Genomic DNA, 57,671 nt, shown 5'->3' with positions numbered 1-57,671 from the left:
GAAAATAACTTGAGACTACTTTGTCCCATTTGTCATACTACCGAAGAAAATGAAGATAAACCGAAAAAAGTTTTTCCGAGTTATTTTGGATAAGCCCCCCTATCAAACAAGAAAATTTGTCCACTGGGGAGGATAGGTAGCTTGGGGGGCGCATCAATGGTTGCACCAATTTTAAAAAGTAAGGGGGGTGTGAAAATGGCTCGCATGTCAAAGAAGAGAAAGTTAGAAATGCTAGATGTGGCACGGGATGAAGAGAGAAATAGAATCATAACATTATTGACGGAGGAGGACAAATTTACACCTTCCTTAGAACCACTCATTGAAAATTATGTAGATGCTTGTATCATTTATAAAACGATGTTTGAAGAATGGAAAGGTGATGAGTTTCTTCCTACAAAAACGCATCAGAACAAGGCTGGCGCAATCAATGAGATGAAGAATCCACTTGCTCAGCAAGTAGAAACTTGGAATGATAAGAAGAATAAAATGCTAGCAGCTCTCGGAATGACGAATAAGGGGAAAAGTCTACAAAAAGCGTCCCAAAATGAAAAAACTAGCCCATCTCATGAACCCAAAGATGAATTAGCGGCTCATCGAGCCAAATTGGCGGAAATTAACATGATGATTACACCAGGCGTGAACTATGCGAATATGTATGCAAGTAACGTCATGCGGCATAAAAAGAAATATCCGAAATTAATTATACTTGCGGTAGAGCGTTATAAGACGTGGGAAAAACGGAAAGATATGTGGTTTGAGGTAGATTGTGCAAATGAAATGTTAGATTTTGTACAGTCGTTTATCCGCCATGTTAAGGGGCCACTTGCAGGTCAATTGATGGAATTAGAACTTTGGGAAATGTTTGTTTTTGCAAATATGTATGGTTGGTATCGTAAAAATGAAAAAGGGAAAGTTGTCCGTGTTGTTCGAGAGGCGTATGTACAAGTGCCAAAGAAGAATGGGAAAACCATTATTGCCGCTGAGCCTTTAGCTAGACCTACACAAATTTATAAAGGTGTGAATGGGCCAATTAGTGGTGCCATGTATCGATATCATATGAATGGTATTGCCTATCAGAATAAATTTAAGGTATTAACGAAAAACACCAAGGGTCTTGAAGGTAAGAACCCTTACTTTGTGTTGAATGATGAACTCCATGCGCAAGAAAATATGGACATGTACGATAACTTGAAGTCAGCTCAAATCGCACGTGAACAACCCATGATGCTGAATATTTCAACGGCTGGTAAAGGTTCATCTAGTGTTGGTATGCGTGTTTATAAATATGCGAAACGTGTTCTTGAAAATGATAATGATGATTCCTTATTTGTTGCGATTTGGGAGCCAATTGAACTACCCCCACTTTCACTTCGTTTAGAAGAGGGGGATTCCTAAGTAAAGAGTTCTATCGAACTCTAATTTATTAGGCTATCTCCACAGTCCTTGCGGTTAGAAGCCTTATCGCTTCATTCTTTAGATTGATACTTGCGTTAATATCCCTATCATGGTTTGTAAGGCAAGAAGGGCAGTCCCATTTACGTAGGTTTAGATTTTTAACGTCTTTGTTTTGATATCCACAACAAGAACATAATTGGCTTGAAGCAAATGTTTTCGATACAACAATGACTTGTTTGCCGTACCATTTTGCTTTGTATTCCAACATAGTTCGAAACTGAGACCATGATACCTCACTAATTGCTTTTGCTAACTTATGATTCTTTAACATATTTGATACTTGCAAATCCTCTATACCGATAACATCGTGGTTTTTGATGATTTCAGTCGAGATTTTGTCCAAGTAATCTTTTCTAGCATTCGTCATGTATTCATGAATTCTAGCTACTTTTACTCGTTGTTTATTCCAGCGAGAAGATCCTTTCATTCTTCTAGAAAGAACACGCTGTGCTTTTGCCAACTTCTCTTCTAATGATCGAAAAAACTTCGGATTTTCATAGGTTGTTCCATCTGACAAAATGGCGAAATCTTTTAGTCCCACATCCATTCCAATGTAAGAGTTTGTTTTCGGAAGTTCTTGCACTTCTGTTTCAACTAACAATGACACAAAGTATCTGCCAGAAAGGTTCCGTCTAACTGTAGCATTTAAAATACGTCCTGTTACTTCACGACTTTTGGCAAATCGAACAAGACCTAGTTTTGGCAATTTTATTTTGTTTCCTACAATGGCAATGTTTTCATTTGTTTGTTTTGTGGTATAAGATTGTACGTTGTTCTTCTTAGATTTGAAACGCGGGGCATTGTTTTGTTTTTTGAAAAGGCGTGTATAAGCATCCGCAAGGTTGCGAACAGACGACTGAATCGCGATACTATCCACTTCTTTTAGCCAAACAAACTCTTTCTTCATGGCAGGGAGTTTGGCAGAGCATGTACCATATGTCAAACCTTTCCCTGTTTCTTTGTATGCATTATCCCATAGAGATAGGAAATGATTGAATACAAAACGAGAACAGCCAATCGTTTTATTGATTAGGGTTGCTTGTGCTTTATTAATCATCATTCATTTCACCTCCATTTCGGTATGTTTCTATTATAAAACAAACATGCGTTCGATAGATAGTGAAGTAACAGTTTATGTATGTCGAACAATTAAGATGGCTTCCTGCCATCCCTTGTCCGAAGCCAATTCATCTCCCACCTACTAACTTCGCGTTCCTTGAGGAAGGAGTCTTCTTGGCTAAAATGATAAAAAGTATGATTGGGAAGATCGTAACGTGTGGGAAATGGTGAACCCGAATATTGGTGTTTCCGTTACAATGGAACAACTCGAGAATGAGTATAAAAAAGCACAACAGTCCGCACACTCAAAAGCTGAATTTTTGTCTAAACATTTAAATGTGTTTGTAAATGGAGCAGACAATTATTTTGAACAGAATCAAGTCCAACATGTCCTTGTGGAAGATTTGGGTGATTTGACAGGAGAAACATGTTATATCGGTTTGGATTTATCTAAAACAACAGATTTAACATGTGTTAGGTTGAATTTTCCTACCCATGATGAGGAAAGAACATCCATTTTGAAAGTAAAGCAGATGTATTTTCTTCCGAATGAAAATATTAATTTTAGGGAAAAGGAGGACAATGTTCCTTATACAAGTATGGTGGAACGTGGTTTTGCCATGTTTTGTGACGGAAAGATGATTGACCAGGATCAAGTGATGGCATACATCGTTGCATGCATGGAGTTGTACGATGTACAACAAATCAATTATGATCCAACGATGTCTCAAAAATTAATTGAGAAGCTTGAAAATCTCGGCTTAGAGTGCATTGCAGTCAATCAGTATCCAAACGTGATGAATGCGATGATGGATGATACAGAGGTACTTATGTATGAAAAACGTTTATTTACAGACAATCCATTATTTGTGTATTGCGCTCTGAATGTGGTGGTTGTGACAAATATCAACGGAATGAAAGCACCAAGTAAGCGGCAGTCCAAAAGAAGATTGATGGATTCGGGGATTTTTTAGTTGCTCATAAAGAAACGATGATGTTGCTGGACGATGTGAGTGAAGAGGGAATGGATGCATTAATTGGTGAGATTTATAGGTAGGAGGTGGAAAATTGGGTTTACGAGATCGGTAATCAAATGGTATTAGCAGATATTGTTGTGGAAGATGAATGTGGTAATGAAATAAAAGATGATATTGCACTCCAAATCTTAAGAAATCCTAACCATTACAGAATTTATGATGCGGGAAAGCCCACGCAAGACGTTAGTCCGTCTTTAGAGGTGGGATGAAAGCATCGTTTTTGCATAGCAAACCATGGTATACTTTATGTATAGTCATGCAAAAGACGTAAAAACATTTGAGAACGAACAATCTGTACGGTATGGTCACAGTACCGTAGCCCACGAACCTATATGGTCTGTTGTGGGAGTGGTGATGGCACACCGCAATCTTGCACGTCAGCGATACCAGAAATGGACTTCGCCTTTGGTAGCAAGAATCCCACTGACGTTAGTCAGCTTGCCCCTTTAGGGGTGGGAGTGTCAAAAGAGAATTGTAAGGTGTGATTTTACTATTTCCCATACTTTCTTATGAATAAATGACTTCGTTTGTATCCGCTCGTTCTTTTGAAATAAATTTGATATGATAGAGGGATAAAATACGAAGAAGGGAAGCTTTCAGATGAACAATCGTGTTAATTTACGTATTGATTTTGCTTTTAAGCAATTATTTGGTACCAAAGGAAATGAAAGCGTTTTAATCGGGTTGTTGAATGCCATCTTACAGAAGACGCTACTGTCTCCGATTACGAGTTTGACGCTGGAAGACCCACATGTCCGTAAAGCATACAAAGAGGACAAATTATCGATTATGGATGTACAAGCTACCTTAGGTACGGGGGAGTTCGTACATGTAGAAATCCAGATTGCCAACAAACAGGATATCCAGAAACGTTCGTTGTATGACTGGTCGAAATTGTATGCGTCTCAAATGCAAGAAGGTATGCCATATAGTAAGCTGGAGAAATCCATTACGATTCATGTACTAGATTTTATTTTATTTCCAATTCACGATGGATTTCAAACAACAGGAACGCTCTGGGATATAGAAAAGGAAGTATTGGTGAGTGAAGACATAGAAATTCATTATATTGAATTACCAAAGCTGACGGCGCAATGGCGAAATGAACAAGTCAACCTGTGGCATGACGTTTTAGCACGGTGGTTACTTTTGTTAGCGTCACATAAAGATCAGAATCTTATAGAAACGTTGGAGGCGATTGCGATGGAGCAAGATGAACCATTGCAGGAAGCGATTCAGAAGTGGGATGATATGAGTCATAATCAGTCGTTTCGTAGCGAGTATGAAGCAAGGAAGAAAAGCTTGTTAGATGAGAATGTGGCGGCTGCACATGCAGAGAAAAAAGGAATGGAGCAAGGGAAAATACAATTGATTCGGGATATGTATAAAAACGGAATGGACATAGAGGACATTGCGAAATTTACAAATATGGATATATTGAAAATACGCGGTGTTTTGGAGTGATTTGTGTGATGGAACTTCAGAATTTAATGGATACGATTGTATCACAATAAGAAGAAGCATCTATCTCCCAAAGTTCTCAATATCATAGACGTATTGTTTAATTGTGGGGCTTTCTTCCGCGACTAGATAAGAAGAAAGAAAAATCCAATTTTCATTTTAGCTTAGCTGGATATTTCCAAGCTCGTTTCTCTTTTTTAACAGGGTTTATTTTTGTTTTTTGTTTTTCTACTTTGTTCTTCACTTGATTTTGTTGTTCGAATGTATCTAGCTTTGATTGTATTTGTTCCACCTGTTCTTTTACGTCCTTAAGTTCCAATTTGATTTCGGATAGTAATCTTAAAATGGCATCACCTTTATTCATTGTAGTGACCTTCTTTCTTAGTTATAGACTTTCTCAATATAAAAAGATTTAATTTTCAGTCATTTAAGTTATAATAAAGAAGAATAACTTTCATTGCTCCTTTTTCAAAAGAACGGACTGCCAGTCCGTTCTTTTTATTTGATTCTATTCTATCCTTTTTTCATTTTCATGGCTATTATGTTTAGTTAATTTCATATCATCTTAATTTGTGAACAGATTATTTTCATAGGTTGTTCTTTTTTGCTTCTAAACCATGCATCATCCTTTTAAATGGTTTGTATGAATAGGTCACTCATTTTTTAGGGTAAAATCAATAATCTTGGTCATCCATCGCCTTTCTGGAGCTGATTGAAGATAGATTAATACTTGGAACAGCAATAGATTTATTTTTTCACAATTGCATTTTGTAAAAAGTATCAAATAAAGAGTTGTATATGGCGTATACAACTGTACAATAATGAATTCTGATTTCATAGGTTGGAAAATATCTTAATGAATACTTTGCGTCCGAAATGTTCTGAAAAGAACAAGGCGCAAGACAGAACATACAAGTGCCCATGTGGATTTGAGAAACATCGTGATATCGTTGGGGCGATGAATATTCGCTACGCAACCTGTGGTTGGCGGTAATAGTCAATCAGCCTAAGAACCTATATGGTCTGTCTCAGGAGGGGGGATGGCACACCCTCATCTTGAAGGCTGTTCAAAACAGAAATGGACTGCGAACGTTTCGTCATTCAGGAATCCCATCCGTTACACCGTAAGGTGTAGGACTTGCGGCTTTAGCCGTGGGAGTGTCAAATATAAGGTAGTAGATGTCGGTTAAAATGAACGTTTCAGATTGTGCATATTTTCGTTTAGGTACAAACGCTTTAGGATTCCTGTGAAGTCCGCCAAGTAAATGAAAATGGTTTTATGCTTATTAATTAGAAAAATTGCTTCAAGACTATGAGAAAAATCATTCACATATAGATTTTATCCAATCTTTATTTCATTTGCATCCTATCTTTATAAGTGTTCTTTAAAATGAAAATTAGTTATTTAATTAATTACTGGCTATAAATAATTGAGGAGGACACACATATGTATAAAAAAAGGAGTGGCATTATTTTTTCGATGCTTTTAACCACGGTTATTATGAGTACAGCACCAACAGAAAGCATTCAAGCGAGCGCTGGTAATTTTGATCTAGATGGGGTACAACCAGAGAATATAAACAAAAATCTAGGGAATATCCAGGTATCTATGCTAAACACAAGTACGGCAGCCTCTCGTCAGCAGAAATCTTATACGGATCATATTGCTGTTTCTTTAATTGAGTTCCCGAATATGAAGCATAATCAAATTAAACCAGAAACAGATTTTTATACAAAAGATTTTAACAAAGCTCACTATGAGAGAATGTTATTTAATAATGGCATTTTCAAAACCCCGGAAGGAATAAGTATGCCCTCCCTAAATGAATATTATAACGAACAATCGAATGGATTTTGGAATGTAAAAGGAGTGGTTTCATCATGGATGCAGGCGAAGAATAATATAGAATATTACAGAGATTTTAAAGGTGAACCGTTTGAAGGATTTGGAGAATTAGTGAAAGAAACACTCACACAAGTAGGGCAATCTATTAAAGGAAAGGAAAATTTATATGATCAAAAAGATCCCGATGATTTAGATAGAGATGGAAATAAGGTAGAGCCGGATGGATTCTTAGATAATTTAGTAGTAGTTATGGCAGGGGGGACCTCTGATATGTATGTTGTGCCCTATACAGGGGAGCTTAAAGAACCTGCACAAATTCCTGGTACGACTCTGAAAGCAAAGAAATTCACTATTATTCCAGAGGACACTGCGGTAGGTACTCTGGCTCATGAATATGGTCATAATCTTGGTTTACCGGATTTATATGATTTTGGTGGTAAAGGGTCTGCTGATATGTGGTCATTAATGGCTTTTGGCGCACTTAATGGACAGCCAGGTGGAATTGAACCTAGTAACTTTGATCCATGGTCCAAAATGTTTTTGCAGTCTACTTATGGAGGAAAGTGGATTAAACCCATCGAGGTAGATTACAAGGACTTAGAGAAAAAGAAAGAGTTTGTATTGGAAGAAGCTACTAGTAAAAATACTGCTCGAAAAGTAATCAAGGTGAACCTTCCTCCAGTAATGAAAAATGGTGTACAATATCCTAATTATTATCTCATAGAATGGCGTAGCCATAATGGGGCGGATAAAGGACTTAATAAGACTGCTGCTGGTTATAAAGGATTATCAGCTGATCCTGGAATGATTGTTTGGTACTATGATGGACGTTATACAGATAATCAAGAAAGTAACCACCCTGGTCATGAGATGCTTGGGGTTATCGATGCACATCAACAAATACTGTATTACAATCATGATAAAACGAAGCCGGCTATGAGTAGCTTGCAAAATGCGGATGCAGCTTTTGGCCTACGAAAAACCACACCCATTAAAGTAGAAACACCACAAGGAAATGTAGATTCTCCGGCTCAAGAAGGAGTATCTGCTTTTAGTGATCAAAATAATTATACAGACAAAATTCTTCCCAAATTGGGCCTTCAGTTTAAAGTTGTAAAAGAATGTGAAAATGGACGTGGTGTAACTATTGCAATTTCTAAAAATAAATAAAATTTTTGTATGTAAACATAGGGGAAACGACGAATAATACGTGATATCTCTTGAAAGGGGATATAGCTGTACATGAAGAAACGAGCGGAAATCGCTCGTTTCTTCATGTACAGGCTTCTTCAACTGATCCAGGATAGGAATAAAGGTATATCAAACTCTTTAAAAAGACTTTCCTACGCTGTCGAAAGGTTCACTATACAATGGGATTTGTTAGCTAATGAATGTAAAAACACAAGTTTGATTTCATAATAATCAGAATAAATATTATCAATTCACTTTACCTTACATGTATGCGAAAATGTAACCAAGCTAAACTTTTCTTTCAACCTTTTCCCTAGTAAAGGTTGAAATGATACAAAATTTTTAGTCTGAAAAAGAAAAAGCTCATTTCTTGTGAGAAATGAGCTTTTTCTTCTGAATCTATTGAATTCAAAAATAAATTCTCTACTCTTTTTCATATATATTATCATAATATATACCGCATTATTCTTGTTTTTTTGTCTGAATTATTATGAAGTGTGAAACCTTGAAAATGATTAAATGAATCTACTATATAAGTGGGTTCTTTTTATTGTTTCTTTGTCGCAAAAACAATCGAAAAAGAAAAAAACAGCTAAAATTAGAATGTGGCTTAGAATAGAAAAATAATAATAAATTTGTTAGGGGAATAAGCAAGGTACGAAAAAAGGTGGAGCAATATCTTTGATACGATTTTAGCATGGAAATGAATTTATCTAACGGCTTTTTATTTTTCGTTCCCTACAAAGAGTATTGATGATTTAACTAAATAGATTAAAGATATTATCTATGAGATTGCAAATCCTGCTGATTGTAGAAATTGTTTCATTGAAATGTATTGTAAGGAATTATATTTGTTTTATCGTAATATTGTAAATATAAAATTTATATTTCTGTAAAGAATAGGAGAACTAATATTGACTAAGAAATTTAGATTATCGAATGAAGAAGAAAAACAATTCAATCAATTACTTACAACAGATGATTTTGCAGAAATATTAGCGATTATTTGGAGATATGGATCCAAACGAAAAGGGTATTTTTCTATCAGAAATAAGAAAAAAGAAATTCCAGAGAGATTTCGTGAATTAGTTGTGAGAAGTAATTCTTTAAGATACTGCAAGAGAGAACGTGAAGGGAAAGTGAATTTTTGGGAAATTGGAATAAATGAAAGTCATCCGCTTGTGAAAAAGATAGAGGAAATGAACTGGACGCCGATTTCAGAAAAAAATCGAACTTTCCCCCAAGGTATTTTCAACGAAAAAGTGTTTGTAGCAACTTATATTCGCTTATTACATGATTTAGGAACTGTACATGGCCAAGATAAAGGAAAATTATATAAACGCGCGCGCTTACGCATACATGGGTCCGTTGATGTATTGAACAACATAGCTCGTGTGTTACATTGTGAATTAGGTGTAGGCTTAAAACGAATACAAACAGACGGGAAAATACCGCAAGCAAAACAAATTTATTATCAATCTAAAAAAGAAATACCATTAATACTGGAGTTTGCTGGAGCAATAGAATCCTTACATAGATTCTATGATTTTCATCTAGGTTATATCTATACAAATGGATCAAAGAAAGTATAGAGTTTATGGCATTATAGGTGAAAAATTATTAGGAAATGCTTATACCACCATGATATTTTAGACTTCGTACTTCTCACAGAGATATAGATGCTCTTTCAATGAAAAGGCATAGCAAAGATATATAAGAAGTAGAAGGACACCTACCATTGCTGAAATCCTCATTATTTGTTATACTAATGGAGCTTTCGAGTAGCGTTTTATTTGTTCTAGACGAGTATGTACTTGCTAACAAAAGACGTGGATTTTTATCCAGGTCTTTTTGTTTTTTTATATTCAAGTGTAGTTAGGGTATTTTTGCCTATCCGCTAGAAAAAAAGGAAAATAAGAAAATTCAAGATTGTCTTATTCTCCTGCAGTACTTTTATTGAAGCATTTTATGGGATTATTTCGGATTTAGAGAGTAACTTTCTCAATACCAATATTTATAATTTCTTGTAAAATAAAAGATACTAACATTTCATAGTAGCTTTTATAACTTTCTCCCAAACACCACAGGCCCCTACTTGTGGTGTTTATTTTTATATCAAAAAGAGAAGCGATGTTATGATACTACGGGTCACACGGCTGGAATAGATGGTACGTTAAGGAATCTTTCTATATAAAAAAATGTATTTTATTAATCTATTTCTATAATATTTTTTATGGAACAAGGATAGAACATTGTGAAAATACATGTATCGAATTAAATTTTTTCAGGGTTTCTTTTACGTTTAGGGCACTATAATTTCCTAAATATAAATGATTTTCTCTATATTTAGATGTTAGAATTATTATTGTATAGGTATTATAATTGATATAAAATACAAAAAAGTATAGAGTATAACTCTTTTCAATTTTTGAGTTTTAATAAGAAGATAAAGTGTAGGGGAGGATTGGTATATTGAACCAATTATTATTTGGAGGCTCTAAACAATTACTACAAGAAATCGATCGGAAAATGGGCATACTTGAGTCTATTCTTCAGCATATTTCTGGTTATGTGGTTGCCGAAATAGCATATGAGATTCATCAAATGCTTTTAGAAGTAACACAATTGTTACTTATGTTGGAACAAGACCATAGGATGATAGTACTCGTAAAAGGATTAAGTCTACAACTACTAACTATTCAGGAACAGTACAATCAAATAATGGGTGTAGATTAAAAAGAGCACTTCTGATGGAATCATTAATTTTTAAGGTTTTTTGAGTGCTGTGTTTCATTTTACAAGATAACGCGAAAAAAGGGTTCACTACTAGAGCACTCCAAATACAGACAACCTATATTATTGTATTCTACATTGCGAATCATTTCAAACCGAACCGTCTGGTTTGAAATGAGATTGGGATATTTTTACATGGATTGTGGAGGATGTATAGCAACGAAATAAAACTACTTAACAAGCATTAGTAAACATTATTCGCGCATAAAAAGGAAGATTTTCTGAATTGAAGAATCTTCCTTTTTACAAATACATATGTAAGTACTATTTATAGATGCCGTTACGAATTCCAATGGTTTGTATATAACCTTTTTATTGTGTCGAATAGTCATGTACTATCCCTACCTCCTTCAGTATTGTTTTTCATATCCGCTAATGTTAGGTTTGTGGGAACATTGTTATCTGATTCTACAAATTTACCACAGTGGGCTATTACTCGTGTGGTATGCATAAAAAACGGTCGGGATATCGAAGATAAGCGCTATATTTTAGAACAATAGAAGTTAGATAGCTCATTGAATAAAGTGTCTAGCTGCCCTGTCACGCGTATTTATTTAAGTTTTGCAATAGAATCATGTTTTCCATATGTTAGAACACGCCAAATTTTTTCAAAAGGCCCTTGCTGAAATTTTTGCAACCAAATAAAACTAAAAATCGTGAGTATGGTAAACACAATGCAGACGAGAACCAGACTTTGTATAAGTGTATATCCGTTTGTCCAACCTAACATTGAACTACCCCCACTTTCACTTCGTTTAGAAGAGGGGGATTCCTAAGTAAAGAGTTCTATCGAACTCTAATTTATTAGGCTATCTCCACAGTCCTTGCGGTTAGAAGCCTTATCGCTTCATTCTTTAGATTGATACTTGCGTTAATATCCCTATCATGGTTTGTAAGGCAAGAAGGGCAGTCCCATTTACGTAGGTTTAGATTTTTAACGTCTTTGTTTTGATATCCACAACAAGAACATAATTGGCTTGAAGCAAATGTTTTCGATACAACAATGACTTGTTTGCCGTACCATTTTGCTTTGTATTCCAACATAGTTCGAAACTGAGACCATGATACCTCACTAATTGCTTTTGCTAACTTATGATTCTTTAACATATTTGATACTTGCAAATCCTCTATACCGATAACATCGTGGTTTTTGATGATTTCAGTCGAGATTTTGTCCAAGTAATCTTTTCTAGCATTCGTCATGTATTCATGAATTCTAGCTACTTTTACTCGTTGTTTATTCCAGCGAGAAGATCCTTTCATTCTTCTAGAAAGAACACGCTGTGCTTTTGTCAACTTCTCTTCTAATGATCGAAAAAACTTCGGATTTTCATAGGTTGTTCCATCTGACAAAATGGCGAAATCTTTTAGTCCCACATCCATTCCAATGTAAGAGTTTGTTTTCGGAAGTTCTTGCACTTCTGTTTCAACTAACAATGACACAAAGTATCTGCCAGAAAGGTTCCGTCTAACTGTAGCATTTAAAATACGTCCTGTTACTTCACGACTTTTGGCAAATCGAACAAGACCTAGTTTTGGCAATTTTATTTTGTTTCCTACAATGGCAATGTTTTCATTTGTTTGTTTTGTGGTATAAGATTGTACGTTGTTCTTCTTAGATTTGAAACGCGGGGCATTGTTTTGTTTTTTGAAAAGGCGTGTATAAGCATCCGCAAGGTTGCGAACAGACGACTGAATCGCGATACTATCCACTTCTTTTAGCCAAACAAACTCTTTCTTCATGGCAGGGAGTTTGGCAGAGCATGTACCATATGTCAAACCTTTCCCTGTTTCTTTGTATGCATTATCCCATAGAGATAGGAAATGATTGAATACAAAACGAGAACAGCCAATCGTTTTATTGATTAGGGTTGCTTGTGCTTTATTTGGATAGATACGAAATTTATATGCTTTATTAATCATCATTCATTTCACCTCCATTTCGGTATGTTTCTATTATACAACAAACATGTGTTCGATAGGTAGTGAAGTAACAGTTTATGTATGTCGAACAATTAAGATGGCTTCCTGCCATCCCTTGTCCGAAGCCAATTCATCTCCCACCTACTAACTTCGCGTTCCTTGAGGAAGGAGTCTTCTTGGCTAAAATGATAAAATAAGAATTTTGAGAAGTACAGCATGCCCTATATAGGCGGTTAATGATATCCGTCCTACATAACTAAGTGGTTTATATAAATACACTAAATAATTTTTATTATATAAAAGAATTATGGAAGATATATATATAATTGATAAGGGATAGGATGTTATATAACTTATCCCCTGAAAGGGCATATTGTATCCTATATCTGGATTGATATAAACCATCCATAGTCCCACTAATACTAATAATAAACTCAGAAAAAATGAAATCCTATGAATGCGTTTAATTATATTCTTTTTGTGTGATAATTGCTGAAAAAGACCTATCTTACCTACATATAGCCCTAGCAAAAACATCGTAACAATTACTAAAATATAATAAATAAAAAATTGTATAATCATAAAAACGGCACTGAAATCTTTAATTAATGGATTTCGAAATACCATGGTTTCAATTATAAATATCATATTACAGGATGCTAATATTCCAGCGATGATCAGAATAATTCTAGGCTGTAGTTTAAAAAAAGGTAACAAGATAAACCCTAATAAACCATATATAATTAAAATAGGGGTTATTTGAGGGAAAATTAATATTGGTATAATTCCTATTGGGAGTAAAGTAATTAATCGTCTTGAAAAAAGATAATAACTGCGTAATCCACGTTGTTGAGCGTGCGAAACAAATATGTGAGATCCAATACCAAATAAAAATGAATAAATGGAAACAAATTTAAAGTGAATAAACAAATTGTTAAAAACAGATAAATCGAAATCTAAAGAATAAATCGGATATTTTTGCCCTTGTGTTCCACCAGAAGCGTGTGCAATTAATATTCCAAGTAAAGCAAAATCACGAATTATATCAAGAGAGAGTATTCGTGAAGAGGTAGGTTTTGTATGATGCATTTTTAATTCTTCCTTTACAATATTTTAAGTGTTAAACGGGCTGTTTATAATAATACGGTGTATTTTCTGTGGTATTTGATTGTATAATTTTTTATATCTCATCATTTTTGTGTAAATAAAAAATTATGTTTTTAAGAAATAGAACCATAATATATTATAGATTTTGTAAGTTTGTTGGATTATACATAGATTTTATTGGAAAGTTCTGAATCTGTACCTTAGAATAATTTATAAAAATTAAGCTAAAACGGGAAAACATACTATAATTGATTCTAATATAAATAATAAACAAAGACAAAAACAGACATAGATTCCTATAGGAACAAGCCCAAAAATAGAACCGGTTTTTGTATGGTGTAAAAAGGTAACACGCAACCCCAAAAAAGCAAGTTGTTTCGTAGAGTCTTTATTCTCCCTAGATACACTCCTTTTTGTTGTGCAAAAAAATTCTGGCGGAGTTTTTGTGTTAATCTCTAAATTTAAACACTACAAAGTGTACGTTTTTTCATGAAGAGTATCCAACCGCACTTTCATCCCATGCCTAAAGGCGATGGAACTTCTCGTTCGGAGCGGACTGTAATTTTTTTTGCATCAATTAAATATTAGATCTATTTCATGTTTTAAAAGTTCAAAAAATGATACAGAACTTATGAACTATAAACCATAAATGGTTTGAAAACTCCCTCGTTTTTTCAGAATGTTGCTGTCCTTTCTCTTATATAAGGGAGGGAAAGAAGGTGACTCCTATGATGGAATATTTACTATCTTTGCTACAGGGTTTGTTAAGAGTCTTTGTAACAATCCTTGCGACTGGTTTTGGAAATAAACTAGTTAGCAATATAAGCAAACAACGTAAAAAGACCATCCGTGCTGTCGGAAGCAAAAGGATAGTCTTGAGAAAAAGAAATAATCTTAACGCAACTAATTACCTTACGGCAACAGTTACTTAGAAGAGATGTTAGCGCATCTCTTCTTTTATTTTATGTGTTCTAGGAAATACTTATATCTTAAATTGATACTTATATCATCTTCAAAATCAATTACAAATCCCGCTGTAGGATAAAATAAAGGGATTTGTAGGTTAATAATTGTAAACAACGATACACCGTTGTACAAGAAATCTTTAATGTTTGCGCAATATCTTTAATGAGGGTTTTCTTAGACACGTGTATTTGTATTATTTGTTGCTCTTTTGTTCCTAATTTTTTCAGGTCTTCCACCAAAACGTCTCCGAGCCCTTGCAGTACATTCTCCCGCCTCGGTCTGTTCACAAATGAGATCACTTCCGAATTTTGTAAAATAAGCGAATAAGTGAAATTACAATAAAGAAAATACACTACATATAATCGCAATATATATTATTTTTTAATAAAAATTTTATCTTTTTGATACAGTATAAAAATAAAGTTTAAAACATGCAAAGGAGTATTGTGGTTTGAAAAAATTAATATTATTAGTATCTAGTTTGAGTATAGCATTAGTTGGGTGTGGCTTAAAAAAGAAAGATGAAGGAAACAAAAGTACACAGGGTTCAATGATTTCACTATCAAATGATAGTTACAAAATACATATTCCATTTGAGAAAGGTGCGGCGAATGGATTAGTTACTGTAAGTAAAAATAACAAAATAAATCTACTGAATAGAGATGCATTTGAAATAGGATTAACACGTGTAGCAAGTCAATTTTTCAATCCAAAAAAGTATATATTTCAAAATGGGAAGACTTTAGAAAGAAATACATTAGAATCCTTACTATTAAGAAAACGAACAGAAAAGCAACAAGAGGATTTGTTGAGGGAGTTAGGGAGAAAAATTCCTAATACTGGACTTAATCCATTGATACCAGATGGGACAGAACATGATGAAGAAGAAAATAAAAAAAATCCTGAGTATATTGCTGGAATTTTGGAACAAAATTATGTTTTACAGAAAGATCAACATAATGAATTAGGTGGCATAGTTGTTGGACTTGTGATGAATTCGGTTCATTATTTTAAGGAAGAACATGACTATCAGAGGGAGGTCCCAATCAATGAAAAGAAAGTAATATCTGAGGGAAAGAAAATGGCAAATGACATTCTAAAAATAATACATCAAAAGAGTAAAACAAAAAATCTTCCTATAATCTTTGTTATTTATCAACAAGGAGCGCAAAGCGCTCTCATACCAGGTTCAATTTTAACGTATGGAAAAGTCGATAAAGGGAAAGTAGAAATTACAGATTGGGAAAATATAAATGAAAGATATGCCTTATTTCCGTCTAAAGATGCATTATCAAATCATCGAGGCGATTCGATGATGTTATCTAATTTTACTGAAAAGATTCATACATATTTCCCAGAAGGTATTATTGTGATAGGAAAGGGTTTCTATATAGATGGGGCACTCAATGATTTACAAATAGACATATTAACAAACCTTATAGGAACAGTGGAATTAATCGGTTTTACTCAATATATTGCCGATCTTGTTATGGAGAAAATCCCCGATTATTTTCCAGTACATATAAAAATTAAGACGTCTAATCAAATTAAATCTCTTATTGAGCGCAATAAAAGGGGAACTACACCGATTGTTAAAATTTTAGATTAGAAAAATTCAATTGAAAAACTCAGCGATTTGACACTCCCATGGCTAAAGCCGCAAGTTTTAGACCTTACGGTGTAACGGATGGGATTTCTGAATGACGAAACGTTCGCAGTCCATTTCTATTTTGAACAGCCTTCAAGGTGAAGGTGTGCCATCACCCCAATGATAGTGCGGTGTGTCTCAAATCCGCATGGACACTTATATTTTCTATCTCGTACCTTTTGGATCTGTTTGACTTGTACTTTAACAATTCGAAATTACGATTATATGTGTCGGTTAATCAGGCACGAACTTTTAAACGTGTTGACTTCTTTCGGTTTTTTAGTAGCGCTCTGTATCCAACCTCACTTTCAGTCCATGCCTAAAGGCAATGGGCTTTTTTTTCGGAAAGAACTGTAAGAATCATACTATATACAATTGAATTGGAAATCCAATCTTTTATTTCGCAATAGACCCACTACAATTCCAAGAAGAAATTAAACACTTACATGAGCATACGAAATCTAGTTCGATTCTTCCTCATATACAAGGCGTTTATTTGAAAAGAAACATAGAGACCTTAAGTTTTTATCACGATTATGAATGTAAACAAAAAGTAGTTCAAATGACCGCAGATGACGTGATCGGTCAGGAAAAATTTTTATAAGGGCCGTTCCATTTTTTGTGGTAGAGAAGGAAAAATAAACAGATGATAGAAAAGTGGTAGATTTAGCTGTGAGAGGCATACGACATGGAACAAACGATTGGATGAGAAACCATCTCCCTGTATCAAACACATCATTCCATCTTTTTTAGAGAATGAATTAAGAGGTTACGTATTCTGAAAGGTCTTATTTGTCTCTTTCAAAAGACAAATAAGACCAATAAATACGACGGTATATGTGATAAGATGTTCAGGAAGCGATGACTTATCTGTCTTCTTTTTACCAACATACAAAAAAAGACCTTGGCAATAACAAAGGTCTTTTTTTGTATCGAATCTCCTTTTCCCCTTATCCACAACAAAGACAAGAACAGCAGGGATTTCCTCCTTTCAAAGGCAAAAATACTCGACATACATTCATAGGACCGCATGCTAATGGAAGAAATCAGTATTTCGAAATCAATTTTCCAAGTGCGGTGAAAAATCAAATGATTACAGATGCAAACAGTATCTTTTCTATAAAAGTAAAAAAAGAGTAACTATTTGACACTCCCACCCCTAAAGGGGCAAGCTGACTAACGTCAGTGGGATTCTTGCTACCAAAACTGATCCATAAAGAAACTTCATGAAAATGGAATGCGGAATGTTCGAAAATAAAAAACAAATCATAAAATGCGTTTATTAGAATGTATTTTACACTTCACGGCAGGGTTACGCCTTCTACCCCTTAGAATCTATTCCTACAGGGGTATCTTACATTTTTGTAAGGATTATGTAAGGGAAACAGATAGTAATTTATAGGAATGAATAGTATTTTAAAATAAAACAATTAGAGGAGAGTAAAAACGATGTTAAAAAAAAATAAAAGAATATTATATGCATGTATAGTCGGTATAAGTATGGTATCGTCATTAACGATACCGGTAGGCATTTCAGCAGAGACAACTGTGAATCAACAGTGTCATTCTACAACACTATTGAATTTTAAACCCGAATGTAAAGCAGAAGCGACAGATTGGGGAAAAGAATTCTTTGACCTTTGGAATAAACTTACCCCACAAGCAGAAAAAAATGCCGTAAGAGACTATACAGGAGGGGGATATTATCCTATTAATGAATATCTTCGTTCTAATTATTTTGATGTTCTAGATCAAGAAAAAACAGAGAAGAATATTACCCAGATAGATCGTGCTTTTTCGAGAGTGAGACTACATGATGATATGATAGTTTATCGCCGAGTAAGTGAAAGTGCATTTGGATTACCAGCAAACTCCTTAGTGAAACTTGATTTAAAAGAGGATGATCCAGTTAATAGTACTTCAAAGATAAATACGGAAAGCTTTGAACACTTTAAAGAGAGGTTTCAAGGAAAATATAAAAAAGATCCAGCGTATATGAGTACCAGTATTGTTAAAGACGCAGCAAAAACATTTAGTTTACTGCCTATTTTGATGAAAATCCATGTTCCTAAAGGGGTACCTGCTATATATGTAGATTTATTAAGTAAGGTTCCTGGGGAAATGGAATTACTATTACCAAGAAATAGAACGTATAAGGTTACAAATATATCACCAGTAATTGAAAAAGACAAAGAATATGTAATGCTAGATGTTGAAATTTTAGATATAGAATCTAATTATCGAAATAAACGTTCTACTGATATTATATATGAAGATAACCTACCGTCATTATCAAAATAAATACAGCTATTTAGGGTTCTGGTGCAAATAAAGGATACATTCCAAAAAAATAATGAGGATTCCTACTAGAATCTTTTTGACGCTGTCAATTTTTTCAGCTTTAATATTTAATACTTGTCTAGAAAGATTTTCAACAAAATACTTTTTCATAGATTTTTGAATGTACATAGTATTGAAGGTCTCATGTGGATTGTCAACGACATAATTTTTCCACTCGAAGTGCATTATAATGAGTACCAGTATTAGTCATCTAGCTAGAATTAGTTGTTTTGCTGTCTTCAATTCTATGTCCATACAAGATGAGATATGAAAAATCATATAAAAGTAGATGGACAGATTCTTCGAAATAATAAAAAATGGTCCCAATTAAAACAAAAGCAAAAAAATCTAATTGCAGGCTGGTTACATTCGGAATAGCGGTTTTTATCGCAAGATTTCATGAAGAAGATATACTAGAATCAACACATACACTGGAGAAGATTGCTATGAATCGAGATTAAATTTGTAAAAAAAGATGCGATGCAAAAGCGGGGGAAAATGAGTCAAGACCTAGCATTCCGTATGTCATATGAGGCGAGATAAAAGGCTCGTATCGATGAAACTTCTAATATAAGTAACAGAGAGAAAAAAGGACGAGAAGAAGGTATTCAAAAAGGAAAAATTCAACTAATCCAGGGCATGTATATCCAAGATATTGCGAAGTTTACGAATAGGGATATATCGGGAATACGCCATATTGTAGATAATTAAAGTGTACATAAGTATAAATTGTATTGTTAGAATGAAAAATAATAAAATTTTAGCTATATCATAAAGTCTAATTTTTAGATATTAATTATAACATCTAAATAAAATAATTTTATTCCTCCATTTCCGGGTATCCATGATTTTCATAATTAATCATGGATACCCGCTTTTTTGTACGAAGAGGCAGCAGTGGTTACACTGTCGTTTCGTATTTGGACCCCATTCGCCTCTATTTCCAATTTTTATATTGTATACAAAGACTCCAGTACATATATCCTAAGTTCATAAAGGAGGTGTGTAAATGACTAGAAAAAACAATTCAAAGCCATGGTTGCACTGGATGAAAGAAGATATTGCCCGTGAATTAGGCGTTACACTGGGTGCAAATGCTACAGCTCATGCCAATGGCGCAGTTGGCGGTGAAATCACAAAGCGTTCCGTGGCCATAAGCTTGCAACACTTATCTAGGGTTTCACCGACTCAAACAAATATAAGTATGGAAAAAATTCAAAGAGAACTTATATACATCTGCGATACAACTTACATTCGTGATTTAGTGGAAATTTTAGCTCGTACAACGATTATATGATGGGTTCATCAATATGAACCAGAATTAAATAAGCGTATTCGGCAACATTTGAGATCAACTAAGGATTCTTGACTAGTGGATGAAACATACATCACAATCAAGGCTGAAAAAAATGGATTTATATCGCACAATTGATTTGTATTTAAGCTGTAAACGAGATGAGAAGGTTGCCAAGTATTTTCTAAAGAAGCTTGGCTTTTTTTATTCCGCAAACGTTTGTTCAATAAACTACTTATCCCAACATCACCTTTCCCCAGATTTGTTTGATTTATTGTATTCACGAACCTAATGCATGATGGTTATAGGCTGAATTGACACACTATATTTTTTAAGAATACAAATATACCATGATAACTAATAAGATTTAAAGCTCTTATACACTCAGAATCATTGGATTTTTTGGAGGGAAACATACCAAATAAAGTGGGTTGATTTTTTGTTTAGGGATATAACAAGGATTAAAATAAAATTTGATTGTTTCTATCGTTATATTACAAATGATGTCTAAATAAATGTAAACTACGGTTACCAATAATAGTGATGGGCGTTATGGAATTTAAAAACAAGGTATAAATCATTTGATATTTACAGTGTTGGTAGCGCCTGTAACGAGATGATAGGGATGACCAGAATATAAAAATATAAGATAAAATACATTTTTTATTCAAAGGAGTTGACGCAATACATGAATGTATTTCGAAAAAAATCAATTTCAACATTATTAGCACAGTCCAGTATCAAAGAAGAATCTTTAAAAAAAGAACTTGGTGCATTCGATCTTACTATGTTAGGAATTGGAGCTATTATTGGGACTGGAATCTTTGTTCTTACCGGTGTTGTCGCAGCAGAACACGCAGGTCCGGCACTTATTTTATCGTTTCTTTTATCTGGATTAGCCTGTGTATTTGCGGCATTATGTTACGCTGAATTTGCATCAACTGTACCCGTATCCGGTAGTGCCTATACCTATAGCTATACAACGTTTGGAGAATTAATTGCTTGGATTTTAGGATGGGATTTAATTTTAGAATATGGATTAGCTTCTTCAGCTGTTGCATCTGGTTGGTCTGGATATTTTCAAGGGCTATTAAATGGATTTGGCATTATACTGCCTACTTCTTTAACAAGCGCATATAATCCTGCAGTAGGAACATATGTAGATTTACCGGCTATTTGTATCATTTTTTTAATGACATTTTTATTAACGATAGGGGTAAAAAAATCAGCTCGATTTAATGCTCTTATGGTAACAATTAAGCTTTTAGTTATCGCACTTTTTATCGGTGTGGGAGTTTTTTACGTAAAGCCTGAAAATTGGACACCATTTATGCCATTTGGTTTCTCTGGTGTAACTACTGGGGCTGCAACCGTATTCTTTGCTTATATTGGGTTTGATGCTGTATCAACAGCTGCTGAGGAAGTCAAAAATCCACAGCGCAACATGCCAATCGGTATCATTGCTTCTTTAACAATTTGTACCATTTTATATATTGTTGTTTCGTTAATATTAACTGGAATTGTGCCTTACAATCAATTAGATGTAAAAAATCCTGTAGCATTTGCTCTACAATACATTCAACAAGATTGGATTGCTGGTTTTATTTCTGTAGGAGCAATTGCGGGGATTACAACCGTATTACTCGTTATGTTATATGGACAAACACGCTTGTTTTACTCAATTAGCCGTGATGGTTTACTACCAAAAGTACTTTCTACTATACATCCTAAAACAAAAACACCCGTTCACAATAGTTGGATCACCGCTACTATGGTCGCAATCTTTGCTGGTTTCATTCCTTTAAATGAATTAGCAGAATTAACGAATATCGGTACGTTATTTGCATTTATTATTGTATCCATTGGAATTATTATTTTACGCAAAAAACAACCTCAATTACCACGTGCTTTTCGCGTACCCTTGGTACCGTGGGTTCCGATTTTAGCTGTTTTATTTTGTGGATACCTAGCTCTACAACTACCTACCATCACATGGATTGGTTTTGTTATATGGCTTTTAATAGGGCTTGTTGTTTATTTTAGTTACGGTTATACAAATAGTAAGTTACACACGCAACAAAAACGTGATGAGGTATAAGTTAGTTTAGAAAGATATATTTTATCGCTCAAACAGAAAAGGACACTATTTTTCGAGTACAGTATGTTCCTAGTTATTCATTTCATGCGTTTTTCACTCATAATTTAGATACGGAGGCATTTCATTATGCATATTGGGATACCAACAGAAATAAAAAATAACGAAAGCCGTGTGGCAATGACGCCAGCGGGAATAGTACATTTAGTACAAAATGGTCATGAAGTTTTTGTTCAAAAAGGAGCAGGTTTAGGATCTGGTTTTACGGATGAAGAATACGTACAAGCTGGTGCGAAACTGGTAGAAACTGCTGAAGAAGCATGGAATCAAGATATGGTTATGAAGGTAAAAGAGCCAGTAGCAAGTGAATACGGCTATTTCCGTGAAGGTTTAATTTTATTCACATACTTACACTTAGCTCCAGAACCAGAATTAACGAAAGCATTAATCGATAACAAAGTTGCATCAATTGCATACGAAACAGTACAATTAGACAATCGTTCTTTACCATTACTTGCACCTATGAGTGAAGTAGCTGGTCGTATGTCTGCACAAATCGGTGCACAATTCCTTGAGAAAAACAAAGGCGGTAAAGGTATTTTACTTGCAGGCGTTCCAGGGGTAAAACGCGGCAAAGTAACAATCATTGGCGGTGGTCAAGCTGGTACAAACGCAGCTAAGATTGCAGTAGGTTTAGGTGCAGATGTAACAATCATTGACTTAAGTGCAGAACGTCTTCGTCAATTAGATGATATTTTCGGTAACCAAGTAAAAACATTAATGTCTAATCCATACAACATTGCAGAAGCTGTTAAAGAATCTGACCTTGTTATTGGAGCAGTACTAATTCCAGGTGCAAAAGCGCCAAAACTTGTAACAGAAGAAATGATTCAATCAATGGAACCAGGTTCTGTTGTCGTAGATATCGCGATTGACCAAGGTGGTATTTTCGAAACAACTGACCGTATTACAACTCATGACAACCCAATTTACGAAAAACATGGCGTTGTTCACTATGCCGTTGCTAATATGCCAGGTGCGGTTCCACGTACATCAACTCTTGCATTAACAAATGTAACAGTACCATATGCTGTACAAATTGCGAACAAAGGCTATAAAGATGCTTGCCTAGGCAACACTGCATTATTAAAAGGTATTAACACATTAGATGGATATGTAACATTCGAAGCAGTTGCAGAAGCTCACGGTATAGAATATAAAGACGCAACCAACTTATTAAGCAGCAGGGGCTAAGTGCTATTGCACAGTTAAAAATAATTTTAGATTTCTTGTCCACCCCTTCAAAAGGGATATTAAGGATTTATTCCCTAAAAGGAAATGTCTCTGAAACAGTCTATTCTACTCGATTCAGGGACATTTCAAATCCTGTAACATTAGATGAAATATCTCCCGAAAATCGAAAAATATCATGTTCTGTCACAATTTTTTTGTTCTTCCTTTTTCATCTTTCCCTTTTGACACTCCCACGGCTAAAGCTGCAAGTTCTACACCTTACGGTGTAACGGATGGGATTCCTAACTAAACGTTGGTAGGCTTTCTCGTTCGGGAAGGGCTGTAATAAGACATGCTTTGTATCAACTTATAATACATTAATTTTTCTGTAAGGTTTTTCCATTGAATCTACGTTGAAACCGTATACAGTCTAATCTGAGGGGGGTTCAAATGGTTAGATACAAATTTGGCTAATGCTAGCAAGACCATTATTCTAATATAAGTTACTTCTATAACCATGTCCAAAACAGGAAACTACAATGTGTCAAAGGAATACCCCTCATGTTTTTATCCTTACATGTATTTTCAATTGAAGATTACATCTCTTGTACATATAATTCTTCATGATATTCGGTCTCGAAAAGAGAAAAACCTTTTATTCTAGCAGTTTCGCTATATTTCTCAAAATGTTTCGCTTATATACGATATATAATAGAGATTACCTAGCGTCATTTTTTAGGGGTATGGAAAAAGGAGGGGAAGAGGATGAAAAAGGGAAGCCAAATATTAGTTGCTTTCTCATTGTTTTTGCTCGGACTGCCTATCGTTTTTTTAACTTTTATCTCATGGAAATATAAAAAACCATCTGAATCTATAAACCTTAGTATAGAAAATTATCAAGAAAAAAAATTATCATCTTATATGCCATTCAAAGTCACTACCTTTAACATTGGTTACGCAGGATTAGATGCACAACAAGATTTCTTCATGGACGGAGGAACGGGTTCACGTTCTCGTAGCAAAGAACAAACCAAACATAATTTACAGTGCATGTCTTCCTTTTTAAAAGAAAACAATGCAGATTTTGTCTTGTTACAGGAAGTTGATATCAAAGCATTCCGTTCTTTTAATCAAAATGAATATCAACTTTTTCAGCAGAGGCTATCATCTTATGCTTCTACATTTGGTTACAATTATAGCAATCCATGGGTTCCGGTTCCTTTTCTGCGTCCCATGGGATATGTGGAATCAGGACTCGCTACGTTTTCTACTTACTCCATACAACAGGCAACTCGTTTGCAATTACCAGGGAGAGAGCCTTGGCTCAAGCAACTCTTTGATTTAGACCGTGCTATGGTAGAACACATTATCCCGGTGGAAAATGGAAAGAACTTGCGAATCGTAAATATACATGTATCGGCATATGATGCAGGTGGAAATATTCGCAAACAACAACTGCAATACGTAAAACAGTATATGCATACACAATATCAGAAGGGCGATTATGTGATTTTAGGTGGTGACTGGAATCAGCTACTGTCAGATATTCAGTTAAAAGATCCCGCATTTCTAGCCTCCTGGCCTAAATGGTTAGTGCGTTTGCCTCAAGAGTTTACAGAAGGAGGATTTCAATGGGCTGTAGATCCTTCTGTGTGTACTGTACGTGATAATCGTACGGCATACGTAAAAGGAAAAAGTTTTGTGACCATTATTGATGGATTTTTAGTCTCACCTAATGTGGAAATCCTTCAAGTCAATGGACATGATTTACAGTTTACACATAGTGATCATAATCCTGTGAGCGCTGTTTTTCAATTACAGTAGAGAGAGTAATAACAGTTAGTTTATATTTATAAAAATCTATAAGTAACGATAGAATATTTATAGATGAAAAATATTGATGTGGTAAAATAGTTTCGTGAGATAATATGAAGCGACCTCCTAGATTATCAAGTCAGGGATTTTAACCCATAATAATGAATGAAAACATTATGAATGGGGTTATACCCTATGATAATAGGAGGCCACTATGGAAAATATAATCTATATTGGGATGGATGTCCACAAGGAAAGTTTTAGCTTATGTGCACTACACGGAACAACTGGGGAAATTGTAAGAGAAGCACGATGTGCTTCAAATGTATCTCTCGTAAAAAAATTCGTTGAGAAACTGAAAACAAAATATGGTGAAGATATAAAAATTAAAGCTGGATATGAGGCTGGTTGTTTAGGGTATTCACTTCATAATCTTCTTGAACAAAATGGAATTGATTGTGATATTTTAGCTCCCACAACAATGTACAGTTCATCAAAAAATAAAATGGTTAAAAATGATAAATTCGATGCCAAAATGATTGCTCTTAATTTAGCAAATGGCACCTATAAAGAAGTATATGTTCCAGAAGAAGAGGATGTTGCCGTGAAAGAGTATATCCGCATGTTAGGTGATTTTAAAACATCTTTGAAAAAAATAAAACAACAGATAAAAGCATTCCTTTTAAGGCATGGCTATGTGTATGAAGGGAAATCAAGCTGGACAATCGCTTATATGAAATGGTTAAAGAATCTTGATCTACAAGGATTATTCAAAGAAACGTTAGGCGAATACCTATTACAGTATGATGTTCTAGTCGATAAAATTGAGCGGTTCAGTCTGAGATTAGAAGAATTATCTCATCGTGAAAGGTACGAAGAACCAATCGCAAATTTAAGATGCTTAAAAGGTATAGATACAACATCGGCAATGACTGTTCATGTGGAAATTGCAGACTTCACTCGTTTTCCCACGGCTAAAGCATTTATGGCTTATGTAGGATTGACACCAAGCGAAAGCTCAAGTGGAGAAAAAATCAGTCGACGTTCGATTACAAAACAAGGAAATTCGACCGTTAGGTCTACTCTTGTAGAATGTGCAAATGCGTTGGTAAAAGGAACAATCGGATTAAAATCGAAGCGAGTGAAAGCAAGACAAAAAGGGCAACGAAGCGAAGTGATTGCTTATGCGGATCAGGCTGTAGAAAGGTTACAAAGAAAATATTATCGCATGATATATCAAGGGAAACCTAGAAATGTTGCCGTTACAGCTATCGCAAGAGAACTGGGGTGTTTTATATGGGGATTAGAAACAGGTAAAATTCACCGAAAATAAAGAGGGAAGGATATGAAGTTGATTGATTCATTCATAGTTAGAAACCAAAGGTATCAATTGATGGCATAGATGAGCTTCAGAGATAGTGAATTACAGGTCTGGCTATCTATGACTCACCTCTTCTGGCATGGCTGAAATTCTGATAAACAAGCTATTTATTAGAATTTGAAAAGGTGTGATCCACGCAGTGAGATTATAAGAGCCTAACGACGAACCATTAACCTGAGGTAACCAATCCACGAATAACAGAGTGGTTAACTGTCGATAGATCTTATTTCTGAAGCTTTTGTATGCCATCAAGAAAAATATTATGGGTGAAAAACTATTGACAAAGGTCACTTCATAACAGGTGAGAAACATGAAACTATATTCAATTGGTGATTTTGCAGAAAAGATAGGTAGGACGGAACAAACTCTTAGGAATGGGGATAAAAATAATAAATGACCTGGTCAAGAAAAACTGGAACATCAATTAGATTACGCAATTGATTTTGAATATTGATACGGAGTCAAGCCATTTAATGATGAATGAGGGCGAACGGAATGATAGTACATATAAATAAATTCAGCGACTAACTGATTTACTTGAGCGAGAGAAATTAGATTTTCTCCATGTAAGCATTCGCGTTTAAAGATGCTAAAAAAAGATTCCATCACAGCGTTATCCCAACAGTTTCCCTTGCGGGACATACTTTGCTGAATTTTTTGTTGATTACAAAAATCAGTAACCTTATAACTGGCAAACTGAGATCCTTGATCACTATGAAATAGGATTCTTTTTTGACTTTCATTCCATTCATTAAACGAAATTCTGTGATATCACATACAACAGTCGGAACGTCTTTCTTGCCAGGTTTAAAGGATCGCTCTAGTACATTTGGAAATGTATGATGTTCGTGCTTTCTTTTCTTATAATAGGTGACAATTTTTCACTTTAATCCAGCTTCACATAAAGCTTGTCTCACTTGAAATAAGCTCGCCATTACGTTTTTTCTGATTTTCAGTGGGCTTACGATGAGTATAATCGTAAAAACCACTAACAGAAACTTGTAATCGATGGCAAAGCCAGCGCACTCCAAATATGTGATGATATTGCCTGATAAATTGAAAGCGTGTTAGTTTTGGTTGCTGACAAAGAAAGTTGCCGCCTTTTTTAAAGCCTGGATTTCTCTCCGCAAAGAACGTAGTTCTTCCATATCAGATTTCTCATTATCCAAAAATGGGGAAGAATATTTCTTTATCCATGCATTTAAGGTCCCGTTTCCTAGGTCAAATTCTCTTTGAATACTCGAAATTGTACGCCCTTCTTTAACCACCAATTCTACACATTGTTTTTTAAACATTTCATCATACTATTTTTTCATCTCAAACACCTCTTATATAGAATAATTTATCCCTATACTGTGTTCCAGTTTTACTGTACCACCTCAATTTTTTGTGCCTCCTATTATGATTCTAATCTATTTAAGCACCTCTTGATATAGATATAGCATGAATAGAGAGCAGTTTATATGGAAATCAAAGCATGACATATTGAGAAATTTGTATGGACATGTAATTTTCCGAAATACATCGCCATACAAAGTTACATGTATCCCTAACATCTTGCTCTCCAGTATAAAATACCTACCACATGGATTTTCTCAATAATAAATGCTAAATCATAGCATATATCCCTTATGAAAGCTGCTTTTATAAAATGTAAGGGGTGAAAAAATGAGGTTACAGAAGAAATCTCGATGGATTTTATTTGGTATATTTCTAATATTACTACTACTGGGGGTGGTGTATGCTTCGATATTACGACAAGATCATCCAAAATCAATGAAGAAGGCACTACCTGTGCAAACACCAGAAATTTCGATTAAACATGCTGTTTTACAGGAACTATCGCATCAAAAGAAGAAACAAGGGCAAGAATTACAGGTTACAGATACACAAGTACAGGTGAACCTGAAACGGTTATCTAACGATAAGTACTGGGCGTTTGGATCAGTGGTGATATTGGCTCCCAATATGACAGGAGCATTTCCAGAGGGCAGGCTTTTCATTGTGAAACAATCTACTACAGATTGGGAAGTCGCTCTAGAAGGGACTGATTTGTTCAACGAACTCTCACAACAAATTCCCGATACAATGATGAGCGCGCAAGAAAAAAAGATATTTTCTGTACAGGGGAATGCGCAGATTTTTTCACAGAATAGACCAGAACTTCGTTTACCGTATGAAAGAGGGCAATCTTGGATGATGTCTGGCGGTCCTCATGGATGGTCAGGATCAGAGAGACCGTACAGTTCTCTTGACTTATATGGAGGAGACCAACGAGTATTAGCTGCAGGAGATGGCATGGCTTACACTATGTGCGCAAATAACAGGGGGTGGCTCCGTATCTATCACCACAATGGATACGCGACAGATTATTATCATCTATGGAATAATATTATACCGGATGGTCAGTCTGTCCAAGAGGGAACTTTTTTAGGTTATACAGGGACGGACGTATCGTGTGGTGGATATGCAAGTGGACGTCATGTGCATTTTTCCCTCTTGCAGGGCAATACGCGTATACCATTACAGGGAAAAGAATTGGGTGGCTGGGTATTCTTTGAAACCTCACCTTATAATGGCTATGCGATGCATGGGAGTACAGTGAGATATACAGGTAATACTTTGTATAATTACGGAAAGCTTATTGCGAATCAAGGGATTGTAGATGCAAATGCAGGGCGTACGGTAAACCTCCGCACAGGCCCTGGTACGAACTATTCGCTTGTAGGTGCACTTAATGATGGAGAGGTTGAAACGGTTTCTTGTACCGCAAATGGGATGACATTTACTGGTCGTAAGGGTAGTACCAATATATGGAATCAGCTAACAAATGGGTATTGGATGAGTGATGCTTATCTGTATACAGGTACAAATGATGCCATAGCTCCTTTTTGTAACAAGTAGCGCATCATATAAGTGTATAAAATGAAAAATAGAGAGAGAGGTGTGATGAATACCTGGGATTCAGAATCGAGAAAATTGGTAGGAGGAGGTAGTGTGGAACAAGAAAAGTTACGACAAATCGTATATAAAGTATTACAAGAAACTTTAACCTTAGGCCGCAATGTATTATTCTTTCTAAAGGATATAACGAGTGTGAAATACATACAGGAAATAATAGATGCGATACACAATATACAGATTCTATCCAAAATGGAAATGAAAAAATTTTAGATTTTGAGTTAAAACTACTTAAGAAGGATACACTTTCAGCAATGGATTCGAAAGCGTGGGTGGGCAAAACATCAAGTTTTTCAAGCTGTACTATCTAGAGATAGAGAGCTTATTGCGAAAAAAATGCTGTGAAGTGATTCTAATCCGAAAGTCAAGAGGGGGCGGATGAAAAATGATAGGTATGGCTTTTATTTAATGACTTTGAATGAATGTGTATATTTCCAATCATTTTTTAGATGAAGAACGGATGCAGCAGATTATAATTTTGCTTTCAGCTATGTTCACAACTTGATTGGCAGTTGCTTATATTGGAAAACAGTTCTTGTATGATTATAAACATAAAAAACCTGCCATGTCACAGAAAATGACTTCTCAGATTTGACTATAAAGGGTTCTTAGTGTGTATCTAAAATTGGGTATCAAAAAATATTTTGTTTTTTATTTCGCTTGTGAAGGGCATTAAAAAGGTTTTGGTATGAATACGGAAATAGCTCGCTGATTTTTAGGTAATAGAAAATAAATTGATGATGAAGAGATAGAAATGTATGGTCCGCGTTTAAACAGGGAACGTGAAGAAGATAAGTTATCGATTCTCGATGTTTCCGCCACATTAGATACAGGAACGAAACTTAATATAGAAATAAGAGCGCGATAAGAGGGCGCTTCATAATAGTGCGTATCCATAGGGATACGCTATTCTAGTTGTCAAGAATATTTCCACCCGAAACAGCGTTGGTTGCATGAGGGGATGCATAAGGAATTGATGAACGTACATTTAATACGTGCCAGGGAACGATGAGAAAGGTAAACGACAGTGAATTTTCTTAAGCTTCGTTACTATGAACCTAATGAAAGATGCTGATACATTGGGATTGAGGATGAGAAAAGTGGACTTTGTATGCCGTTGAGGGAAAATTTATATATCCGCCGGAGTAGTAGAAGGCTGGAAATGTATTAAGTGAGACAATAAAATATTATGTAAAAAGTCAGGTGAAACTTGTGACACAAACCATCGTAGTCAAAATTAAATGGTTGCCAACAAAAGAACAAATTAGGCTATTGAAACAAAGTTAGTTCTGATTCTATTCAATTCTTTCATACACTGGTATCTGAAATGGTTGAAGCGAAACAAAGGTGGATACAAGACCACAAAGTAAGTCGTGAAATCGTCGATTTCGCAACGAATCATACGATCTCTGTCATTCGATTAGAGCAATTAACGAATATCAGACAGACGGCACGAACAAGCCGTAAAAACGAAAAGAATCTACACACTTGGTCATTCTTTCGCTTCGCACAATTCGTTGAGTACAAAGCGAAATTAGTTGGTATAAAGGTTGAATATGTGAATCCTGCTTATACAAGTCAAACATGTCCTAAATGCACGAAGAAGAACAAGGCACAAGGTAGAAGTGTCCATGTGGATTTGAGAAATACCGCGATATTGTTGGGGGGATGACACACCCTCATCAAAAACAGAAATGAGCTGCGAACGTTTCGTTATTCAGGAATCCCATCCGTTACACCGTAAGGTGTAGGACTTGCGGCTTTAGCCGTGGGAGTGTCAAACAACGTAATCTGATTTTTGACTCTTAGCAAATGTCTTTTTTTTTACATACATCCCTATATAACCCTGATAAGATTAAGCAGTATTCCAAATAGATATATATAAAGGAAGGAAGAAAACTATGAATCAATATAAAAAAGTATTAAAGGTTATTCCACTTGTTGGAGTATTAAGTTCTTCATTAGTATTTTCACCAAATAGTTCATTTGCAGCGACTGATATGAGTAGCTGTAGTAAGCAAGATTACCCTCAAAGTTGTGTGGAAAAATCCGATCCAGGTGAAAATAATCGTACACATGCAATGTATGAAACTATTGATCAATTATTAGCAACTGATGATTTAAATGAACAAACAAACTGGAGTGGGAAGAGTTGGTATAATTTTATTCGTTTTAACTATTTAATTTTGCCAAGCCAGGAACAAGGCGTTCTAGATAAGCTGAATACGATTCCAAAAGACAATGTACAACTTCAACAAGTTCTGAAAGATTTAAATGGATATCATAATGGTACAAATACAATTACAGGTGTTGACACGTTACAAATTTCTAATCCAAATGTAGATAATTATATGGAATCACCGAAGCCAGACCCTAACTCGGATCAATATGAAAATATTAGTGCATCGGCGAGTAATCAGAATTATATTAATACAATCACTTCTAAAACGCAGAATATAACCAAAACGCTAACGTCAAGCAAACAATTGACGGTCACACATAGCATGAATTTAGGGATGAAGCAATCGATGCATTTAACCTTAGGAACGAATTTCCTTAACCTTCTTGAAGCAAAAAATGAAATAACGTTTGAGTATTCTGCAAACTATGGATATACAAATGCATCTACATCAGTAGACACTGTCTCACATGTTGTCAATGTGCCATCAGAAGAATTTGAAATAGCTCCGCGTACAGCAGTTGTAAAAACTGCTAAGCTGAGTACACCAGTATATACATCGAAATTATTAGGAACTTCTAGAATTAAAGGGTACTATACGGATCAAGTTAATACGTATCCAACATGGGTACAATTAGGGATTTATAATAAATTAAAAGTCATCTCTCAACACAATCCGACTATCTGGAACAAATTAAAAGAATTAGGATTTGCTTTAGATGATCAGACGAAAGAAGTCATTTTTAATGGTGTGATTGATATGAGAGACCAAAAAGAACCAGGTTCAGTATATGAATCTAGCGTTCAAACTTATGAATTAGATGCAAACGGAAATATCAATTTTAATAAACCTGTGGGGGCTCCTGTAAAAAAATTAGGAAATGTAGAAATGAAACAAAATACACCTACACAACATATACTAGATCTAAAATAAATCAAATATATAAATTTCCAATTAAAGTAGAGAGTGCTACTAAAATTTTACATATACAAAACAGTGCATAGAAAATCCACCTTTTGGGAAGCGTGATAATAGTCCCAAAAGGTGGATTTATTAATGTGTAAGATACTAAATGAATCTACCATTTGAAGCGTTCCGGTTGTTAAAGGCTGTACTCTAATATATAGGAAAGTATTACTGGATTGCTCTTTGTGAAAAAGGTATTTCAAATTGATACTTTATATAGAGTATCTCGATTTTTACATCAAAATCCATCATTTCATACGCTTTAATTTTGGAGTAGCTTATACATTCGGCAAGGTAAGTAAATCGACTCGTTATGCCTGATAGAAAGGGATGGCAGAGTTAAGGTGGTATGAACAGAATCGCTATCTACTATATGTTCAGCTAGTTTTTGAATATCTAGTGTGAAAATTAATAAATATCGTAGAATTTATCGATTTGGTATTCCTTTTTATAAAATCATGTCATACATACGGGAGGATTGTCATTATGAATGATAAAAGATTTCATTTTTTATGAATCGCATGGGGAGTGTCTTTCTTTGCTACGCTAGGAAGTTTATACTTCTCGGAAGTTATGAAATTTGAACCTTGTATTCTTTGTTGGTATCAACGAATACTAATGTATCCATTTGTTTTATGGATTGGTTTAGCAATTAAAAGAAAAGATTATCAAATTGCATATTATTCTTTACCGATATCTGGGATAGGTGGTTGTATTTCACTATATCATTACCTCATTCAAACATCTGCTCTATTTGCTAAAACTGATGTCATTTGTGGACGCGTTCCTTGTATGGAGATTTTTATCGATTGGTATGGTTTTATTACAATTCCACTTTTAGCTTTTATTGCATTTTGTATGGTCGGTGTCTGTAGTTTTATTGTAATCCGAATAGATAGGAATGTTCGAAATGAATAAAAAACTTATGTTTATCATTTTAGCCAAGAAGACTCCTTCCTCAAGGAACGCGAAGTTAGTAGGTGGGAGATGAATTGGCTTCGGACAAGGGATGGCAGGAAGCCATCTTAATTGTTCGACATACATAAACTGTTACTTCACTATCTATCGAACGCATGTTTGTTTTATAATAGAAACATACCGAAATGGAGGTGAAATGAATGATGATTAATAAAGCATATAAATTTCGTATCTATCCAAATAAAGCACAAGCAACCCTAATCAATAAAACGATTGGCTGTTCTCGTTTTGTATTCAATCATTTCCTATCTCTATGGGATAATGCATACAAAGAAACAGGGAAAGGTTTGACATATGGTACATGCTCTGCCAAACTCCCTGCCATGAAGAAAGAGTTTGTTTGGCTAAAAGAAGTGGATAGTATCGCGATTCAGTCGTCTGTTCGCAACCTTGCGGATGCTTATACACGCCTTTTCAAAAAACAAAACAATGCCCCGCGTTTCAAATCTAAGAAGAACAACGTACAATCTTATACCACAAAACAAACAAATGAAAACATTGCCATTGTAGGAAACAAAATAAAATTGCCAAAACTAGGTCTTGTTCGATTTGCCAAAAGTCGTGAAGTAACAGGACGTATTTTAAATGCTACAGTTAGACGGAACCTTTCTGGCAGATACTTTGTGTCATTGTTAGTTGAAACAGAAGTGCAAGAACTTCCGAAAACAAACTCTTACATTGGAATGGATGTGGGACTAAAAGATTTCGCCATTTTGTCAGATGGAACAACCTATGAAAATCCGAAGTTTTTTCGATCATTAGAAGAGAAGTTGGCAAAAGCACAGCGTGTTCTTTCTAGAAGAATGAAAGGATCTTCTCGCTGGAATAAACAACGAGTAAAAGTAGCTAGAATTCATGAATACATGACGAATGCTAGAAAAGATTACTTGGACAAAATCTCGACTGAAATCATCAAAAACCACGATGTTATCGGTATAGAGGATTTGCAAGTATCAAATATGTTAAAGAATCATAAGTTAGCAAAAGCAATTAGTGAGGTATCATGGTCTCAGTTTCGAACTATGTTGGAATACAAAGCAAAATGGTACGGCAAACAAGTCATTGTTGTATCGAAAACATTTGCTTCAAGCCAATTATGTTCTTGTTGTGGATATCAAAACAAAGACGTTAAAAATCTAAACCTACGTAAATGGGACTGCCCTTCTTGCCTTACAAACCATGATAGGGATATTAACGCAAGTATCAATCTAAAGAATGAAGCGATAAGGCTTCTAACCGCAAGGACTGTGGAGATAGCCTAATAAATTAGAGTTCGATAGAACTCTTTACTTAGGAATCCTCCTCTTCTAAACGAAGTGAAAGTGGGGGTAGTTCAATAGCATTATTATCCTCTTATGTATAGCAATCTTTATTGAAAAGAAACAAGACAGAATAGCGGAGAAAGATTACTACTCAAATACCATTTCTTTCTCGGATTTGCGAAAAAATATAGGGGATAAAAAAGAGCAAATCGTCTACTTCTATCAAACATCGTGCATACATTGTAAAAAGGTATCTCCTATTATTGTGCCTCTTGCGAAGAAGTTAGGTATTGATATGAAAGTGATAAATATTGAGAATGTAGATAGTGTTTGGGATGAATATAACATCGTTGGCACGCCAACAATTATTCATTTTAAAGATGGTAAGGAAAAAGGACGTATAAGTGGTGAAAATAGTAGTAGAGAATTTAAAAAATGGTTTGCACAAATAAAGGTAAAATAAGCAAAATAGCGGTGCGGGAATAACAATGCTGTTATAAACTTTCGTTTTATGTATACATGAGAAGAATGATTGCGATTATTCATTTGAAAAAGTGGCAATTACCATATACAGTTCCTTTCTATTTACACAGTTCTAAACAACATGATTGCACCTACGGTTTCCTGTGCGCCCTAACTGTAACAGCGAATGATTTATATATCCGAGGTTTAGGTTATTTCTAGTTGAAGGATCTTCAACATATACAAGATAAAAAGGCTTATTATATCTCACGTATCAAATCGAATACACGTATTTATCAAAAAAATCCTAATCCTGATTATTTTCAAGGTGGCATGAGTGCTAGAGCGTCAAACTGTCTAGAGATAGACGAAAAGACCTAGTGTTTGAACTCAAGCCCCCACTGAAACGCCTCATCTCAGTGGGGGTAGTTGACTAGTTTAGCCAAGAAGCTTCTTTCCTCAAGGAACGTAAGAATTAAATCTAAAGTATGAAGCGACAAAGCTTCTAATCGCAGGAGTTGCGGAGCTAGCCTAATAAATTGGAATTCGTGAGAACTCTTTATTTAGGAATCTCCCTTTTCTAAACGAAGTGAAAAGGGAGGTAGTTCAAAAAACATAAAAGATAATAAAAAACTATATGGAAAGAGCCAATTTTGTATAATAATATACTTTGAATTGATGGATGTAAGGTTCGGTTATTTAAAAAGACTCTTTTCAAAGGTTATTATATATGCTTATAAATATATTTAAAGGGTTATAATCTATGTATTCGATAAGAGTGTTTATTGATGAAAATAGGTATGAACAATATGAACAATATGAACAAGTAGTTACTCAGAAGTATATACCTAGAAACATACCATACATAAAAAGGGTGATTGAAATTGTTTTGTGCAAGTAGAAAATACAGAGAGTTGCAGCGAAAAGTGCAGAGGCTAGCAGCTCGATTTTTTAAATAGTAATTTTAGTGTTTCCAGAAGACAACGCATTGCGTAAACGATAGCTTTCTCCCGTAAATGCAATAATGTGGGCATGATGGACCAAACGGTCCACCAATGCAGAAGTAAGTCGATTATCACCAAATATACGATTCCATTGACCAAATTCTAAATTCGAAGTAACTATCACACTTTTTTGCTCATAACAGTCGGCAATAATATGGAATAGGAGCTCCGCTCCTTGCTTTTGAAACGGTACATAACCTAGTTCATCTAAAATTAAGAGATCACATGATTCAATTTGTTTTTTTATACGAGTTAGATTCCCTTGTTTTAAAGCTTCTTCTAATATGCCTACTAAATCAGCTACTCGAAAAAACTTTACCTGATATCCTTGTTCACAGGCCTTTAAACCTAAAGCTGTTGCTAAATGTGTTTTTCCGGTTCCAGGAGATCCGAGTAATAAAAGGTTCTGTTTTCCTTCAAAAAATCGCAACTCACTAATATGTTCTTTGCTTGTCGTAGAAGGTAAATGAATTTGTTCACCCCATTCATAATCTTTCAACCACTTTAACTCTCTAAATTTTGCTTTTTTTATTAAAGTTGATACTTTTTTACTTTGTCGAGCTTCAATTTCTAAGTTTAAAATATCCTGTAAGAATTGTTCTTTATTTTCAAATACAACTTCATCATAATGCTCTAGAATAGAACTCAAATGTAATACTTTACAAGCTTCTTGTAGGTTTCTGTGTATCATAGTGAAAATGAACTCCTCTCTAAAGTTGGACAGAGTTTCCGATCGTATTGTTCTAAATCCGTTTCATAATCCACTAAAACAGATGGTGTGTGTTTCTCTTCCCATTTCTGCGGATAAGTTACTTGTTTCGCTTGTAATATGCCATCAAGTTCATAAGGGGTTTTTGATAGCCAATCCTCATTTTCTAAAACAACATGTAATTGTTGTAAAGAATACTTTTTGAGCAATCTTTTTATCCCTACTAAGCGTGATTTACGCTCTTCCGTTTGGAAGAGGAGATAATCCTGAACTCTCATAGGTAAGTATTTAAAATATCTTGAATAACGTACTACACGTGGTTTCTTTTCCCAATCTTCAAAAATTTCTTCCCAAGGAATGGGCCTATTTGTATGCATGTAAGGTCTATATTCTTTAAAGATTACTTCTCCTTCAGAAGTAAAACATGTAAATTGATCCCATTCTTTTTTTATGACAATAACTTGTTTGACATTTGTTTTGCGTAAAACAAATCGTTCTTGATCTACTGTAATTTCTCCATATTTATTTACAGTTGTAGTATCTAGTGAAAAGACCGATAGGTCTTCTAAAGGCAATGGCTTTAATGCATTTTTATCATCATTCCACAACTCCTCTATCATGATTTTCTTATCATAATGCGGTCGTTTTTGATCCTCTAATGCTTGTACTTCTAGCCACTGTGCAAGTTGTGAAAAACTTTCCATAACCGGTGAAGTTGTAAACCAATTATTACGTGTATAACTAACTTTACGCTCAACATTACCTTTTTCATGCCCGCTATAAGGGTTACATGGTTGTGTTTCAAAGTTATAATGCATTTGAAATTGTAAAAACGCTTCTGTATAAATACGATTTTCACCTTTTCCTATGGTGATTACAGCGGCGGATAGATTATCAATCCTAAGATGTGTTGGTACACCACCTGCTTGATGGAATAGCTGTTTTAAGCCTTCTAAAAAGCATTCCTTATTTTCAGCTGGTAATGGATAAGCAAATGCTGTATTGCTATGGGGAAAGCTTAACAATAGTACTTTAATATCTTTATATGCTCCATCTTTGACAACTGTCATATTTCCAAAATCAACTTGTGCTTCTCCAGGAGGATGTTCTAATCGTTCGTAACGTTTTTCTTTTGCTGTTTTTATCTGTGGTCTTCGATGTTGGATATAATCACATACGGTTCGATACGAACCTTGAAACTTATATTCTGTTTTTAATTGATTAAATATCTTTTTACTTGTTCTTCGTTCCTTACGGCGAAGCTTACTATCTTCCTCTAACCATAAATCTACAATTTCACCAAACTCACTATCATACATCATTCCTGTTTTTGTACAAACTGGACCAGTATCCGAAGGATACACTTCTTCATCAGCATACTTTTTGACAGTTCTCCAATTCTTTCCTAGTTTTCTTGCAATTTCAGAAATACTTAAATCATCATTTTCTCTTAAATGTTTGATATAATGAATTTCAGGCATTGTTAGCATCCTTTCTAGTCCTCCTGTTTCGTGTGGTAACGAAAACAGTAAGGGATTTATTAAGAGCTGACAAGCCTTTTTTTATGCACTTTATCTATGTACAAAATCGTTGCTCGACTCTGTACTTTTATTTTGCACTAAACATGAAATGAAACAGAAAGGTCTACTTACAAGTATTATATGTACAATGGCTATCGCTCTCTTGATTCATATTCCGAATGCGTATGCTGATAACGGGTATAGCCTCGGAAATTCCATGGAGGAAGGCTACGTCTCTATGGATTTAAAAAAATGGATGTCTGTCATTCCAAATGAAGCTCCACTTAGTACATTATCTATTCCGGGTACCCATGATTCTATGGCATTGCATGATAAATTGGCTTTTGGATATGCAAAAGCACAGACTGCTTCGCTATCAACACAATTAGAAAAAGGAATTCGGTACATTGATATCCGTATCAGGGATACAGGAGATGCATTTGCAATACATCATGGCATCATATATCAAGATGCAATGTTTGGTGATGTATTAAATATGGTGACCGATTTTTTGAGAAATAATCCAACTGAGACAGTAATTATGCGTGTGAAGAATGAAGATGAACAGGATATAAATCGATATGAAGAAATCTTTCAAAAGTATTGGGAATCATATAAATCCTATTTTTGGAACCCAACATCGTCGAATCCGAAATTAGGTGAAATTCGCGGGAAAATAGTTGTTTTACAAGATTTCAAGTCCCAAACAAAATTTGGGATACCTTACTCTGGATTAGATGTGGAAGATGCATTTGACAATGTCACGTTAGGATCAAAATGGAATATCGTATGGAATAGACTAGATAATTTGACTCTAAACCGCGATTCTAATAAGATTTATTTAAGCCATTTTAGTGCGAATACACCAAATGATGCACTTACTGGTAGACCAGTAGATTATGCAGAATTTATTAATCCAAGAGGTGTAACGTATTTCAAAGAAAATAAATATAAAACCTTTACAGGGATAATAGCTGCAGATTTTCCGGATACCGTATATACGCAATCTATTCTGTATAAAAATTATTTATACTATTCTCTTCCGACTGATAAGTTGTATTCCATTCCTGTGAATATGGATATTTGTACAAAGTTAGATTATCCGCAACAATGTGTAGAAAACATGGATCCAAGTTACCGTACACATGAAATGTACGAGACAATTAATCGTCTAGTAGAAGAGGATACATTAAATGAGAAAACAAATTGGAGTGGAAACAGTTGGTACAACTTCATTCGTTTCAATTATATTATTCTGCCTGGTCAAGAGAAAGGTGTATTAGATAAACTCAATAAAATGTCCATAGGAACTTTAAATATTTATGACCTACTTAAAGCATTAAATGGTTATCATAATAATACAAATACTATTACTAAGATAGAATCTGCCACTGGAGCGATTATGTTTCCTCCAGCTACGCTAAGAGACGCTGTGTATACAGATCAAGTAAATAGTTACCCAACGTGGGTTGAGTTGGGCGTATATAACAAGTTTAAAGTTATTTCTCAACATAATCCAACGATTTGGAAAAGACTACAAGAACTAGGGGTTTCTTTGAATGATCAGACAAAAGAAGTAACGATAGCATTTGATGATCCGAATGCTCCTGGTAGTTTTCCTGACGTCGTCGATGTAGTGCCAGGTAATCCACCAGGTAGCCTAATTCCGCCAGATAATTCAGATCCTTTCGTGGATTATCCTATTCAGTAGTGGCGTCGCACATATGAACAACAATCAAAAGGTTTTGTTGCAAAGTCTGAAAAATCCACTTAGGGTTTAAGTCGTTCTGGATAACTTTTGTAATTCCTTATACGTTGAAAAAGAGAAGTCTGAAATGTGACTTCTCTTTTGTTTGTATATAGTATGGCCGGTTTCGTTATCCTTAATTGTACGAGAAACATATCAAAGGGTTTGAAATTCTGCGGATATGGAAAAACGTCGCTTGATATGTCTATGGTTTTGTTCACTGAGATGATTGAAAGGTTTAATAACGTAATATTTTGTATGTAAATAAAAACTATTCTTTTTTCAATTGTTGGAATGTATAAAGTAGAACAAAAGTCTTATCCGTTGTGAGAGCTGTGGGTTCTTCAAAAGCTTTCGTCAATTTTTTATAAACATATAAAGTGCTTGAGAGTCTATTGTTTTACGAAGAAGGATATTCAAGATGCCACTATGTTTTACCTTTGTTAAATTCCTTATTGAGCCTATAAAGGTTCGTAAAATTTAGTTATGGTTAATATGAGAAACATTCTTTCAATACATAAAAGGAGGAAACATGGTGAAAATCAATTCAAAAAAATTAATTGCGGTGCCATTATTAGTTACGGGTTTAGTAGGAGGCGTTAGTGAAGTAATCATACCTACTCCTGCGGCCTATGCAGCGTCGGGAATCAATGCCGACTTGTTGCCGTCATATAAGGACCTTCTCGCGTCGAATGATTATAATACATTTTTGAATAATGATAAATCAGGACGTTATGGAAATTGGCGAGAAGCGATATATAGTCTTCATCTATGGGATAATAATGGTAATGTAGGGGATGATTTGAATCTTCTCTACAGATCAATAGTTGATAAACCTGTAGAAATGGAAGATCAATACTTAGCTCCATACATATTAATTGATCGTGCTAAAATCCCGTCGATTATTCAAACGTTAAAAAATCAAGATTCTATGGAATTATCAGATTTATTAAATTTATTAACAACGATATCAGTAGCTGGTTTACAATCATCTTGTTTAAATATTAAGACTGAAGATCAAAAATGGTTAACAATAACAGAACCTAATTACACAAATATTCAAACGTTAGATACAGCAAATGTGGAGACGCCATTAATTAATACAGTGGATGTAGATAATCAAACAGGACAAACTGTAACAGGACATGCACCAACAGCTTCCGTAGCGAATACAGATACAGTAAGTACAACACAAACGCATTCTGCAAAATTTGGGATGAAACAAACGATTAAGGGGGAATCAGTTTCTTAGGTATTGCATCTGGGAACTTTACTCAAGAATTTAATGAAGAATATACATATTCTAATTCTACGCAACGACTTGAATCAAAAACAGTAACGTTGTCATCCCAGCCAGTAGATTTCCCAGTACCTGCTGGTCAGCATTATCAAGCAGATGTGTTATTTGAGCAAACGAAAAAAAGCGGGATTGTAACAGGTACGGCTCATTTAGGTGGCGGATATAGAGTTCGAGTCGGGACTAGAAACAACGATAATCTGGACCAAATCATGGATATTAGTATTTATAAAAAGTTTAAAGCGATTCAAGATTTATACCCTGATTTATGGGCTGCGTTAAAAGAGAAGGGGATTGATCTAGATGATAAGGCCAAACAAGTACTGTATACAGGTGGCATAGGATTTGAAAGTTTACAAGGTGTACAAGTTCATGCCGTTGTAAAAGACGTAAACTCAGGTCAAACGAAAGACTACAAAATTGCTGATGTGGAAAAAGGCTCTAATATAGATATGACTGAAGCTTTAAAATCGGCACTTCAAATGAAGTCATGACTATTTTGGGGATTCGCATAGGGTGAAACAGGACCGGTTCTGTTGCAAAGTTTGAAAAAACATAGACCTCTGTACGAAATCCTATTGTAGTTTAAGTAGATTTGAATAATTTTTGTAATTCATTGTATGTTGAAAAGACGGAGTCTGATGAAAGACTCCGTCTTTGTTTATAGATAAGCCTGAATTGGTTTCAATCCCTTTGATTGTACGAGAAGCATGCCGGATGTTTTTGGATCCAGAAGATTGAGCGAATCGACGTTTCACATGCCGATAATATTGTTAAATTCGTTTAGTGATATATTTTGGGGTGAATGCTGCGTATGGTTGTAGAAACCATACGCAGCAACTTTTTGAACCGAAAAGTAACAGAACCTTTGATATACAATGAAATATTCGATTGTTATGATATTTCGAAAGTTACAAACTCTTTTGTATGCTGTGCGACATCTGGAAGCTCATTTTTATCAAAGGATGCACAGCGTCCTCTAACTTGTACCACTTCTCCTTTTGCATATTGAGGTTCTAAATACGTAATCATAAAGATATCCATATTAGCAGCTGGAAAACCGTAAAAAATCACTTTTTTCCCTGACCAGGCTAATGGATAAATGGTTTTTAATTTTGTTCTTGTTGCTTTATCCCCAAGATGTGGTGCAGTCTCTAAGGTTTGTCCTATAAAATCAGCTCTTTGACGATTAATTGTTTGTAATAATGCCTGATTTACATCGGTAAAAACATAGTGTTCTTTTATTTTTTTAAACTCAAAATATAGAGGAGAATGATGGTTCTCGTACTCTTTAAGTAACTTTTCTAATAATGAACATAAAACCATTTTCATCTTAGCGTGACCGTTGCCAAAACCTTATAAAAGTCTATAAATTTTGTTTATTTCCCTGTTCTACGAATCCGGTTTTGCCCAAAGCAACTACTGTTTGATAGAACTTTCCGAGGGCATAAATTCGGATACAACGCATTCTACATATTAGCCATAACGTTTAGTTTATTGACTAATTCATAACGTGACAAGTTGATGACTGTATTCAAATCCCGATCTATGACATAACTACAAGCACATTTGTATATGCAATCAGATAGCTTTAGATCTTTCTTGATGCTTCTACAACTTGAACACATCTTAGAAGATGGATACCATGTATCAGCTTCCATAAATTCAATACCATATTTTTCGCTTAAACTTATATAAGCATTGTTTTGCAATCGCTTTAGACAAGTGCTTATTCTTCATCATTCCTTTGATGTTCCAGGTTTCCATCACAATTCGATATGGCTTGGTTTTCACGATATCTTTTGTGACTTGATGAAGATACTTTATTCTGATATTGGTTGACCTTCTATGCAAGTGTTGTATGTTCTTTTCGACTTTTATAATAATGCCGGTTTTGGTAAAACGGTTTTCCTCCTTATTCATTTCATATTTGCGAGAAACTTGACGTTGCAACCTACGAAGGCGTTTCTCTCCCTTTTTTCCTGTTTGGGTTTTGTTGATATGTTTCTTTTTCTCTCCATCCGAGCAAACAGTCAGTTCCTTCATACCAACATTAATACCTAGTGAGACATCTGTTCATTCTATTTTGGGACACTTGTTTTCTACGCCAACGGACAAATATCAATACTTCCCGTCGAAATGAAGACGTGGATTCGTATACTTGACATCGACTGGTAATGATTCTGATGTTTTCATCCATCCAACTTTTTCAATCCACACTTCGTTATTTCGAACTTTCAACTTCACATTATCATTCTAACAAGACGGCTTGGATTTTCTTTTTGTTTACCTCATGTCCAATTATAAGCCCATCGGGCTGTTTCGACGGATTTCCAAAGTTGCTGTTCTTGTTCTTTATTTGGTCTTATTCTTACTTTCCTCGTCAGTATCATTTTCCATCAACTCCTTACTCATCTTCTTGGCTTTATTGGCTCTGTTACCTTACAATCTACAGCTGAAAACAGTGATAATCTGAATGAAATCTTCTACTCATTCTTGTTCCTCGGTCTTTTCTGTATGGTCAATGACCTCAATAGTCGTTCCATATGTATTACATCCGTTTTCGATCATACCCGAATCAAATGAACCGATCTTTATACAGAATAACAATCTTTTCTATTTCTGAATGAGTGATCTTATCAATTAGTTGATGTAATCCCTTTTTATTATAGTTAATCCCACTACTTATATCAGTGATGATTTCAAATGGATAGTCTGTAGCAAACATATACGTTTTTACGTTATCCATTTGTCTTTCCTATTAAATTAGCAAATTCACCGATGGAATAGTAGCATCTATATCACCTCTCTAATTATTATTACTTAAACTATATAATAATTAGAGGGTCTTTTATAAAGTTTTATAGATTTATTTCAACTGTTACTCCTTTCTTTCGTGATCAATTCCAGAATGTATATTCAGTTTATTTTAAATTTTGATAAAAATCAAATTGAAAATTCTGTTTTTTATCGTTTTCTGACAGAATACTGCTTCATCAATCGTGTGAAGGGCGCTAGCCCAACGGTAGGTAGGAGGTGAATGTCAGTAGGCGTAGGCCTACATTTTTTGTATACCCTAGATATCCTATAAACAAGTGAGGTGAAACCTATGTTCGTAAATAAAGCACGTATCTATCCTAATAAGAAACAAGAAATAGTAATTGCTAAAACAATCGGTTGTAGCCGTTTTATATGTAACCATTTTCTTGCTCTTTGGAATGACACATACAAGGAAGCTGGCAAAGGACTAACTTATCCTTTATGTTCTGCCAAGCTCACTCAATTAAAATAATTACGAAAAAAGAATAAACAAATAAAAACACAAGAAAAATCAATTTCACTGTGTTTTTATTTATTAATAATATGTAAAAATATCCCTAATAATACATTTTTTGAATTGTATGGACCCTACTAGGTTTTGAACTATTGCCATATTTTAAAATAATCAGTTGTAGAAACTTTCTCCCCTGTCACTGCGAAACGAGCTATTAATTAGGACTTAATTAAGAGGCAATATAATGAAATGATTAAGTATGCCGTGGGCTACGAGTAACTACCGCTGATACAGAAGTCATTTTGAAACAATTCTCTAAGAATAACTCTCATCCTATGTTTTTAGCGTTTCAAGAATTAGGAAAAAATGATTAAAACAATGTTTTTGTGTGGTTATTTAGTTTTGGAACAATTAAGAAAAGAAATCCATTATGAATTGAAAACAGTTGAAAGTTGGCATTCAGCAACTGACTTTATGTTCATAACCAAGATGGGGAAATACGTCGTAATGAGCTCGAAGAACAAGAGGTAAGCTTACAATTACTTCAAAACTGTATCACTTTAATCCTCCAACAACTACTCAGCGAAGATGAATAGAAAAATCGTTTGGACGAAAAAGATGATTGGATATTTACACCTATGATTTACTTTCACCTTAACCCATATGGTGAATTGCATTTAGATATGGACAAAAAAATCAAGTATTTCTTCAATAAACGTACATTTTATCAAACAGTTAACAAAGTTAGTTTTTTGTAAGGACCTTCTTGTATTTTTTAGACATTCACATTATTTACATTGGCTATATAGAGAATATAATGTAAACAAATACAAATTTTAACATAAGAGGTGTTTTGAATTTGAATACAAGAAAATACGGATATATGCGTGTTAATAACATATATCCTCAAATGAAAAATGAACAAATGAAACAATATATACAAGATGAATTAGATTTATTTATTGATATAAACATTCCAAATCAATTTTCTAAAGAACAATATACATTATTAAAAAGAATTTTAAGAAAAAAAGATATATTGTATATTTCCTCTTTAAGTGATTTAGGAGAGACAAAAACAATGATTTTACAAGAATGGATTTATTTAATTGAAAAAATGGGAATATCTGTTTTTGTTTTGGAATTTCCTATCTTTCAAGAAAATAAAAATTTAAAACTGTATCATGATTGTATTTTACAATTTTTATATTGGTTATCAAAAGAAGAAGAAGAAAATAAACCCTCTCAAGTCTCTATAAATAAACAAAATCATAAATTCCCTCCAAACTTCTCAGAAGTATACATTAAATGGAAAAACAAAGAGATTTCCACTTTAATGGCTATGAGAATTTGTAACATTAATAATCAATATTTTTATCAATTAGTGAAAAACTATGAAAAATTCTATTTGTAATTAAAAATAGTCTTTGTTTCTTTTCTTCCGGAACTTTTAGATAGTATATACAGAGTGAGAAGGAATGTACTCTCGCAAATAAAGAACGTTTTTATATCAAGATTTCTTGGAATGTTTGTGTGTTCAAAATAACACACAAAAAACAGATATAGATAAAAAAGTCGTAGTTATTAAATTTAATAACTACGACTTAATTCTAAAAACAATTTATCATTTTAGCCAAGAAGACTCCTTCCTCAAGGAACGCGAAGTTAGTAGGTGGGAGATGAATTGGCTTCGGACAAGGGATGGCAGGAAGCCATCTTAATTGTTCGACATACATAAACTGTTACTTCACTATCTACCGAACGCATGTTTGTTGTACAATAGAAACATACCGAAATGGAGGTGAAATGAATGATGATTAATAAAGCATATAAATTTCGTATCTATCCAAATAAAGCACAAGCAACCCTAATCAATAAAACGATTGGCTGTTCTCGTTTTGTATTCAATCATTTCCTATCTCTATGGGATAATGCATACAAAGAAACAGGGAAAGGTTTGACATATGGTACATGCTCTGCCAAACTCCCTGCCATGAAGAAAGAGTTTGTTTGGCTAAAAGAAGTGGATAGTATCGCGATTCAGTCGTCTGTTCGCAACCTTGCGGATGCTTATACACGCCTTTTCAAAAAACAAAACAATGCCCCGCGTTTCAAATCTAAGAAGAACAACGTACAATCTTATACCACAAAACAAACAAATGAAAACATTGCCATTGTAGGAAACAAAATAAAATTGCCAAAACTAGGTCTTGTTCGATTTGCCAAAAGTCGTGAAGTAACAGGACGTATTTTAAATGCTACAGTTAGACGGAACCTTTCTGGCAGATACTTTGTGTCATTGTTAGTTGAAACAGAAGTGCAAGAACTTCCGAAAACAAACTCTTACATTGGAATGGATGTGGGACTAAAAGATTTCGCCATTTTGTCAGATGGAACAACCTATGAAAATCCGAAGTTTTTTCGATCATTAGAAGAGAAGTTGACAAAAGCACAGCGTGTTCTTTCTAGAAGAATGAAAGGATCTTCTCGCTGGAATAAACAACGAGTAAAAGTAGCTAGAATTCATGAATACATGACGAATGCTAGAAAAGATTACTTGGACAAAATCTCGACTGAAATCATCAAAAACCACGATGTTATCGGTATAGAGGATTTGCAAGTATCAAATATGTTAAAGAATCATAAGTTAGCAAAAGCAATTAGTGAGGTATCATGGTCTCAGTTTCGAACTATGTTGGAATACAAAGCAAAATGGTACGGCAAACAAGTCATTGTTGTATCGAAAACATTTGCTTCAAGCCAATTATGTTCTTGTTGTGGATATCAAAACAAAGACGTTAAAAATCTAAACCTACGTAAATGGGACTGCCCTTCTTGCCTTACAAACCATGATAGGGATATTAACGCAAGTATCAATCTAAAGAATGAAGCGATAAGGCTTCTAACCGCAAGGACTGTGGAGATAGCCTAATAAATTAGAGTTCGATAGAACTCTTTACTTAGGAATCCCCCTCTTCTAAACGAAGTGAAAGTGGGGATAGTTCAATAGGTAAGTCTTTTAATATTGGTATTTTTACAACTTTAACGAATTTCCCGAAAGAATTCTCCTTCCTCAAGCGTGTGAAGGGGTAACTCAACGGTAGGTGGGAGATGAATTGTGGTTTGGCGTAGCCAAAAGGTTTTTCTTTTTATTTTGCCTCTGATATAATCAGTCGTATAAATTATAAAGGTTGGTATATAAATGAAATGAGATAGGAATAACCATTCCGTATTCTTGTTGTATTATCACCTTGTGTTGGTCGTAAAATACAGAAAAAATGTGTTTGATGATGATATGTTAGACTATGCAAAAGATATGTTTGTTCGACTATCTGAAAACTATAACATCACATGAGTTGAATGGAATCATGATGTAGACTACGTTCATATTTTGTTCAAGGCCCACCCTAATACCGAAATGACAAAATTTATCAATGCTTATAAAAGTGCAAGTTCTCGACTTATGAAAAGAAACTTTGGAAAGAGATGTTTTGGTCAAGAAGTTTTTGCTTGCGAACTACTGGTGGTTCGCCAATAGACGTAGTAAAAACATATATTGAAAATCAAAGTGAAAAGTGAGATGAAATGATAGGGCAAAGCAGAATAAAGCATATACATTCCGTTTGTATCCAACAGCTTGTGAAAATAGACAAATGGTTTCCTTCCACCAAAACATGTAGCAGTTGTGGAAATGTGAAACATATGTCATTGTCTGAGCGAGTCTATTCTTGTATATGCGGTGCAAATCTCGATAGAGATGATAACGCAGCTATCAATATCAAAAATGAAGCAATACACCTATTGGCATTAGCATAGATAGCAATAAAATAACCCTTGGAACAAGGGAGTTAGCTCGGCTGTCTTAGGACGAATTCGTTAGCTACCAAAAGTAACGACTAACCGAGAAGCCCCCACTTCAAACAGTCCGTTAGGACGTTAAGTGGCGGGTAGTTCACGACCTGTACAAAAGTTATCACATAGTCTGTATCAATGAGTTCAAAGATTTGTTTTCTAATTATATTTTCCATTCGGCTCACCTATTTGTTTGATTTTGTTACCTGTCCTATTTGCTAACCTCACTATGACTGATTATTTTCTGAAAAAATCAAGCGATTAAAATTGCAAAAAGTATCTTTTCTGCAAGGTACTAGATAGAAAATATAAGTGTTATTATATGTATGTTTGGTATATATCGGTATGATGTGATTCCTAACAATATCCACTAACACTTCGGCAGAGGTATATACCAGTGTTATTTTACAAATGCATTGGAATCACCGGTATGTTAAAACCCTTTGAAAAATTCACTTCATTTTTCAAAGGGTTTTGATTTTTAATATAATGGTAACTACTCAGCCACCTTTCGGTGTCTTTTTTAAATTTTACTAGTTTCATATGCCTCCCATTTGTAAATACTGAGTATATCAAACAGGGGAGGTGAATCTTATGGTCGATCGAAAAATTATTTTAGATACATATAAAAAAGGACCTGAAGCTGTTATTTCTTTATTTGAAGAAACATTTTCTAAGTTAGAAAAACGTATACAAGAACTAGAAAATGCTTCAAAAAAAAACTCCAAAAATAGTCATAAGCCACCTTCTACAGATGGTTTGGGTAAGCCCGTTACAAAAAGTTTGCGCAAACCGTCTCATCGTCAAACGGGTGGCCAGTTGGGCCACAAGGGACATACTCTTGGTTTGACAGCGACTCCAGATCATACGATTACACATTCTCCTACATATTGTACTTGTTGTCATACTTCCTTGAACCACGAGCCTGTAAAAGGGTATCGCATTCGCCAAGTGTATGACTTACCACCTATTCAGATCGAAGTGACAGAACATAAAGTAGAACAGAAAGAATGCCCACATTGCCATTCTATCCAAGAAGCCCAATTTCCTTCGACAGTATCTCGTCCTGTTCAATATGGTCCAAATATAAAAAGACTGATTCCCTATTTAACGCATTATCAATGCATTTCTTTGAAGCGAACAAAAGAATTCTTTCAGGATTGTTTTGGACATTCTATAAGCGAAGGAACCCTGGTAAATCATACACAGGCTTTCGCTTCTCAATTGCAGCCATTCATAAAAGAAGTAAAGGAAAAGATTCTGCAGTCTCCTGTTGTCCATTTTGATGAAACTGGTATGCGTGTAGAAAACAAAACACAATGGTTACATACTGCCAGTACACCGGAGGTGACATTGCAACATATTCATCAAAAACGTGGAAAAGAAGCAATGGATGCTGGAGAAATCTTGCCATCTTTTTCTGGAATTGCGATGCATGATGGTTGGAAATCGTATGATGCGTATACAGATTGTCGTCACGTTTTATGTAATGCCCATCTCTTACGAGATTTACAAGGAATTATAGATAGTACTGGAGAACAATGGGCACAACAGATGCAGAAATTTCTAACGCAAGCGTTGACGATGAAAAAGCAATCCGAAGGTACCATGCCAAAAGCGACGCAAAAGAATCTGTTTATTATGTATCAATCCATATTGAAAGAACAACAGATTCTTTCCACGAAACAAAAGAAGAAAGGAAAGCAGACGCCTTCTCAAAATTTATGGAATCGCTTCGTCAAGTATTCTGACAGAATTCTAGCGTTTTTAGAACATCCAGCCATTCCATTTGATAACAATCAAGCAGAACGGGATATTCGGATGACGAAAGTAAAACAGAAAGTGTCTGGGACTTTCCGAAGTAAGAAAGGCGCAGAATCTTTTTGTCAGATACGAAGCTTTATGAGTACCATGAAAAAACAAAAACAATCGGTCTTACAAGCGATAAACCAAGTCATAGAAACTAGAACGGTTCCTTGGAATAACACGACTTCATAAGAGAATTTCTCTATTTGGCATAGATTCTTTCTCTGATTGGAGTATTTTCTTTTCATGTTTTCGAATCGGAAACATGTATTTGGCCTGTTTTTTTATTTGAAGAAGCTGAGTAGTTACCAATTTTATTTCACGTACAAGATAATATCTATATTTCTCAACCTACGCATCTAACATATATGTCTATCTTGTAGAATCATAATACATCCTCATATTGTTGATGACTGGTGTCTGCACGCTTCCTATTTTATTGATATGATTTTTTTATCAATAATTCCATTTTATGCCCTTAACACGACATACAGACAAGAATCAGAAGAAAGTATTTCAAATTTCATGTGAAACATACAGAACGTGAGAATATATTTCTCATGTTTTAGGTTGTTGACACCAAATTTCATCCTCTCTAGACTAAACATAAGATTACATCTGAATTCATATCAAAGCTTACCAATATAGAAAGTTGGCAAGCTTTTTTTATTTCATCCTGTTTATGTGATCATACCTAATAAGGGAGGCGTTACCAAGTGACATTGATAGAGAATATATTGACGCATAATGAAACGTTTGTACAAAAACAAGAGTACGAACCTTTTGTTACAACCAAGTTTCCAAATAAAAAATTATTGATTGTAACGTGTATGGATACCAGACTGTTAACATTATTACCACAGGCATTGGGCTTACAAAATGGAGATGCCAAAGTCGTAAAGAACGCCGGCGCTGTAATCTCACATCCTTTTGGTAGTATGATGCGGAGTATCATACTGGGCATTTATGAATTACAAGTAGAGGAAATTTGTGTGATTGGTCATGAAGATTGTGGTATGGCGGGTTTGCAAGCAGAGCCGCTATTAGAAAAAGTAAAACAGCAAGGAATTGATTCCACTTGCATTCGTACATTGCAACAAGCAGGTATTGATCTATCTGCATGGTTAACAGGTTTCCGAAATGTACAAGAAAGTGTCCAACATAGTGTAGAACTCATACGCCAACATCCCTTATTACCACCTTATGTACCTGTACATGGACTTGTCATTCATCCTAAAACAGGCAGTTTAGAAGTCGTTATGGAGGGATATGCTTACGCGTATACGACAAGCCCTTAAATGACTGCAGGAAGAGGAGGAAAAACGATGAAATTTTCAGGCAGATATACAGGATATAGCTTTGCGGGCTTACGAAAAGATATGCTGGCAGGATTGGTTGTAGGGATTGTAGCGATTCCGCTTGCCATGGCGTTTGCCATTGCTTGTGGTGTACGACCTGAATATGGTATTTATACGACGATTATCGCAGGGATTCTTGTAGCCATATTTGGTGGATCGAAATATCAGATTGCAGGACCCACAGGGGCATTTGTACCCATTTTACTCGGTATTGTAATGCAATATGGCTATGAGAATTTATTGATTGCTGGTTTTATGGCAGGAATTTTACTTGTTTTGATGGGCTTATGCAAGTTGGGGAATTTTATCACATTTATTCCGCGACCTGTCATGATTGGTTTTACAACAGGCATTGCTGTCATTATCTTTTCCGGACAGATTGCAAATTTTTTAGGGCTTCATCACCTGGAAAAGCAAGCAACTTTTTTTTATAACATGAAAGAAATAGGGACAAATATCACAGAATTGAATCCGTTTAGTATCCTTACAGCCTTCCTTTGCTTAGGGATTGTAATCGCAACTACAAAATGGTTACCACGAATTCCAGGCGCATTATTAGGCTTAATCATTTCAAGCTTGATCGCAACGCTGTTATTTCCGAATCAAATTGAAACGATTGGTACTACATATGGTGATATCCCGCATCAACTACCGAACTTCCAAATGCCAGCCTTTACATGGAATACCATCTTTGTGTTACTTCCAGCAGCCTGTATCATTTCAGCATTAGGTGGGATTGAATCGTTGTTATCTGCCATGGTGGCAGATAACATGACAAATAGCAAACATAATAGTAATAAAGAACTGGTGGGACAAGGCATTGCCAATATGATAGCACCATTATTTGGTGGTATTCCTGCGACTGGTGCCATAGCGAGAACCGCAACGAATATTAAAAATGAGGCTACCTCTCCAGTATCGGGAATGATACACGGAATTGTAGTATTATTGGTGTTATTATTTCTGTCTCCGCTTGCTTTTCATATTCCATTGGCTAGTATGGCACCAATTTTAATGGTTGTTGCTTGGAATATGGGTGAGAAGGATGAGTTTATTCATATTTTGAAAACAAAAACGGGGGACACCCTGGTACTTGTGTTGACATTCCTATTAACCGTTTTCACAGACCTTACAATCGGAGTAAGCCTGGGATTACTCCTTGCTTTTCTTTTATTTATTGGGAAAATGAGCAAATCCTTACGTGTTCGAAAAGTATTACCAGATACGGTGGATTCCGACGCTAAATATGAAAGGGTAAAAACTGATAAAAATTGTCCGCAAATAAGTATCTTCACCGTAGAAGGTCCCTTATTTTTTGGTACCATAAAGGAATTCGAAACATCTATTGAAGCACCCATATTTTCTAATGCTCGCATTCTTCTCCTACGTATGGGAAACGTTTCTTTTATGGATACCTCGGCAGAGTTTGCAGTAGAAAATATTCGAAAGAAAATGATAGAAAAACAAGGAACCCTTTTGATTTCAGGCGTCCAACATCAACCGAAAGAAATATTTCATCAAACAAGGTTATACGAAAGGATTGGGGAACAATACTTTTTTACACATTCAGGATTAGCGATACACTTCGCACTACAAAAATTAGAGACATCCCAATGTAAGGGCTGTAAACAATTTGTATTTCAAGAATGTGCGACACTTTCTGAACAATCTGCAGAAATAGACTCAGATAGGAAGTGTTTTCCATGGGAAAAACATGTAAGTCCTGAAGAAACGTTAAAATGAGAAATTTCCATATTTTTTATGTTTGTTTTTCACAAAAGATATACGTTTTTTAGAGGGATTTTCTATAAAAAATCTCTTTTTTTTCTTTTTCATGCATACTTCAAGAAGGAAAATACAGGAGCATAACTAAATATTTATAGTGGTGCTATACACCATTTTTCAGAAACCATCGAAGATGAATCTAATGTTAAATGAGAAGGAGTGGTCCGATGGAATTAGAAAAAGTTGTGCGCAAATATGAAACAGATTTATTGCGTTTGCCTTATGTTGTAGGAGTAGGAATGGGATTTGTACAAGGAAAAGACGTGATTCAAGTATTTGTTTCAAAAAAAGTACCACGTTCTCAATTAAAAGCAACGGAACAAATACCGATACAATTAGAAACATATCCAACGAACATTGTAGAAGTAGGGACCATTACAAATCATTAGATGGGATAAGGGGGAGAGTTCTATGGGGAAATATTCAAATGCAAAGATGTTGACGATTCAGGAACAACAAGACATTCAAAAAATACAACAAAGTGTAGAGAATGATTTCTTACAGTTTCGGAATGTAACAGGTGTTGGAGCAGGTATTCAACAAATAAACGGGGTTATGACAGGGACACCTTCTTTACTTGTCTTTGTAGATCAAAAACTACCTGTTGAAACATTAGAAACGAATCAAGTTATTCCAAAAGAAATCAAGGGAATCAAAACTGATGTCATTCAAACAGGGTATCTATTTGCTGGGACTCAACAAACATTACAATTTGATACACAGGCCCTTTCTACTCGAGTTCGCCCAGCAAAAGGTGGTTATAGTATTGCACATCGAAATGTGACGGCAGGTACGATTGCGACTTGCGTATATGATATATTACCGAATGGTTCTACCAATCCGCCAGCACATGGATACGGTATCCCAAGTCGATACTATATACTAAGTAATAATCATGTATTAGCGAATAGTAATAATGCGAACATAGGCGATCCTATTTTACAACCCGGCCCAATCGATGGGGGAAGTGATCCAGCAGATCGGATTGCAACATTATCAAGATTTATCCCAATTACCTTTTCTTCGCAAGTACCACTTGAAAATCAAAACAATCTCGCGGATGCCGCAATTGCAGAAGCACCTTTTCATCAGATAGATCGTTCGATTCATTGGATTGGTTCTGTGCAGGGCTGGCGACGAAAACAAAATGTTACCGTCGGTACACGTGTCATGAAAGTGGGAAGGACCACAAATCATACACATGGTGTCATAACTGCAGTAAACGCCCGTAGATGTGAATTATGGAAGTGGTAGGGTTGCACGGTTTCGAGATCAAATTGTTACAACAAACCTTTCTTCCGGAGGAGATTCTGGCTCTTTAATCACGACAAATGATGGCGTTGCCATTGGATTATTATTTGCTGGTTCAGCCTCAGTTACAATCGCAAATCATATAGAACATGTACGATCGTTACTTGGAATTGAAGTGGCAGAAAACATATTATAGACCTATTCAACATCTAATCGTTATATTTTATATAACTTTCTTTTTCTAAAACAAATGAAAAAATGAACACCATGCAATCTTTTAGCCCCTTTACAAAGACCTTAACAAAAAGTACGCCTTGATATCAAAACCAAGGCGTACCAATTAGGATAATGAGTAGCGTATGTTTGCTGAACATATAGCCGGTCATTCTAATATACATACCTCATTATTGTATACAAGCTTCTCTCGAACAAAAATGTTAGATAAATTGAATCTACTTTGAACTAGAGGTAAAACCTGCATCTTCGAGTAAATCATTAATTTCGTGATTTTCTGAATGTTAAATCAGTACCCACTGAGTTATTATACAAAACCGATTAAACAACCTTACCCTACGCAATCGGATCCCTGTTTATTTTGTCATAATTTTATGTATAACGCTGGAATTCGCAAGAGAATATGAGCGTCAAATAAAAGGTACAGAGGCTATTATAGAACGAGGGAAGACTATAGATTGTCCTGTTATTCGTAAAAAATTTCGTAACTACTCAGCTTCTTCAAATAAAAAAACAGGCCAAATACATGTTTCCGATTCGAAAACATGAAAAGAAAATACTCCAATCAGAGAAAGAATCTATGCCAAATAGAGAAATTCTCTTATGAAGTCGTGTTATTCCAAGGAACCGTTCTAGTTTCTATGACTTGGTTTATCGCTTGTAAGACCGATTGTTTTTGTTTTTTCATGGTACTCATAAAGCTTCGTATCTGACAAAAAGATTCTGCGCCTTTCTTACTTCGGAAAGTCCCAGACACTTTCTGTTTTACTTTCGTCATCCGAATATCCCGTTCTGCTTGATTGTTATCAAATGGAATGGCTGGATGTTCTAAAAACGCTAGAATTCTGTCAGAATACTTGACGAAGCGATTCCATAAATTTTGAGAAGGCGTCTGCTTTCCTTTCTTCTTTTGTTTCGTGGAAAGAATCTGTTGTTCTTTCAATATGGATTGATACATAATAAACAGATTCTTTTGCGTCGCTTTTGGCATGGTACCTTCGGATTGCTTTTTCATCGTCAACGCTTGCGTTAGAAATTTCTGCATCTGTTGTGCCCATTGTTCTCCAGTACTATCTATAATTCCTTGTAAATCTCGTAAGAGATGGGCATTACATAAAACGTGACGACAATCTGTATACGCATCATACGATTTCCAACCATCATGCATCGCAATTCCAGAAAAAGATGGCAAGATTTCTCCAGCATCCATTGCTTCTTTTCCACGTTTTTGATGAATATGTTGCAATGTCACCTCCGGTGTACTGGCAGTATGTAACCATTGTGTTTTGTTTTCTACACGCATACCAGTTTCATCAAAATGGACAACAGGAGACTGCAGAATCTTTTCCTTTACTTCTTTTATGAATGGCTGCAATTGAGAAGCGAAAGCCTGTGTATGATTTACCAGGGTTCCTTCGCTTATAGAATGTCCAAAACAATCCTGAAAGAATTCTTTTGTTCGCTTCAAAGAAATGCATTGATAATGCGTTAAATAGGGAATCAGTCTTTTTATATTTGGACCATATTGAACAGGACGAGATACTGTCGAAGGAAATTGGGCTTCTTGGATAGAATGGCAATGTGGGCATTCTTTCTGTTCTACTTTATGTTCTGTCACTTCGATCTGAATAGGTGGTAAGTCATACACTTGGCGAATGCGATACCCTTTTACAGGCTCGTGGTTCAAGGAAGTATGACAACAAGTACAATATGTAGGAGAATGTGTAATCGTATGATCTGGAGTCGCTGTCAAACCAAGAGTATGTCCCTTGTGGCCCAACTGGCCACCCGTTTGACGATGAGACGGTTTGCGCAAACTTTTTGTAACGGGCTTACCCAAACCATCTGTAGAAGGTGGCTTATGACTATTTTTGGAGTTTTTTTTTGAAGCATTTTCTAGTTCTTGTATACGTTTTTCTAACTTAGAAAATGTTTCTTCAAATAAAGAAATAACAGCTTCAGGTCCTTTTTTATATGTATCTAAAATAATTTTTCGATCGACCATAAGATTCACCTCCCCTGTTTGATATACTCAGTATTTACAAATGGGAGGCATATGAAACTAGTAAAATTTAAAAAAGACACCGAAAGGTGGCTGAGTAGTTACGAAAAAAGTTTAAAAGTATTATTTCCAAAAATTGCGGCGGAATGGCACCATACAAAAAACAGTGTGGTAGGGCCAGAACATATTTCTGCTAATTCTCACAAGATTGTATGGTGGCAATGTAAGCAAGGACATGAGTGGGAAGCGCCTGTGAAACAAAGAAAAAACGGAGGGAGAAATTGTCCGATTTGCAACTCCATTTTTACAACACACCCTGATATAGCAGCGCAATGGCATCCAAAATTAAATAAAGGAGCCCTTCCATACGGTATTACAT

Annotated in this window: 42 protein-coding genes and 19 pseudogenes (2 of these 61 only partly in view); 46 read left to right on the top strand and 15 right to left on the bottom strand. The window is 35.0% G+C overall.

Annotated elements, in window-relative coordinates; genetic code table 11:
- The 3 genes and pseudogenes from MHH55_RS32325 to MHH55_RS32315 form a co-directional block, all read left to right on the top strand.
- Positions 1-93: the end of an HNH endonuclease gene (locus MHH55_RS32325; RefSeq protein WP_078188110.1), read on the top strand. 282 nt of this gene lie to the left of the window's left edge; only the last 93 of its 375 coding nucleotides appear in the window; the start codon falls outside the window, past its left edge; its stop codon occupies positions 91-93.
- Between the two features lie 102 nt (positions 94-195).
- Positions 196-603 (top strand): annotated as a pseudogene (locus MHH55_RS32320) (P27 family phage terminase small subunit); the annotation flags it as partial.
- A gap of 15 nt (positions 604-618) precedes the next feature.
- Positions 619-1,347, top strand: a pseudogene (locus MHH55_RS32315) (terminase large subunit domain-containing protein); the annotation flags it as partial.
- A 76-nt stretch (positions 1,348-1,423) separates the two neighbouring features.
- Here the strand turns inward: MHH55_RS32315 and tnpB (MHH55_RS32310) are convergent.
- Entirely contained in the window at positions 1,424-2,515 is a 1,092-nt protein-coding gene (tnpB, locus tag MHH55_RS32310; RefSeq protein ID WP_340882195.1) for an IS200/IS605 family element RNA-guided endonuclease TnpB, read from the bottom strand.
- Positions 2,516-2,699: 184 nt separating this feature from the next.
- Here tnpB (MHH55_RS32310) and MHH55_RS32305 point away from each other — a divergent pair.
- Positions 2,700-3,571 (top strand): annotated as a pseudogene (locus MHH55_RS32305) (terminase TerL endonuclease subunit); the annotation flags it as partial.
- Between the two features lie 580 nt (positions 3,572-4,151).
- On the top strand, positions 4,152-5,015 hold the full coding sequence (locus MHH55_RS32300) for an Rpn family recombination-promoting nuclease/putative transposase (RefSeq protein ID WP_340882192.1): 864 nt from the start codon (positions 4,152-4,154) through the stop codon (positions 5,013-5,015).
- Between the two features lie 151 nt (positions 5,016-5,166).
- Here MHH55_RS32300 and MHH55_RS32295 read toward each other — a convergent pair whose 3' ends face one another.
- Positions 5,167-5,376 carry a hypothetical protein gene (locus MHH55_RS32295; RefSeq protein WP_078187683.1) on the bottom strand — a complete coding sequence of 70 codons (210 nt, stop codon included), beginning with the start codon at positions 5,374-5,376 and terminating at the stop codon, positions 5,167-5,169.
- 507 nt (positions 5,377-5,883) lie between these two features.
- Between MHH55_RS32295 and MHH55_RS32290 the strand changes: the two are divergent.
- The 4 genes and pseudogenes from MHH55_RS32290 to MHH55_RS32275 all read left to right on the top strand — a co-directional run.
- A pseudogene (locus MHH55_RS32290) lies at positions 5,884-6,022 on the top strand (zinc ribbon domain-containing protein); the annotation flags it as partial.
- Positions 6,023-6,459: 437 nt separating this feature from the next.
- Complete coding sequence (locus MHH55_RS32285) at positions 6,460-8,028, top strand: immune inhibitor A domain-containing protein (protein ID WP_078187684.1); 1,569 nt, start codon at positions 6,460-6,462, stop codon at positions 8,026-8,028.
- A 935-nt stretch (positions 8,029-8,963) separates the two neighbouring features.
- Positions 8,964-9,641 (top strand): hypothetical protein, encoded by a 678-nt coding sequence (locus tag MHH55_RS32280; protein WP_078187685.1) that lies wholly within the window; start codon positions 8,964-8,966, stop codon positions 9,639-9,641.
- An 880-nt stretch (positions 9,642-10,521) separates the two neighbouring features.
- Positions 10,522-10,785, top strand: coding sequence for a hypothetical protein (locus MHH55_RS32275; RefSeq protein ID WP_078187687.1), 264 nt, complete (start codon positions 10,522-10,524; stop codon positions 10,783-10,785).
- A gap of 607 nt (positions 10,786-11,392) precedes the next feature.
- Here MHH55_RS32275 and MHH55_RS32270 read toward each other — a convergent pair.
- The 3 genes from MHH55_RS32270 to MHH55_RS32260 form a co-directional block, all read right to left on the bottom strand.
- Positions 11,393-11,572, bottom strand: a complete 180-nt coding sequence (locus tag MHH55_RS32270) for a DUF418 domain-containing protein (protein WP_139362525.1) — start codon at positions 11,570-11,572, stop codon at positions 11,393-11,395.
- A 74-nt stretch (positions 11,573-11,646) separates the two neighbouring features.
- Positions 11,647-12,768 (bottom strand): IS200/IS605 family element RNA-guided endonuclease TnpB, encoded by a 1,122-nt coding sequence (gene tnpB / locus MHH55_RS32265; protein WP_340882145.1) that lies wholly within the window; start codon positions 12,766-12,768, stop codon positions 11,647-11,649.
- A 177-nt stretch (positions 12,769-12,945) separates the two neighbouring features.
- Positions 12,946-13,854, bottom strand: a complete 909-nt coding sequence (locus tag MHH55_RS32260; RefSeq protein ID WP_078187522.1) for a DUF418 domain-containing protein — start codon at positions 13,852-13,854, stop codon at positions 12,946-12,948.
- Positions 13,855-15,289: 1,435 nt separating this feature from the next.
- Between MHH55_RS32260 and MHH55_RS32255 the strand changes: the two genes are divergently transcribed.
- The 12 genes and pseudogenes from MHH55_RS32255 to MHH55_RS32205 all read left to right on the top strand — a co-directional run bounded on the left by MHH55_RS32255 (position 15,290) and on the right by MHH55_RS32205 (position 26,596).
- Positions 15,290-16,447, top strand: a complete 1,158-nt coding sequence (locus MHH55_RS32255; protein WP_078187520.1) for a CamS family sex pheromone protein — start codon at positions 15,290-15,292, stop codon at positions 16,445-16,447.
- Positions 16,448-16,857: 410 nt separating this feature from the next.
- A pseudogene (locus MHH55_RS32250) lies at positions 16,858-17,090 on the top strand (helix-turn-helix domain-containing protein); the annotation flags it as partial.
- A 257-nt stretch (positions 17,091-17,347) separates the two neighbouring features.
- Positions 17,348-17,626, top strand: a complete 279-nt coding sequence (locus MHH55_RS32245; RefSeq protein WP_078187519.1) for a hypothetical protein — start codon at positions 17,348-17,350, stop codon at positions 17,624-17,626.
- A 309-nt stretch (positions 17,627-17,935) separates the two neighbouring features.
- Entirely contained in the window at positions 17,936-18,787 is an 852-nt protein-coding gene (locus MHH55_RS32240; RefSeq protein WP_078187518.1) for an ADP-ribosyltransferase, read from the top strand.
- Positions 18,788-19,093: 306 nt separating this feature from the next.
- Positions 19,094-19,201: pseudogene (locus tag MHH55_RS32235) on the top strand (transposase); the annotation flags it as partial.
- A 47-nt stretch (positions 19,202-19,248) separates the two neighbouring features.
- Positions 19,249-19,537 (top strand): annotated as a pseudogene (locus MHH55_RS36605) (Rpn family recombination-promoting nuclease/putative transposase); the annotation flags it as partial.
- A gap of 298 nt (positions 19,538-19,835) precedes the next feature.
- Positions 19,836-19,976, top strand: a pseudogene (locus MHH55_RS32230) (small, acid-soluble spore protein, alpha/beta type); the annotation flags it as partial.
- A gap of 83 nt (positions 19,977-20,059) precedes the next feature.
- Positions 20,060-20,313: pseudogene (locus MHH55_RS32225) on the top strand (IS6 family transposase); the annotation flags it as partial.
- A gap of 495 nt (positions 20,314-20,808) precedes the next feature.
- A complete protein-coding gene (locus MHH55_RS32220) occupies positions 20,809-22,218 on the top strand; it encodes an amino acid permease (protein ID WP_078187515.1) in 1,410 nt (469 codons plus the stop codon).
- Between the two features lie 126 nt (positions 22,219-22,344).
- Positions 22,345-23,469: an alanine dehydrogenase gene (ald, locus tag MHH55_RS32215; RefSeq protein ID WP_078187514.1), complete on the top strand. Its 1,125-nt coding sequence runs from the start codon at positions 22,345-22,347 to the stop codon at positions 23,467-23,469.
- 744 nt (positions 23,470-24,213) lie between these two features.
- Positions 24,214-25,272, top strand: coding sequence for an endonuclease/exonuclease/phosphatase family protein (locus MHH55_RS32210; protein ID WP_078187513.1), 1,059 nt, complete (start codon positions 24,214-24,216; stop codon positions 25,270-25,272).
- A 205-nt stretch (positions 25,273-25,477) separates the two neighbouring features.
- The gene (locus MHH55_RS32205) at positions 25,478-26,596 is read left to right on the top strand and encodes an IS110 family transposase (RefSeq protein WP_340880263.1); all 1,119 of its coding nucleotides are present in this window, start codon (positions 25,478-25,480) and stop codon (positions 26,594-26,596) included.
- A 477-nt stretch (positions 26,597-27,073) separates the two neighbouring features.
- Here MHH55_RS32205 and MHH55_RS32200 read toward each other — a convergent pair whose 3' ends face one another.
- Positions 27,074-27,370 (bottom strand): integrase core domain-containing protein, encoded by a 297-nt coding sequence (locus MHH55_RS32200; protein WP_139362541.1) that lies wholly within the window; start codon positions 27,368-27,370, stop codon positions 27,074-27,076.
- 341 nt (positions 27,371-27,711) lie between these two features.
- Positions 27,712-27,939: a transposase gene (locus MHH55_RS32195; protein WP_139362540.1), complete on the bottom strand. Its 228-nt coding sequence runs from the start codon at positions 27,937-27,939 to the stop codon at positions 27,712-27,714.
- 373 nt (positions 27,940-28,312) lie between these two features.
- Between MHH55_RS32195 and MHH55_RS32190 the strand changes: the two genes are divergently transcribed.
- The 9 genes and pseudogenes from MHH55_RS32190 to MHH55_RS32150 all read left to right on the top strand — a co-directional run.
- Positions 28,313-29,548: a peptidoglycan DD-metalloendopeptidase family protein gene (locus MHH55_RS32190; protein WP_078187818.1), complete on the top strand. Its 1,236-nt coding sequence runs from the start codon at positions 28,313-28,315 to the stop codon at positions 29,546-29,548.
- A gap of 93 nt (positions 29,549-29,641) precedes the next feature.
- Positions 29,642-29,818 (top strand): hypothetical protein, encoded by a 177-nt coding sequence (locus MHH55_RS32185; RefSeq protein ID WP_254849798.1) that lies wholly within the window; start codon positions 29,642-29,644, stop codon positions 29,816-29,818.
- Between the two features lie 550 nt (positions 29,819-30,368).
- Positions 30,369-30,464: pseudogene (locus MHH55_RS32180) on the top strand (Rpn family recombination-promoting nuclease/putative transposase); the annotation flags it as partial.
- 480 nt (positions 30,465-30,944) lie between these two features.
- Positions 30,945-31,303: pseudogene (locus MHH55_RS32175) on the top strand (RNA-guided endonuclease TnpB family protein); the annotation flags it as partial.
- Between the two features lie 203 nt (positions 31,304-31,506).
- The gene (locus MHH55_RS32170) at positions 31,507-32,718 is read left to right on the top strand and encodes an ETX/MTX2 family pore-forming toxin (RefSeq protein ID WP_078187816.1); all 1,212 of its coding nucleotides are present in this window, start codon (positions 31,507-31,509) and stop codon (positions 32,716-32,718) included.
- Positions 32,719-33,267: 549 nt separating this feature from the next.
- A complete protein-coding gene (locus MHH55_RS32165; RefSeq protein WP_139362539.1) occupies positions 33,268-33,669 on the top strand; it encodes a disulfide oxidoreductase in 402 nt (133 codons plus the stop codon).
- A gap of 200 nt (positions 33,670-33,869) precedes the next feature.
- Entirely contained in the window at positions 33,870-34,991 is a 1,122-nt protein-coding gene (gene tnpB / locus MHH55_RS32160) for an IS200/IS605 family element RNA-guided endonuclease TnpB (protein WP_340882104.1), read from the top strand.
- A gap of 82 nt (positions 34,992-35,073) precedes the next feature.
- Entirely contained in the window at positions 35,074-35,454 is a 381-nt protein-coding gene (locus MHH55_RS32155; RefSeq protein ID WP_438284860.1) for a thioredoxin family protein, read from the top strand.
- Between the two features lie 134 nt (positions 35,455-35,588).
- Positions 35,589-35,822, top strand: a pseudogene (locus MHH55_RS32150) (transposase); the annotation flags it as partial.
- A gap of 582 nt (positions 35,823-36,404) precedes the next feature.
- Here the strand turns inward: MHH55_RS32150 and istB are convergent.
- A complete protein-coding gene (istB, locus tag MHH55_RS32145; protein WP_172404313.1) occupies positions 36,405-37,148 on the bottom strand; it encodes an IS21-like element helper ATPase IstB in 744 nt (247 codons plus the stop codon).
- Positions 37,145-38,656, bottom strand: coding sequence for an IS21 family transposase (istA, locus tag MHH55_RS32140; protein WP_078188121.1), 1,512 nt, complete (start codon positions 38,654-38,656; stop codon positions 37,145-37,147). The genes istB and istA overlap by 4 nt, the downstream gene beginning before the upstream one ends.
- A gap of 268 nt (positions 38,657-38,924) precedes the next feature.
- On the opposite strand from istA, the gene MHH55_RS32135 reads away from it, so the two are divergent.
- On the top strand, positions 38,925-40,397 hold the full coding sequence (locus MHH55_RS32135; protein ID WP_176116712.1) for a phosphatidylinositol-specific phospholipase C: 1,473 nt from the start codon (positions 38,925-38,927) through the stop codon (positions 40,395-40,397).
- A gap of 66 nt (positions 40,398-40,463) precedes the next feature.
- Here MHH55_RS32135 and MHH55_RS36600 read toward each other — a convergent pair.
- Positions 40,464-40,853: pseudogene (locus MHH55_RS36600) on the bottom strand (DDE-type integrase/transposase/recombinase); the annotation flags it as partial.
- A 115-nt stretch (positions 40,854-40,968) separates the two neighbouring features.
- Here MHH55_RS36600 and MHH55_RS32130 point away from each other — a divergent pair.
- Together MHH55_RS32130 and MHH55_RS32125 are read left to right on the top strand one after the other, a co-directional pair.
- The gene (locus tag MHH55_RS32130) at positions 40,969-41,685 is read left to right on the top strand and encodes a hypothetical protein (RefSeq protein WP_139362559.1); all 717 of its coding nucleotides are present in this window, start codon (positions 40,969-40,971) and stop codon (positions 41,683-41,685) included.
- 89 nt (positions 41,686-41,774) lie between these two features.
- A complete protein-coding gene (locus MHH55_RS32125) occupies positions 41,775-42,224 on the top strand; it encodes a hypothetical protein (RefSeq protein ID WP_078188021.1) in 450 nt (149 codons plus the stop codon).
- 91 nt (positions 42,225-42,315) lie between these two features.
- Here MHH55_RS32125 and MHH55_RS32120 read toward each other — a convergent pair.
- From MHH55_RS32120 to MHH55_RS32105, 4 genes and pseudogenes are all read right to left on the bottom strand, one after another.
- Positions 42,316-42,503: pseudogene (locus MHH55_RS32120) on the bottom strand (IS6 family transposase); the annotation flags it as partial.
- 121 nt (positions 42,504-42,624) lie between these two features.
- A complete protein-coding gene (locus tag MHH55_RS32115; RefSeq protein WP_078188022.1) occupies positions 42,625-43,062 on the bottom strand; it encodes a hypothetical protein in 438 nt (145 codons plus the stop codon).
- Positions 43,063-43,199: 137 nt separating this feature from the next.
- Positions 43,200-44,123 (bottom strand): annotated as a pseudogene (locus MHH55_RS32110) (RNA-guided endonuclease InsQ/TnpB family protein).
- A pseudogene (locus MHH55_RS32105) lies at positions 44,086-44,488 on the bottom strand (IS607 family transposase); the annotation flags it as partial. The pseudogenes MHH55_RS32110 and MHH55_RS32105, both read right to left, overlap by 38 nt.
- Positions 44,489-44,839: 351 nt before the next feature.
- Between MHH55_RS32105 and MHH55_RS32100 the strand changes: the two are divergent.
- The 12 genes and pseudogenes from MHH55_RS32100 to MHH55_RS32045 form a co-directional block, all read left to right on the top strand.
- Positions 44,840-45,019, top strand: a pseudogene (locus MHH55_RS32100) (helix-turn-helix domain-containing protein); the annotation flags it as partial.
- A 351-nt stretch (positions 45,020-45,370) separates the two neighbouring features.
- Positions 45,371-45,535 carry a Tn3 family transposase gene (locus tag MHH55_RS32095; protein ID WP_139362579.1) on the top strand — a complete coding sequence of 55 codons (165 nt, stop codon included), beginning with the start codon at positions 45,371-45,373 and terminating at the stop codon, positions 45,533-45,535.
- Positions 45,536-45,863: 328 nt separating this feature from the next.
- On the top strand, positions 45,864-46,418 hold the full coding sequence (locus MHH55_RS32090; RefSeq protein WP_078188117.1) for a hypothetical protein: 555 nt from the start codon (positions 45,864-45,866) through the stop codon (positions 46,416-46,418).
- A 396-nt stretch (positions 46,419-46,814) separates the two neighbouring features.
- A complete protein-coding gene (tnpB, locus tag MHH55_RS32085) occupies positions 46,815-47,936 on the top strand; it encodes an IS200/IS605 family element RNA-guided endonuclease TnpB (RefSeq protein ID WP_340882145.1) in 1,122 nt (373 codons plus the stop codon).
- Positions 47,937-48,239: 303 nt separating this feature from the next.
- A pseudogene (tnpA, locus tag MHH55_RS32080) lies at positions 48,240-48,583 on the top strand (IS200/IS605 family transposase).
- Between the two features lie 51 nt (positions 48,584-48,634).
- Positions 48,635-48,820: pseudogene (locus MHH55_RS32075) on the top strand (zinc ribbon domain-containing protein); the annotation flags it as partial.
- Positions 48,821-49,450: 630 nt separating this feature from the next.
- On the top strand, positions 49,451-50,854 hold the full coding sequence (tnpC, locus tag MHH55_RS32070) for an IS66 family transposase (RefSeq protein ID WP_100910632.1): 1,404 nt from the start codon (positions 49,451-49,453) through the stop codon (positions 50,852-50,854).
- A gap of 524 nt (positions 50,855-51,378) precedes the next feature.
- Positions 51,379-51,960: a beta-class carbonic anhydrase gene (locus MHH55_RS32065; RefSeq protein WP_078188003.1), complete on the top strand. Its 582-nt coding sequence runs from the start codon at positions 51,379-51,381 to the stop codon at positions 51,958-51,960.
- Positions 51,961-51,987: 27 nt separating this feature from the next.
- Complete coding sequence (locus MHH55_RS32060; protein WP_078188004.1) at positions 51,988-53,763, top strand: SulP family inorganic anion transporter; 1,776 nt, start codon at positions 51,988-51,990, stop codon at positions 53,761-53,763.
- Positions 53,764-53,972: 209 nt separating this feature from the next.
- Entirely contained in the window at positions 53,973-54,194 is a 222-nt protein-coding gene (locus MHH55_RS32055; RefSeq protein WP_078188002.1) for a hypothetical protein, read from the top strand.
- A gap of 22 nt (positions 54,195-54,216) precedes the next feature.
- Positions 54,217-55,059, top strand: a complete 843-nt coding sequence (locus tag MHH55_RS32050) for a hypothetical protein (RefSeq protein WP_254849807.1) — start codon at positions 54,217-54,219, stop codon at positions 55,057-55,059.
- A complete protein-coding gene (locus MHH55_RS32045; RefSeq protein ID WP_254849806.1) occupies positions 55,040-55,252 on the top strand; it encodes a hypothetical protein in 213 nt (70 codons plus the stop codon). Before MHH55_RS32050 ends, MHH55_RS32045 begins: the two co-directional genes overlap by 20 nt.
- A gap of 639 nt (positions 55,253-55,891) precedes the next feature.
- On the opposite strand, the gene tnpC (MHH55_RS32040) is transcribed toward MHH55_RS32045, so the two are convergent.
- The gene (gene tnpC / locus MHH55_RS32040) at positions 55,892-57,295 is read right to left on the bottom strand and encodes an IS66 family transposase (protein ID WP_100910632.1); all 1,404 of its coding nucleotides are present in this window, start codon (positions 57,293-57,295) and stop codon (positions 55,892-55,894) included.
- A 51-nt stretch (positions 57,296-57,346) separates the two neighbouring features.
- On the opposite strand from tnpC (MHH55_RS32040), the gene MHH55_RS32035 reads away from it, so the two are divergent.
- Positions 57,347-57,671 carry the beginning of a zinc-ribbon domain-containing protein gene (locus tag MHH55_RS32035; RefSeq protein WP_078188044.1) on the top strand. Its footprint extends 962 nt past the window's final position, so 325 of the gene's 1,287 nt are visible here — the first part of the coding sequence; its start codon is at positions 57,347-57,349; its stop codon lies beyond the right edge, outside the window.

The organism is Bacillus sp. FSL K6-2944 (genome assembly GCF_038005385.1).
Taxonomy (GTDB): domain Bacteria; phylum Bacillota; class Bacilli; order Bacillales; family Bacillaceae_G; genus Bacillus_A; species Bacillus_A cereus.
Note: the sequence above shows the minus strand (reverse complement) of the source record. Positions and strands in the feature narration are given on the sequence as shown.

Coding starts and splice junctions, on each gene's coding strand:
- MHH55_RS32210 (WP_078187513.1), top strand. CDS start 24,214: ATGAAAAAGGGAAGCCAAATATTAGTTGCTTTCTCATTGTTTTTGCTC.
- tnpB (WP_340882104.1), top strand. CDS start 33,870: ATGATGATTAATAAAGCATATAAATTTCGTATCTATCCAAATAAAGCA.
- MHH55_RS32060 (WP_078188004.1), top strand. CDS start 51,988: ATGAAATTTTCAGGCAGATATACAGGATATAGCTTTGCGGGCTTACGA.
- MHH55_RS32170 (WP_078187816.1), top strand. CDS start 31,507: ATGAATCAATATAAAAAAGTATTAAAGGTTATTCCACTTGTTGGAGTA.
- istA (WP_078188121.1), bottom strand. CDS start 38,656: ATGCTAACAATGCCTGAAATTCATTATATCAAACATTTAAGAGAAAAT.
- MHH55_RS32245 (WP_078187519.1), top strand. CDS start 17,348: ATGACTTATCTGTCTTCTTTTTACCAACATACAAAAAAAGACCTTGGC.
- MHH55_RS32240 (WP_078187518.1), top strand. CDS start 17,936: ATGTTAAAAAAAAATAAAAGAATATTATATGCATGTATAGTCGGTATA.
- MHH55_RS32135 (WP_176116712.1), top strand. CDS start 38,925: ATGGATTTAAAAAAATGGATGTCTGTCATTCCAAATGAAGCTCCACTT.
- tnpC (WP_100910632.1), bottom strand. CDS start 57,295: ATGGTCGATCGAAAAATTATTTTAGATACATATAAAAAAGGACCTGAA.
- MHH55_RS32115 (WP_078188022.1), bottom strand. CDS start 43,062: ATGAAAATGGTTTTATGTTCATTATTAGAAAAGTTACTTAAAGAGTAC.
- MHH55_RS32205 (WP_340880263.1), top strand. CDS start 25,478: ATGGAAAATATAATCTATATTGGGATGGATGTCCACAAGGAAAGTTTT.
- tnpB (WP_340882195.1), bottom strand. CDS start 2,515: ATGATGATTAATAAAGCACAAGCAACCCTAATCAATAAAACGATTGGC.
- MHH55_RS32220 (WP_078187515.1), top strand. CDS start 20,809: ATGAATGTATTTCGAAAAAAATCAATTTCAACATTATTAGCACAGTCC.
- MHH55_RS32055 (WP_078188002.1), top strand. CDS start 53,973: ATGGAATTAGAAAAAGTTGTGCGCAAATATGAAACAGATTTATTGCGT.
- MHH55_RS32270 (WP_139362525.1), bottom strand. CDS start 11,572: ATGTTAGGTTGGACAAACGGATATACACTTATACAAAGTCTGGTTCTC.
- MHH55_RS32260 (WP_078187522.1), bottom strand. CDS start 13,854: ATGCATCATACAAAACCTACCTCTTCACGAATACTCTCTCTTGATATA.
- tnpB (WP_340882145.1), top strand. CDS start 46,815: ATGATGATTAATAAAGCATATAAATTTCGTATCTATCCAAATAAAGCA.
- MHH55_RS32300 (WP_340882192.1), top strand. CDS start 4,152: ATGAACAATCGTGTTAATTTACGTATTGATTTTGCTTTTAAGCAATTA.
- tnpB (WP_340882145.1), bottom strand. CDS start 12,768: ATGATGATTAATAAAGCATATAAATTTCGTATCTATCCAAATAAAGCA.
- istB (WP_172404313.1), bottom strand. CDS start 37,148: ATGATACACAGAAACCTACAAGAAGCTTGTAAAGTATTACATTTGAGT.
- MHH55_RS32190 (WP_078187818.1), top strand. CDS start 28,313: ATGAGGTTACAGAAGAAATCTCGATGGATTTTATTTGGTATATTTCTA.
- ald (WP_078187514.1), top strand. CDS start 22,345: ATGCATATTGGGATACCAACAGAAATAAAAAATAACGAAAGCCGTGTG.
- MHH55_RS32295 (WP_078187683.1), bottom strand. CDS start 5,376: ATGAATAAAGGTGATGCCATTTTAAGATTACTATCCGAAATCAAATTG.
- MHH55_RS32285 (WP_078187684.1), top strand. CDS start 6,460: ATGTATAAAAAAAGGAGTGGCATTATTTTTTCGATGCTTTTAACCACG.
- MHH55_RS32095 (WP_139362579.1), top strand. CDS start 45,371: ATGATTAAAACAATGTTTTTGTGTGGTTATTTAGTTTTGGAACAATTA.
- MHH55_RS32050 (WP_254849807.1), top strand. CDS start 54,217: ATGGGGAAATATTCAAATGCAAAGATGTTGACGATTCAGGAACAACAA.
- tnpC (WP_100910632.1), top strand. CDS start 49,451: ATGGTCGATCGAAAAATTATTTTAGATACATATAAAAAAGGACCTGAA.
- MHH55_RS32195 (WP_139362540.1), bottom strand. CDS start 27,939: ATGTTTAAAAAACAATGTGTAGAATTGGTGGTTAAAGAAGGGCGTACA.